The sequence below is a fragment of the Streptomyces albipurpureus genome, from assembly GCF_023701525.1.
Classification (GTDB): domain Bacteria; phylum Actinomycetota; class Actinomycetes; order Streptomycetales; family Streptomycetaceae; genus Streptomyces; species Streptomyces albipurpureus.
The window spans coordinates 138,853-196,523 of the sequence record NZ_JAMQAW010000025.1 but is presented as its reverse complement, the minus strand read 5'-3'; the positions used below and the strand labels follow the sequence as shown (position 1 = coordinate 196,523).

The 57,671-nt window shown below is 67.9% G+C and carries 42 protein-coding genes and 1 pseudogene (1 of these 43 running past the window's edge); 25 read left to right on the top strand and 18 right to left on the bottom strand.

Annotated elements, in window-relative coordinates; translation table 11 throughout:
- The 5 genes from NBG84_RS20340 to NBG84_RS20320 all read left to right on the top strand — a co-directional run.
- On the top strand, positions 1-131 hold the 3' end of the coding sequence (locus NBG84_RS20340; protein ID WP_250920954.1) for a M24 family metallopeptidase. 1,066 nt of this gene lie to the left of the window's left edge; 131 of the gene's 1,197 nt are visible here — the last part of the coding sequence; its start codon lies beyond the left edge, outside the window; the stop codon is at positions 129-131.
- 225 nt (positions 132-356) lie between these two features.
- The gene (locus tag NBG84_RS20335) at positions 357-1,454 is read left to right on the top strand and encodes an ABC transporter substrate-binding protein (protein ID WP_250920953.1); all 1,098 of its coding nucleotides are present in this window, start codon (positions 357-359) and stop codon (positions 1,452-1,454) included.
- A 17-nt stretch (positions 1,455-1,471) separates the two neighbouring features.
- Positions 1,472-3,247 (top strand): ABC transporter permease, encoded by a 1,776-nt coding sequence (locus NBG84_RS20330; protein WP_250920952.1) that lies wholly within the window; start codon positions 1,472-1,474, stop codon positions 3,245-3,247.
- A gap of 10 nt (positions 3,248-3,257) precedes the next feature.
- Positions 3,258-4,439 carry an ABC transporter ATP-binding protein gene (locus NBG84_RS20325; RefSeq protein WP_250920951.1) on the top strand — a complete coding sequence of 394 codons (1,182 nt, stop codon included), beginning with the start codon at positions 3,258-3,260 and terminating at the stop codon, positions 4,437-4,439.
- A 112-nt stretch (positions 4,440-4,551) separates the two neighbouring features.
- Complete coding sequence (locus NBG84_RS20320; RefSeq protein ID WP_250920950.1) at positions 4,552-6,084, top strand: phytoene desaturase family protein; 1,533 nt, start codon at positions 4,552-4,554, stop codon at positions 6,082-6,084.
- 338 nt (positions 6,085-6,422) lie between these two features.
- Here the strand turns inward: NBG84_RS20320 and NBG84_RS20315 are convergent, their stop codons facing one another.
- On the bottom strand, positions 6,423-8,270 hold the full coding sequence (locus NBG84_RS20315; RefSeq protein WP_250920949.1) for a serine hydrolase domain-containing protein: 1,848 nt from the start codon (positions 8,268-8,270) through the stop codon (positions 6,423-6,425).
- 545 nt (positions 8,271-8,815) lie between these two features.
- Between NBG84_RS20315 and NBG84_RS20310 the strand changes: the two genes are divergently transcribed.
- From NBG84_RS20310 to metX, 3 genes are all read left to right on the top strand, one after another.
- On the top strand, positions 8,816-9,295 hold the full coding sequence (locus NBG84_RS20310; RefSeq protein ID WP_250920948.1) for a hypothetical protein: 480 nt from the start codon (positions 8,816-8,818) through the stop codon (positions 9,293-9,295).
- 639 nt (positions 9,296-9,934) lie between these two features.
- Positions 9,935-11,293 (top strand): bifunctional o-acetylhomoserine/o-acetylserine sulfhydrylase, encoded by a 1,359-nt coding sequence (locus NBG84_RS20305; RefSeq protein WP_250920947.1) that lies wholly within the window; start codon positions 9,935-9,937, stop codon positions 11,291-11,293.
- A 17-nt stretch (positions 11,294-11,310) separates the two neighbouring features.
- The gene (gene metX / locus NBG84_RS20300) at positions 11,311-12,450 is read left to right on the top strand and encodes a homoserine O-acetyltransferase MetX (RefSeq protein WP_250920946.1); all 1,140 of its coding nucleotides are present in this window, start codon (positions 11,311-11,313) and stop codon (positions 12,448-12,450) included.
- A gap of 75 nt (positions 12,451-12,525) precedes the next feature.
- Here metX and NBG84_RS20295 read toward each other — a convergent pair whose 3' ends face one another.
- Both NBG84_RS20295 and NBG84_RS20290 read right to left on the bottom strand, forming a co-directional pair.
- Positions 12,526-13,626 carry a calcium:cation antiporter gene (locus NBG84_RS20295; RefSeq protein ID WP_250920945.1) on the bottom strand — a complete coding sequence of 367 codons (1,101 nt, stop codon included), beginning with the start codon at positions 13,624-13,626 and terminating at the stop codon, positions 12,526-12,528.
- Between the two features lie 352 nt (positions 13,627-13,978).
- Positions 13,979-14,536 (bottom strand): AAA family ATPase, encoded by a 558-nt coding sequence (locus NBG84_RS20290; RefSeq protein WP_250920944.1) that lies wholly within the window; start codon positions 14,534-14,536, stop codon positions 13,979-13,981.
- Between the two features lie 454 nt (positions 14,537-14,990).
- Between NBG84_RS20290 and NBG84_RS20285 the strand changes: the two genes are divergently transcribed.
- The 4 genes from NBG84_RS20285 to NBG84_RS20265 all read left to right on the top strand — a co-directional run bounded on the left by NBG84_RS20285 (position 14,991) and on the right by NBG84_RS20265 (position 21,403).
- The gene (locus NBG84_RS20285) at positions 14,991-15,206 is read left to right on the top strand and encodes a DUF397 domain-containing protein (RefSeq protein WP_285367241.1); all 216 of its coding nucleotides are present in this window, start codon (positions 14,991-14,993) and stop codon (positions 15,204-15,206) included.
- A 320-nt stretch (positions 15,207-15,526) separates the two neighbouring features.
- Positions 15,527-17,104: a GNAT family N-acetyltransferase gene (locus NBG84_RS41165; protein ID WP_308312089.1), complete on the top strand. Its 1,578-nt coding sequence runs from the start codon at positions 15,527-15,529 to the stop codon at positions 17,102-17,104.
- Positions 17,105-17,591: 487 nt separating this feature from the next.
- Positions 17,592-20,501 carry an ATP-binding protein gene (locus NBG84_RS20270; RefSeq protein WP_250920942.1) on the top strand — a complete coding sequence of 970 codons (2,910 nt, stop codon included), beginning with the start codon at positions 17,592-17,594 and terminating at the stop codon, positions 20,499-20,501.
- A gap of 401 nt (positions 20,502-20,902) precedes the next feature.
- Positions 20,903-21,403 carry a hypothetical protein gene (locus NBG84_RS20265; protein WP_250920941.1) on the top strand — a complete coding sequence of 167 codons (501 nt, stop codon included), beginning with the start codon at positions 20,903-20,905 and terminating at the stop codon, positions 21,401-21,403.
- 68 nt (positions 21,404-21,471) lie between these two features.
- On the opposite strand, the gene NBG84_RS20260 is transcribed toward NBG84_RS20265, so the two are convergent.
- Together NBG84_RS20260 and NBG84_RS20255 are read right to left on the bottom strand one after the other, a co-directional pair.
- The gene (locus NBG84_RS20260) at positions 21,472-23,658 is read right to left on the bottom strand and encodes a terpene synthase family protein (protein ID WP_250920940.1); all 2,187 of its coding nucleotides are present in this window, start codon (positions 23,656-23,658) and stop codon (positions 21,472-21,474) included.
- Positions 23,659-24,026: 368 nt separating this feature from the next.
- Positions 24,027-25,154 carry an aminoglycoside phosphotransferase family protein gene (locus NBG84_RS20255; protein WP_250920939.1) on the bottom strand — a complete coding sequence of 376 codons (1,128 nt, stop codon included), beginning with the start codon at positions 25,152-25,154 and terminating at the stop codon, positions 24,027-24,029.
- Positions 25,155-25,383: 229 nt separating this feature from the next.
- On the opposite strand from NBG84_RS20255, the gene NBG84_RS20250 reads away from it, so the two are divergent.
- The gene (locus tag NBG84_RS20250) at positions 25,384-26,877 is read left to right on the top strand and encodes a DNA-binding protein NsdB (RefSeq protein WP_250920938.1); all 1,494 of its coding nucleotides are present in this window, start codon (positions 25,384-25,386) and stop codon (positions 26,875-26,877) included.
- Positions 26,878-26,934: 57 nt separating this feature from the next.
- Here NBG84_RS20250 and NBG84_RS20245 read toward each other — a convergent pair whose 3' ends face one another.
- Both NBG84_RS20245 and NBG84_RS20240 read right to left on the bottom strand, forming a co-directional pair.
- Positions 26,935-28,398 (bottom strand): PP2C family protein-serine/threonine phosphatase, encoded by a 1,464-nt coding sequence (locus NBG84_RS20245; protein WP_250920937.1) that lies wholly within the window; start codon positions 28,396-28,398, stop codon positions 26,935-26,937.
- Between the two features lie 565 nt (positions 28,399-28,963).
- Complete coding sequence (locus NBG84_RS20240) at positions 28,964-29,602, bottom strand: NADPH-dependent F420 reductase (RefSeq protein ID WP_250920936.1); 639 nt, start codon at positions 29,600-29,602, stop codon at positions 28,964-28,966.
- 111 nt (positions 29,603-29,713) lie between these two features.
- On the opposite strand from NBG84_RS20240, the gene NBG84_RS20235 reads away from it, so the two are divergent.
- The 3 genes from NBG84_RS20235 (at position 29,714) to NBG84_RS20225 (ending at position 31,214) form a co-directional block, all read left to right on the top strand.
- A complete protein-coding gene (locus tag NBG84_RS20235; RefSeq protein ID WP_250920935.1) occupies positions 29,714-30,175 on the top strand; it encodes a winged helix-turn-helix transcriptional regulator in 462 nt (153 codons plus the stop codon).
- A 134-nt stretch (positions 30,176-30,309) separates the two neighbouring features.
- Positions 30,310-30,693, top strand: coding sequence for a VOC family protein (locus tag NBG84_RS20230; RefSeq protein ID WP_250920934.1), 384 nt, complete (start codon positions 30,310-30,312; stop codon positions 30,691-30,693).
- A gap of 23 nt (positions 30,694-30,716) precedes the next feature.
- Positions 30,717-31,214, top strand: coding sequence for a GNAT family N-acetyltransferase (locus NBG84_RS20225; RefSeq protein WP_250920933.1), 498 nt, complete (start codon positions 30,717-30,719; stop codon positions 31,212-31,214).
- Positions 31,215-31,307: 93 nt separating this feature from the next.
- Here NBG84_RS20225 and secD read toward each other — a convergent pair whose 3' ends face one another.
- From secD to NBG84_RS20200, 5 genes and pseudogenes are all read right to left on the bottom strand, one after another.
- A complete protein-coding gene (secD, locus tag NBG84_RS20220; RefSeq protein WP_250920932.1) occupies positions 31,308-33,599 on the bottom strand; it encodes a protein translocase subunit SecD in 2,292 nt (763 codons plus the stop codon).
- A 131-nt stretch (positions 33,600-33,730) separates the two neighbouring features.
- A complete protein-coding gene (locus NBG84_RS20215) occupies positions 33,731-34,156 on the bottom strand; it encodes a hypothetical protein (RefSeq protein WP_250920931.1) in 426 nt (141 codons plus the stop codon).
- 229 nt (positions 34,157-34,385) lie between these two features.
- A complete protein-coding gene (locus NBG84_RS20210; RefSeq protein ID WP_425608668.1) occupies positions 34,386-35,303 on the bottom strand; it encodes a S1 family peptidase in 918 nt (305 codons plus the stop codon).
- A gap of 747 nt (positions 35,304-36,050) precedes the next feature.
- The gene (locus NBG84_RS20205; protein WP_250920929.1) at positions 36,051-36,944 is read right to left on the bottom strand and encodes an NAD(+)/NADH kinase; all 894 of its coding nucleotides are present in this window, start codon (positions 36,942-36,944) and stop codon (positions 36,051-36,053) included.
- Positions 36,945-37,051: 107 nt separating this feature from the next.
- A pseudogene (locus NBG84_RS20200) lies at positions 37,052-38,056 on the bottom strand (SPFH domain-containing protein); the annotation flags it as partial.
- 362 nt (positions 38,057-38,418) lie between these two features.
- Here NBG84_RS20200 and NBG84_RS20195 point away from each other — a divergent pair.
- A complete protein-coding gene (locus NBG84_RS20195) occupies positions 38,419-38,955 on the top strand; it encodes a DUF2165 domain-containing protein (protein WP_250921097.1) in 537 nt (178 codons plus the stop codon).
- A 43-nt stretch (positions 38,956-38,998) separates the two neighbouring features.
- On the opposite strand, the gene NBG84_RS20190 is transcribed toward NBG84_RS20195, so the two are convergent.
- A complete protein-coding gene (locus NBG84_RS20190; RefSeq protein WP_250920927.1) occupies positions 38,999-39,751 on the bottom strand; it encodes a hypothetical protein in 753 nt (250 codons plus the stop codon).
- Complete coding sequence (locus NBG84_RS20185; protein ID WP_250920926.1) at positions 39,748-41,484, bottom strand: serine/threonine-protein kinase; 1,737 nt, start codon at positions 41,482-41,484, stop codon at positions 39,748-39,750. Before NBG84_RS20185 ends, NBG84_RS20190 begins: the two co-directional genes overlap by 4 nt.
- A 773-nt stretch (positions 41,485-42,257) precedes the next feature.
- On the opposite strand from NBG84_RS20185, the gene NBG84_RS20180 reads away from it, so the two are divergent.
- Complete coding sequence (locus tag NBG84_RS20180) at positions 42,258-43,088, top strand: nitroreductase/quinone reductase family protein (protein ID WP_250920925.1); 831 nt, start codon at positions 42,258-42,260, stop codon at positions 43,086-43,088.
- Positions 43,089-43,484: 396 nt separating this feature from the next.
- Here NBG84_RS20180 and NBG84_RS20175 read toward each other — a convergent pair whose 3' ends face one another.
- Together NBG84_RS20175 and NBG84_RS20170 are read right to left on the bottom strand one after the other, a co-directional pair.
- Positions 43,485-44,816 (bottom strand): MFS transporter, encoded by a 1,332-nt coding sequence (locus NBG84_RS20175; protein WP_250920924.1) that lies wholly within the window; start codon positions 44,814-44,816, stop codon positions 43,485-43,487.
- Positions 44,817-44,988: 172 nt separating this feature from the next.
- Positions 44,989-46,200, bottom strand: coding sequence for a Cmx/CmrA family chloramphenicol efflux MFS transporter (locus NBG84_RS20170; protein WP_425608671.1), 1,212 nt, complete (start codon positions 46,198-46,200; stop codon positions 44,989-44,991).
- A gap of 660 nt (positions 46,201-46,860) precedes the next feature.
- On the opposite strand from NBG84_RS20170, the gene NBG84_RS20165 reads away from it, so the two are divergent.
- The gene (locus tag NBG84_RS20165; protein WP_250920922.1) at positions 46,861-47,289 is read left to right on the top strand and encodes a PPOX class F420-dependent oxidoreductase; all 429 of its coding nucleotides are present in this window, start codon (positions 46,861-46,863) and stop codon (positions 47,287-47,289) included.
- 434 nt (positions 47,290-47,723) lie between these two features.
- Here the strand turns inward: NBG84_RS20165 and NBG84_RS20160 are convergent, their stop codons facing one another.
- Entirely contained in the window at positions 47,724-48,122 is a 399-nt protein-coding gene (locus NBG84_RS20160) for a fic family toxin-antitoxin system, toxin component (protein WP_250920921.1), read from the bottom strand.
- The gene (locus NBG84_RS20155) at positions 48,119-48,400 is read right to left on the bottom strand and encodes a type II toxin -antitoxin system TacA 1-like antitoxin (RefSeq protein ID WP_250920920.1); all 282 of its coding nucleotides are present in this window, start codon (positions 48,398-48,400) and stop codon (positions 48,119-48,121) included. The genes NBG84_RS20160 and NBG84_RS20155 overlap by 4 nt, the downstream gene beginning before the upstream one ends.
- 275 nt (positions 48,401-48,675) lie before the next feature.
- On the opposite strand from NBG84_RS20155, the gene NBG84_RS20150 reads away from it, so the two are divergent.
- The 6 genes from NBG84_RS20150 to NBG84_RS20125 all read left to right on the top strand — a co-directional run bounded on the left by NBG84_RS20150 (position 48,676) and on the right by NBG84_RS20125 (position 57,546).
- Complete coding sequence (locus NBG84_RS20150) at positions 48,676-49,743, top strand: LacI family DNA-binding transcriptional regulator (protein WP_250920919.1); 1,068 nt, start codon at positions 48,676-48,678, stop codon at positions 49,741-49,743.
- A 1,080-nt stretch (positions 49,744-50,823) separates the two neighbouring features.
- Positions 50,824-52,065, top strand: coding sequence for a sugar ABC transporter substrate-binding protein (locus tag NBG84_RS20145; protein WP_250920918.1), 1,242 nt, complete (start codon positions 50,824-50,826; stop codon positions 52,063-52,065).
- Positions 52,066-52,069: 4 nt separating this feature from the next.
- On the top strand, positions 52,070-53,035 hold the full coding sequence (locus tag NBG84_RS20140; protein ID WP_425608667.1) for a carbohydrate ABC transporter permease: 966 nt from the start codon (positions 52,070-52,072) through the stop codon (positions 53,033-53,035).
- Positions 53,032-53,862, top strand: coding sequence for a carbohydrate ABC transporter permease (locus NBG84_RS20135; protein ID WP_250920917.1), 831 nt, complete (start codon positions 53,032-53,034; stop codon positions 53,860-53,862). Before NBG84_RS20140 ends, NBG84_RS20135 begins: the two co-directional genes overlap by 4 nt.
- A 132-nt stretch (positions 53,863-53,994) precedes the next feature.
- On the top strand, positions 53,995-55,842 hold the full coding sequence (locus NBG84_RS20130; RefSeq protein ID WP_250920916.1) for a GH39 family glycosyl hydrolase: 1,848 nt from the start codon (positions 53,995-53,997) through the stop codon (positions 55,840-55,842).
- A gap of 249 nt (positions 55,843-56,091) precedes the next feature.
- Positions 56,092-57,546: a glucoamylase family protein gene (locus NBG84_RS20125; protein WP_250920915.1), complete on the top strand. Its 1,455-nt coding sequence runs from the start codon at positions 56,092-56,094 to the stop codon at positions 57,544-57,546.
- Positions 57,547-57,671 lie beyond the last annotated feature (125 nt).

Below are 57,671 nucleotides of genomic sequence, written 5' to 3'. Positions count from 1 at the left end.
CGTTCTCCCTCCAACCGGATGCCCGACTCGGTCATCGAGGGGCGATCGTCGGCGGTGTGGTGGCCGCTACCGAATCCGGTTGCCGTGAGTTCAACACCGTCTCCACCCGGCTCAACTCAGTGGAGGCATAGCCTCCGAAGGGCGCTCCGAGAGCCCTCTTCCACGGTAGCCGTTCACTCACCGGGGGCTGTCTCCAAAAGGCCCCGGCTACCCCGCAGACCCCCTGGTCTGCCCCAACCTGGCATCCACGCGGCCCTGGGTCCCCACATTCCGGTCCGGCCGTCACCCCCGCACCCCGGTTTCTCATCCCTCCGGCCGGACCGCCGTCCGACCCTCCCGGCAAGGTGATATCGAACATGACAAAGCAGCCTCTCTCGCTGAATCGACGTTCCCTTCTGTATGGCATGGCCGCTGTGGGAGCGGGTGGCCTGCTGACCGCCTGCGGTGGTGACGCGGGTTCCGGTTCCGGCCCCTCAGCTGGCGGTGGCAAGCTGCCCTCGTCCCTCAAGTCGCTCTCCGAAAAGGCCAGCAAGGAGGGGAAGCTCCGGCTGTTCGTCAGCACCGACTCGCGCACCCCGGCGCACGCCCGCAAACTCTCCCGGGCCCTGCACGCCGACACCGGAGTCAACATCGACATCACGTTCGTCAGCGGTGAACCCGACCCGTCCTTCGCCAACAAACTGGTGCAGGAGTCCAAGGCTCAGGTGGCACCCTCGATCGATGTCTTCGCCACCACCCCCCTGGTCGTGAAGCAGCTGAGCGGTGCGGGCCTGATCCAGCAGGTCGACTGGGGCTCGATGGAAGGCGTCGACGCCAACGACATCTGGACCCAGTACCAGGGCATATACATCGCCGAGATCGCCCGTACGGTGCTCTACAACACCAAGGCCGTCAAGGCGGCCGACGCCCCCAAGTCGCTGGAGGACCTCCTCACCGACAAGTGGCGCGGCAAGATCGTCACCGCGGGACTGCCCGATGTGTTCAGCCCGCTCGCCGCAGGCCTCGGCGTCGACAAGATGCTGGACTTCGTCCGCCGACTGCTGGAGGGTGACAGGGCCTCCATGGCATCCGTGCCGACCGCCATCCGCACCCAGGTGAGCAGCGGGGAGTTCCCGATCGGATACGGAATCCGCATTGGGGAGAGCCAGCGGGCCGCCAAGGCACCCGTCGACTACGCACCCATCAAGGTTCCCGTGGTCCCGCGGGCCGGACTGGTCATCAAGGGAGCCAAGAACCCCTCCGCCGCGCAACTCTTCCTGTACTGGCTCAACGCCACCGATGAGGGTCGCAAGAAGGCCTTCGAAGTCCTTGACTGGCCCCGCTACACCACCCCGGGAACCGATCTGCACGCACTGGCCCAGAAGGCCGGCGGTGTGATGACCGCGGACATCGACTGGTGGATGAACGACTACGAGAAGGCCAATCGGCAGGTCGCGCAATTGCTGAGGAAGTAGCGATGGGGTCGGACACCGTGTCTGAAGAGAGCACCGCGCGCCCGGCCCCACCGGGGCAGGGCGCGCCCCCGCCCGATCCTCCCCGACGGAGGCGGCGAACCGGCCGGCGGGGCATCGACCTTCCGCTGGTCGTGCTGGGCGCGATGATCGTCCTGCTGTGCGCGGTACTGATCATCCCGCTCGTGGGGTTGGTCTGGGCGGCCTTCGGCCCGGGGGAGGGCTTCGGCGGGGGAGAGCCGTCGCTCGACAACTTCCGCACCGTACTGAGCTCCGACGGGCTCACCGGCACACTGCTGCGAACCCTGGCCCTCGGTGTGGGCAGCGTCGTGGTGATGCTCGTCATCGCGGTACCCCTGGCCTGGCTCTACACCAGGACCGATCTACGCGGCAAGACGGTGATCCTCTTCCTGGCGGCAGCCAAGATGGCGATCCCCGGCTTCCTGGTCGCCCTCGGGTACATCTTCATGTTCAACCCGAGCAACGGGATCATCAACACCTGGTGGGGCGAACTCGGCGGCAGCGGCCCGCTGACCGATGTCTACAGCCTGAAGTGGATCATCCTGCTCCAGGGCCTGGACTTCGCCGGACCTGCGTTCTTCATGCTCGTACCCACGCTCCGAGTCATCGATGTGAACATCGAGGAGGCAGCCGCGGTCCATGGCATCCCGCGTTGGCGGGCCGCTGTGCAACTGCTGCTGCCCATAGCGGCACCGGCGATAGCCGGGGTGTCCATCTTCTTCTTCATCGTCGCCGTAGAAGTCTTCGACTACGCCGGAATGCTGGGGATGCCCGCGCGGATCACGGTCCTGTCCACCCTGATCTACCAGTACTCCCAAGGGACCACCGGTACACCGGAGTACGGCAACGCCGCCGCCATCGGACTGGGTATGGCGCTCGCCATCGGACTGATCATGTTCGGCTACTACCGGGCGATGCGCCGAGCCAACCAACTCGCCACGGTCACCGGGAAACGGGCTGCCCGTGAGCCGATCAGACTCAGTCGCCGGGGCCGCCGGGCCGGCTACGGCCTCATCGGCGTCTACGCGCTGGTAGGGGTGGCCCTTCCGGTACTGATGCTCATCTGGGCCTCCCTGCTGCCCTATCTACGGCCACCGTCCTTCGAGGCGCTGGGGGAACTGTCCTTCGCCGCCTACACCGACGCCTCCTACGACCTGGCCGAAGTCATGCCGACGACACTGCTGCTGGTGGCCGTGGTGCCCACGGCCGCCGTGGCCTTCGCCGCCTGCGCCGGTTGGCTGGTCACCCGCACCACCCTGAAGGGCCGACGCGGTCTCGACGTGCTCATCATGATGACGCTCGCGATCCCGTCCATCGTGATGGCGGTCTCCTTCCTCTACGTGGGCCTCTCCACCTACCGTTGGGTGCCGCTCTACGGCACCGCGGCGTTTCTCGCCCTGGTGGTGGCCTGCCGGTTTGTGGCGACCGCGTACCGCACCCTGCACGGAACGATGCTCCAGGTCCACAGCGAGTTGGAAGAGGCCGCCGCGGTCTCCGGCATACGGCGCGGTCGGACCTTTGTCTCCGTCGTCCTGCCCGCGGTCCGCGGCAGCCTCGTCTACGCCTGGTTCTGGATCGCCCTGCTGACCATCCGCGAACTCACCATCACCCTCATCCTGTCCAGCGATGGGACCGATGTGATGTCGACGCGCATCTTCGGATACAGCTCAGCGGGTGAGACCAGCCTGTCCGCCGCCCTCGGGGTGATACAGCTCGGGATGATCACGGTCCTCCTCATAGCGTTCTGCCGTGTCGCCCGCCGCCAGTCCTTCTAGGAGTCACACCATGATCGAGCTCGAAGGCGTGTCGAAGTCCTTCGTCCAGGACCGCAACCGCGTACCGGCGCTGCGCGGGGTCTCGCTGTCCATCGGCAAGGGCGAGTTCTATGTACTGCTCGGCGCCTCCGGCTGCGGCAAGACCACCACACTGCGCATCGTCGCCGGTCTGGAGCGCCCTGATACCGGCACGGTGTCGATCGACGGGCGGCAGGTCTTCGACCACACCGCGGGAACATGGGTGGGACCGGAGGAGCGGCCGCAGGCCATGGTCTTCCAGTCATACGCTCTCTGGCCGCATATGACGATTCGCCAGAACATCGCCTTCCCCCTGCGCCGGGGGGTTCGCCGTGCGGCCAAGGACGAGGTCGCCGCCCGGGTGGATGAGGCACTGGAGCTCTTTCGGCTGACCGAGCAGGCGGACCGAAGGGTCACCCAGCTCTCCGGCGGTCAGCAGCAGCGCGTCGCACTGGCCAGGGCCCTGGCCCTGCGCCCCAAGGTGCTGCTCATGGACGAACCGCTCTCCAACCTCGATGCGGGACTCAGAATGGATCTCCGTCTGGAGCTGAAGGAGCTCTCCCGTCGGACCGGAATCACCTGCCTCCTGGTCACCCATGACCAGGAGGAGGCGATGATGCTGGCCGATCGTGTGGGCATCATGCAGGGCGGCGGGATCGTCCAGGAGGGGGCGCCGGATGAGCTGTACAACGCTCCGGCGTCGGAGTTCGTGGCCACCTTCCTCGACCATATGAACCTCATCCGATCGGCCTCGGTAACCGCTGGGGACACCGATGGCGCAGAGATCACCGCGAGTGGCCAGCGGCTGCGACTCGGTCCCGGTGACCACCGCGTGGGGACCACGCTGACCGTGGGAATCCGGCCCGACGACGTCGTCATCGTCGTGGATCCCCTGAGCGGATCAGCCCCGGCGACCAATCTGGTGACCGGTCGCCCGATCGACCACCACTATCTGGGCGGGCACTTCCTGCACCGGGTGGAAACCCCGTTTGGCCTGCTCAATGTCCGCTCGCCCATCGGCCCGGACCGTTTTGCCTCCGGCACGGTGTGTCTTCAGTTGCCCGCCGAACGACTGATCACCATGGCGTCCGCGCGGCCGGCGCCGGAGTCCGCCGAGCACGGGGAAGACGAGCCGGACCGGGCCGTCCCGCCAGCCGGTTCGGCCCGCCAATGACCGCCGACTGAAGGGTGAGGGCCGGTGCCGGACGGACCTCGACACCGTCATCTGATGAAGGACCCGCACACCTGGGCGGTTCAGCAGCCCCGGGAGCGGTTATGTTCCGGCCATGCCCGCACACACTTCGTACGACGTCGTGATTGTCGGAGGCGGCCACAACGGCCTCGTCGCCGCCGCCTATCTAGCCCGCGCGGGGCGCTCCGTCCTCGTGCTGGAGCGTGGTCCGCACACGGGGGGAGCGGCCGTTTCCGCCCGTCCGTTCGCCGGGGTCGACGCTCAGCTCTCGCGCTACTCCTATCTGGTCTCGCTGCTGCCCCGAAAGATCGTGCGTGATCTGGGTCTGCGGTTCTCCGTCCGCCGACGCCGGGTTTCCTCGTACACCCCAAGCGGCACCAGCGGACTACTGGTGGGCGCGGGGCGCACCCGGGAATCCTTCACCGAACTCACCGGCGGGCAGCGCGAGTTCACGGCCTGGCGCGAGTTCTACGGGATGACGGCCGCGGTCGCCAACCGGGTCTTCCCCACCTTGACCGAACCGCTGCCCACACGTGACGAGCTACGGGCACACATCGACGACGAAGGAGCCTGGCGCACCCTGTTCGAGGAACCCATCGGCGCGGCGATCGAGACCCACTTCCACCATGACCTGGTGCGGGGTGTGGTGCTCACCGACGCGTTGATCGGGACCTTCGCCGACGCCCATGACCCCACACTCCTCCAGAACCGCTGTTTTCTCTACCATGTGATCGGTGGCGGAACCGGGGAGTGGGACGTGCCGATCGGCGGCATGGGCGCACTGACGGATGACCTCGCCTCGGCCGCCCGTCGCGCGGGGGCGACCATCGCGACCCTCCATGAGGCAACGCGGATCGACACCGATGGCGAACGCGCCGAGGTCACCTGTCGCTCTCCTCACGCCGAAGTCACCGTGGCCGCCCGCCAAGTGCTGGTGAACGCGTCCCCCGAGGAGTTGGCGACACTGTTGGGCGAGGTGCCACCAGCGCCGGCCGAAGGCGCACAGTTCAAGGTGAACATGGTTCTACGGCGCCTGCCCCGGCTTCGGGATCGCTCAGTCGATCCAACGGACGCCTTCGCCGGCACCTTCCATGTCTCCGAGGGCTACCAGCAGCTGGCAACCGCCTATCGGGAGGCGTCTGAAGGGACTCTGCCCAGTGCCCCGCCGTCCGAGATCTACTGCCACACCCTGACCGACCCCTCGATCCTCGGGTCCGATCTCGCGGCACTCGGTTACCACACACTCACCCTCTTCGGATTGCACACCCCAGCCCGAATCTTCGCCGGTGACAACGCCGGAACCCGCGGCGAGCTACTCGCGGCGACCCTCGCCGAACTCGACACCCATCTCGATGAGCCCATCAGCGGCTGTCTGGCCGTCGATGAGAACGGCGAGCCATGCGTCGAGGCCCGAACCCCACTCGATCTGGAACGAGAACTGCGACTGCCCGGTGGGCATATCTTCCATCGCGATCTCTCCTTTCCCTATGCCGCCGAAGGCACCGGCCGCTGGGGCGTCGAGACCACCCATGCCAATGTGCTGTTGTGCGGGGCGGGTGCGGTGCGTGGTGGGGGAGTCAGCGGGGTGCCGGGCCATAACGCGGCCATGGCCGCGCTGGGCCGCTGAGGTACGCCAGGCCGTGCGGAAACACCATGCGCCCCGGGAAATCCGCTGGCCGGTGGTGATTGCCCCGCTCTAGCCTGGCAGCCGCCAGGCCCCACCGCATGTGCCGTACGAAAGGAGCGCGGTGTCAACGACGCCCTGGGACGATGCCCTCGACCGCCTGATCGCTGTGCGACTACCCGAACGGGACGACGAGGAGTGGCCCGACGAGGCGTATGACGCCGTCGACGGACTGATCTCCCAGGGCGTCTCGGGGCGTTCTCGGGGCCTGAGATCTCATGGCCGGGTCCCGGCGCCCGCAGCCCACCGCGTATCCGCTGGACCACGGTCCACCGGCTGGGTCAATCCGCCGACGCCGTCCACCCGTCCGCCTCGATCAGGGCTGCGTCCTTCGAGCGGTTCTCGTCAAAGACCGTCTGTCCCCGGTCCTTGACCTGGATGGCATCCACATAGACCCCGCGCCCGACAAGAAGCCGATCCGTGGTGTACCGCCACCGCACTCTCAGGGGCGAACCCTGCCAACAGGAGAGATCGGCGGTCAGCCGCTGCCACACCCGCTCCGACCATCCACCAGCCGTACCATCCGGATGCTCCCGTGCTGGTTCGCGCGCTCCGATGCGTACGGTCGCGAAGGGCATCGGCCGCCAGGTCGCCCCGTCATCCGCCGAGCCCTCCAGGAACAGCCGGTCAGGTCCGGGTTCGATGTCCCACCACAGTGAGCAGCTCAGCTGGGCCTCCGGCGAGGCGATCGTGAGCGGGGGCAGGGTGAGGGTCGCCGATACCGCGTTGGCCATGCCGGAGAACCAGGAGGTCCGACCTCGGCGTGGGTACACCGCGACCGCACGGGCCAGTTGGTTGGCGGTGGCGACCCGGGGAGCGCTGCCGGACCGCCAGCTGCGGATCGGATGCACGGAGTTCCCCAAGACGATCAAGAAGGAGTCGGTGCTCGGGTCGAGCACCAGACTGGTTCCGGTGAATCCGGTGTGGCCGGCACTGCGCGGAGTGGCCATCGCCCCCATGTACCAGTGCTGGTAGAGCTCAAAGCCGAGGCCGTGTTCATCGCCGGGGAATTCGGTGTTGAAATCGGTGAACATCAACTCGACCGATTCCGGACGCAGGATACGGGAGCGGCCGTAGCTGCCGCCGTTGAGCAATGTACGGGCCAGTACCGCCAGGTCCCAGGCGCAGGAGAACACCCCCGCGTGGCCGGCCACTCCACCGAACGCAAAGGCGTTCTCATCGTGTACCTGACCCCAGACAAGGCCCCGATCGAGACCGGACCACGGCGGCCGGGAGTCCTCTGTGGCGGCGATCTTCGGCTGCCAGGACGGCGGTGGATTGAACCGGGTGCGATGCATTCCCAAGGGAGCGGTGATCTCCTTGTGGAGCAGCACATCCAGCGATGCGCCGCTGATCCGCTCCAACACCAACTGGAGGGCGATCAGATTGAGGTCGGAATAGAGGTACTTGCTGCCCGGTGGGTTTGCGGGGGCCTCGTTCCACAGCATCTGCAACTGCCGCTCCCGGGTCGGCTCCCGGTAGAAGGGGATCCAGGAGCGCAGCCCTGAGGTGTGGGTCAGCAGCTGGCGTACGGTGATTGACTGCTTACCCGCGGTGCCGAAGTCCGGCAGGTAGGAGGCGGCTGGGGCGTCAAGCTTCAGTTCCCCTCGCTCGATCCGCTGCACCGCGAGGACCGAGGTGAACAGTTTGGAGACCGACGCCAGATCGAAGACGGTGTCCTCGGCCATGGGAATCTGACGCTCCGCGGGAAGCTCCACGCCCGAGTCGGTTCTCTCGTCGTAGCCGGCATAGCGCACGGCCATCCCGATCGGGCGGTGCAACGCCACCGTGCCGCCACGGCCCGCGAGTAGCACTGCGCCCGCGTACCAGGGTGTACGAGGCGAGGGTCCCAGGAATCCCTCCGCGTCGAGCACCAACTGCTCCAGATGCGCCCCGATCAGTCCCGCTCGTCCGGGCGTACCGCGCCGGAGGGTCTGGCCGTTGGATGGCCCCTCCTCACCGCCGTCGGACCACAGCGAGTCATTGTGGATTCCCTCCATAGCGGTACTACCTCCCGTCGAGGCATCGGCGAAGGAAAGGGGAGCCAGCGCAAATGCTCCTCCGAGAGCCAGCGCGCCACCTCCCAGCTGCCGTCTACTGATCCCTGCACCCATTTCGCGCTCGGTCATCCGGAACCCTTTCCTGAACGAATCCGTCGGGATCTCGAATAGCAGTGAAGCCTTCTGGGTGAGGCATCTACTGTCAACACTCCAAGAGAACTGACATGGCATCAGGGAATTCTCGTTCCTCCGTTATCCAGCTGGGTGCGGCATCCTGTCCGATGGAGCGGTTCCGGGTGGAGAACTGGGCATCGAGCAGGCCGTCTTCGGCGCATCGGTTTCCCGTCCGCTGCCGAGGCTCTCGCCTGAGTGAGCGGATTTGGTGGCATGAGCGAAATCGGTTCCGCCGCGCGGCGATCTGAGTCGCGGCCTCGCTGGGCGATCACGCTGGTGAGATCGCTCCCACGGCCCGCATCCTTGATATCGGCGATGTGCGTGCCGCGGTGGGGAGCCGATCGGTAGCCAATCCCCATCTGCGAGAGTTCTGCGAAAGTGATGGCCTCGTTCTCGCGACCCGGCAGCCGCCGCCCGATGCGCACTGCCGATCGGCTTTCCACGCCGGGCTGGAGCGGTGCGGAGACGACTGTTACGCCGAACCGAAAGGGGTGGGGGAGATGAGCAGGACCGTGCCTGTGTCCTTCGGGGACAGACTGTTCTGGGCCTATGACGTCGGACTCGGGGTCCTCTTCGCCGAAGCGGTCCGTATCGCGGAGAAATCCCCCGGGGAGTCCCGTCCGCCATGGTGGGGTGGGCTGGTGCGGCAGTTGCGCGTTCACGCCGTGGTGGGTGCGAGCCTCGCCGTAGCACTCGACGAGCTCAGCGTCGAAGAGCGAGGAGCGGTGCTTGGCTGGGTGGCGGATGCGGGTGCGGCCCTCACCGCACGCGGTGGAGTGAGCCTCGCGGAGGTGTCGCGGTGGAATGTCCTGGACGGGGAGTCCATTCATCTGCGGGGTGCTCGGCATGTCGCACCGGGCCCACTCGTCGAGTTGGGTCAGGCCATGTCCGACCTGGTGGACAACGCCCTGCCGCCCGCGCCTGAAGGTCGCTACTGGACCTTCGGGACGCCTGATGGGCGCGTTATCCAGGGAGGGTGACGGTCTGGGCCCCGCGCTGACCGGCGGCCCGGAAGCTCACCCCGCGGCTTTCGGGTGCCGGTGCGCGGGCGCAGTCCCCGCTCGCCCGGGCCGTTCGCCGGCGTCCTGACTGGTCCCCGCCCGTTCGATCGCGGGGGCAGTCGTTCTGGCGGCCCGCCGTGGGTCAGGCCAAAACCTATCTCGAACGTACATTCGGGTATTTGTCCAATATTGCCGTGGTATTGCGGCAGTATGGCAAAGTAGGGGCCAGGCTTCCCCGCTTGCTCCCGGGTCGTTACGTTGCAGTGGGCGATCTCCTGGGCCGCTCACCACTCGTCAGGGGAGGACACGCGGATGTACGAACCATCGCACGGTCAGCGTGACGCGCTCCTGCGCCGCGACCACCCCTGCGCGGCATCGCCCTTAACCGAGCGGTAGGCCGAGGGTGATATCAAGCCTCCGGTGTGTGGGGGCGGCCCCACCGCCAGCGTTCCTTCGCCCTCGCGAACCCTCCAGCGGGGGTGATTGCGCGCCGCGCGACCTCACACCCTCCTTCTTCGGCACACACCTCGCCCGTGGCACAGCCGGCCCCGCAGGGGTAGTCCACGGTCCCAGCCAGCGCTCGCGTGAACACCGACCACCACATCCGAAGGAAGAACCATGAGCCAGCCCATTGACTCGGTAGCCGCCGGTCACACACCCGACGACACCGCCTCCGTCCCCGGCCCGGGCTGGTCCTTCGAGACCAAGCAGGTGCACGCGGGGACCGCGCCCGACCCCACCACGGGTGCGCGGGCGGTGCCGATCTACCAGACGACATCCTTCGTCTTCCGGGACACCCAGCACGCGGCCGACCTCTTCTCGCTGGCTGAGCCCGGCAACATCTACACCCGTATCCACAACCCCACCCAGGACGCCCTGGAGCAGCGGGTGGCCGCCCTGGAGGGAGGCGTCGCCGCGGTGGCACTCGCCTCCGGGCAGGCCGCCGAAACCCTGGCGATCCTCACCCTGGCGAGCGCTGGGGACCACATCGTCTCCAGCACCTCCCTCTACGGGGGCACCTACAACCTCTTCCGGCACACGCTGCCCAGGTTCGGCATCGAGGTGTCCTTCGTCGATGACCCGGACGATCTTGACGCCTGGCGCGCCGCGATCCGCCCCAACACCAAGGCCCTCTTCGCCGAAACCCTCGGCAACCCTCGCGGAAACGTCCTGGACGTCCAGGGAGTCGCGGACACCGCGCACGCCGCCGGCGTCCCGCTGATCGTCGACAACACGGTCCCCACGCCCTATCTGCTGCGTCCCATCGAGCATGGCGCGGACATCGTCGTCCACTCGGCGACCAAGTTCCTCGGCGGTCATGGGACCACGCTCGGTGGGGTCGTCGTGGACGGCGGCACCTTTGACTTCGGCGCACACGCCGAGCGGTTCCCCGACTTCAACGAGCCGGACCCCAGCTACCACGGACTGCGGTACTGGCCCGCCCTCGGGCCGAGCGCCTTCGCCATCAAGCTCCGCGTACAGCTGCTGCGTGACATCGGGCCCGCCATCGCCCCCCACTCCGCGTTCCTCCTGCTCCAGGGCATCGAGACGCTCAGTCTGCGCATCGAGCGGCACTCCGCCAACGCCCAGGCGCTCGCCGAATGGCTGGAGCAGCGCGATGAGGTGGCGGCCGTGCACTACCCGGGACTGCCCAGCAATCGCTGGCACCAGGCGGCGCAGCGGTATCTGCCGCGTGGCGCGGGTGCTGTTCTCTCGTTCGAGCTGCGCGATGGCGTCGAGGCCGGCAAGCGGTTCGTCGACGCCGTGGAGCTCTTCAGCCACCTCGCCAACATCGGCGACGTCCGCAGCCTGATCATCCACCCTGCTTCCACCACGCACAGCCAGCTCGCCCCCGAGCAGCTCGCCGCCACGGGCACCTCGCCCGGGCTGGTCCGGCTCTCCGTCGGCGTCGAGAACATCGCCGACCTCAAGGCGGATCTCGAATCCGGATTCCGCGCGGCCAAGGGCGCCTCCTGAACCCCCAAGCCGACACCGTGCACCGGACCGCCCTCCTGCCGCCCGTGACCGGGGCCTGGCAGGAGGGCGCTCCGCCGGGCCGACGGCGATGGGCGCGGTTGGAGTCCCCCCTGCGACTGGAAGCCGGCGGCGAACTCCCCGGAGTACGTCTGGCCTACGAGACCTGGGGACAGCTGGCGGCTGACGGGTCCAACGCCGTCCTTGTCCTCCACGCTCTGACCGGAGACAGCCACGCCAGCGGCCCCGCCGAGCCCGGGCACTCCGCCGCCGGTTGGTGGGACGGCCTGATCGGCCCGGGTCGGGCCCTCGACACCGACCGCTGGTTCGTCGTCGCACCCAATGTGCTGGGCGGCTGCCAGGGCAGTACCGGACCGTCCTCGCTGCGCGATGACGGAAGCCGGTGGGGCGGCTCGTTCCCGTTTCTGACCCTGCGTGACCAGATGCGGGCCGAGGTCCGGCTGGCCGAGTTGCTCGGCGTCGACCGCTGGGCCCTGGTGATGGGCGGGTCCATGGGGGGGATGCGCGCGCTGGAATGGGCCGTCTCCGAGCCGGATCGCACCGCGTCGCTCCTCCTTCTCGCCTCCACGGCGGCGGCGAGCGCCGAGCAAATCGCCTGGGCCGACATCCAGCTCGGAGCCATTCGCTCCGACGCCAACTGGCGCGGTGGCGACTACTACGACGCCGCCCCCGGGCATGGGCCCCACCGGGGTTTGGGCCTGGCCCGCAGGCTCGCCCATGTCACCTACCGCAGTGAGAGCGAGCTCGACAGCAGATTCGGGCGCTCGGCCCAGGGAGCGGAGGACCCCTGGCGGGGCGGTCGATACCAGGTGCAGTCCTATCTTGAGCACCACGCCGACAAACTGATCCACCGGTTTGACGCGGGCAGCTATGTCGTTCTCACCGAGGCGATGAACAGCCATGACATCGGTCGAGGCCGTGGGGGCGTCGCCGCCGCCCTGAGCCGGGTGAAGGCCCGTACCCTGGTGGCCGGGGTCGACTCCGACCGGCTCTACCCCCTGGGGCAGCAACAGTTGCTCGCCGACCGCATCCCCGGTGCCGATCGTCTGCGGGTCATCGGGTCGCCCCATGGCCACGACGGGTTCCTCATCGAGATCGCACAGGTGGCCGCACTGGTGCGGGAGCTCACCGATAGCTGATCCAACGGTGGTGGGCCCGGTGACCGCGTACGTCTGACGAGCCGCCATACGGTCTCCGGGCCCGCCAACCATCGGTCAGGGGCTGAACGAGAGAAAGAGGAACGCGGCGAACAGCACCAGATGCACCCCGCCCTGGAGCAGCGTCGCCCGTCCGGGCACCACGGTCAGCGCACTGACCACCGCCGTGAGCACCAACAGGACCATATGGGTGGCGTCCACACCGAGCACCAGTGGCCCTTCGAGCCAGATCGACGCGAGGGCGATGGCCGGAATGGTGAGCCCGATGCTGGCGATGGCGGAGCCGTACGCCAGGTTGAGGCTGGTCTGCATCCGGCCCAAGCGGGCGGCTCGCACCGCGGCCAGGGTCTCCGGGGAGAGGACGAGCAGCGCGATCACCACTCCGACCACGGCCGTCGGCAGTCCCGCTGACTCCACACCGTCCTCGATCGCCGGCGAGACCAGTTTCGCGTTGCCGACGACGGCGACCAGGGCCACCAGCAGCAAGGCGGCACTCGACCACGTAGCACGGTCAGTGGGCAACGGGGCATGGTCATCCGGCTGGACAGCCTGCTCCTTGGACCGCACCGGTAGGAAGTACTCACGGTGCCGCACGGTCTGCACACCGACGAACAGGGCGTAGAGACAGAGGGACGCTCCGGCTGCGAAGGCCAGCTGGTCTCCGGTGAACTCCGGCCCTGGTTGACTCGTCGTAAACGCCGGCACCACCAGTGTCATGGTGGCCAGTGTGCAGACGGTGGCGAGCGCCCCACCCGAACCCTCGGCATTGAAGATCGCGACGCGGTTGCGCAACGTACCCATCAGCAGGGAGAACCCCACAATGCCATTGCAGGTGATCATGACGGCGGCGTAGACCGTGTCCCTGGCATAGGTGGACGCCTTGTCCCCGCCCCCCGCCATCAGGGTGACGATCAGGCCCACCTCGATGATGGTCACGGCGACGGCCAGCACCAGTGACCCAAAGGGCTCACCGACCCGATGCGCGACGACCTCGGCGTGGTGCACAGCCGCGAGGACCGCACCGACCAGACAGACCCCGATGATCGCCATGGCGACAGGGGGGAGCTCACGGCCCCACCCCAGGATGAGGGCGACAACCGCGACGGGCGGCACCCACGTCGTCCACTGCGATCCAAGCCGTGGCGCGCCGGTCTTCATAAGCCCCACGCTGCCAGTCCGAGCGTCGGGACGCGCGCAGTGCTGAGCCAACGGGGGTGCGGGCCGAACCCCTTGCTGACGGCCGAACAGGCGAACATCCGAGCGAAGAGGGTGCGCCTGGGTGTCCCTCCTTCGCACCTGACCCTCCCCAAGGGACGGCTCTCCGGGGTGAGTCGCGACCGACGCCGTCAACGGTCTGCTCCCGCCCGCACGCAGTCCCCCTGGCACGGGGCAGGCGAACGCTCTCGCAGCTGCGTTCAGCGGGACCCCGACGCGCTCCCCGGGCAACGGATGGACGGGCATAGCTCGGCGCCGCCGTACAAGCCCCACCAGGAGAGCCCCGCCAACCGTGCTATGCCCTCGCCGGTCGCGGTGACCGCACTCCGATGCGCGTCAGCACCTCGCGAGCCAGTTCCTCGCGGGGCCGTTCGCCGTCCAGGAAGATGGTGTCGCGGGGCAGGGTGTCCACCGCCGCCACACATCGATCGATCTGTTCCCTGCACCACTGGCGCACACCCTCGTCCCGCGCTGGATCGTGCGGCGTGACACTGCGAGCGTCGATTCGTTGCGCCAGAACCTCCGGGGACACCTTGAGGAAGAAATGGTGGATGTCCACCCCCGCTTCCTCCAAGGCGCCGAAGATCTCACCGAGGTACTGCGGATTGACCAACGTCATCGGAGCCAAGATCGGACGCTGGTACTCCGCCACCAGTCCCACCGCCATGCTGACCACCTGTCGGCGCCAGATGGGCAGGTCCTGGAAGTCCCCGCTCGGTACATCGACGATGTCACCCAGTACATAGCCGACTTGCTCAGGGTCGTACACCAAGGCCTCGGGCCAGTGTTGGTGCACTTCGCCGACCAGGGTGGTCTTCCCACTGCCGAAGGCGCCGTTCACCCAGACGATCACAGGCTCTCTCTCCCTCGCCGGACACCGGTACCCGATACGGTCCACACTACGGCCTCGCCGGGTGAGATCTGTGGGGTGCTCGGCCGCCGACTCGCTCCTCCTGCCCCGCCCCCGATCTGACCGGACTCGACCTGCCTCGCAGCGCTCCATGGCGAGCTCGGATGGGCGCCGGCAGCGGCGGGGGAACACCAGATCGACGAGTTCCACGAGGCGTTGCGCCCATGCCCACGACCGCGGGTCGCGGCTCTTCGCGATCCGCCTGGTGGCGGCGGAACCAGCGATGACCTGATGCGGGGTCGAGCCGTATCTGCGAGCTCTCCACAATCGATGGTCTTCTGGCCGATCCGCTCACGGTCCGCTCGCGGCCTGTGCGGGAGGACCACCGATGGCTAGGCTGGCCCGGAATCCATGCGGGAGGAGCACGGACGTGGCCGAGAGCACCACCACCACGCAGATGTTTTCGAGTTGGGAGAAGCCCGAGCTCGACCTCAGCAACGCCAACTGGCAGTCCGGTAGCCAGGGAACGGGAGATGTGCAGATCGCCTTTGTGGAGGGCTTTATCGCCATGCGGCACGGCGGCCGTCCCGAGAGCCCATCGCTGATCTTCACCCCGGCGGAGTGGCGGGCGTTCGTACTGAACGCCCGCGAGGGGGAGTTCGACCTCACCTAGCCTTCTCGGCCACGGTCGTACGGCCGCGTGCCTGTGTATCTCCCCACGGAGTACGACATAGCCGCGCGGCCTGACCATCGACGAGTGGACGCCGGTCGCCGCTGGGCGACGGCCGCACAGCCAGCTCAGGGAACCGCCACCGGGGCCATTGATCCCCGCCTGCCCTCCGAGGCTTCGCGTCTTCTGCGTCTGCCGTCCTGGAGGGGGAGGTCAGCTGCCTTGACTCGGTGTTCCGTAGGCCAGCCAGGGCGCGCCTGCTGCGGGGCTCGGGCGGGAAATCCCCGTGCGATACCGCCTAGTCGCGTGGTACTCACAGTGATGTGGACGATCTACTGACCGAGCGGCTGGTGCTCCACCCGATGAGCATCGCCGAGGCCGAACAACTGTTGACCGGCGAGCCGGACGGCGTCGTTCGCTGGGCAACCGGATACCCCACCGGCGGAGATCTGGTCGCGGCTCGCCGCTTCCTCGGCGTTTGCGCACGGATGGGTGACATCCAGCCGTTCGGCACCTATGAAATCCGTTGTCGTGACGACGGTTCGGCGATCGGGGGCCTGGGTTTCCATGAGCCCCCGGACCGAAATGGCAGGGTGACGATCGGCTTCGGCCTGACCCGGGCAGCGCGAGGCAGGGGTTATGCCTCAGAGGCGCTGCGTGCACTGGTGCTGTTCGCGCGAGAACATGGCGTCACCCGCGTGGACGGCGATGCCGATCGAGGCAATCTCGCATCGCGACATGTGATGGCCGCGGCCGGCATGAGCCTGATCGCGGAAGACGAGCGACTCGCCTACTTCAGCATCGCCTGGCCCGACGTGCCAGCCCCACGGACACCAGCGGCCAGCTCCGGCCCGCACCAAGCCCCACTCAAAGGAACCGGCAAGGCCCCCCAGCTGGTGGCGATGGAGCCACCGCTCCTCAATCTGCGATCGGGTAGCGCTTCCGTGGTGGTGAACGGCAAGATCAGCTCTTCTGGTCCGCAGGGTGTGGCCGCGGAGATCCTGCGCAGGTACGACGTCGATCTGACCCGTGCCCAACGTGGCAGAGGCTGGACCAATGCCACCTGGCTGACGGATGAACTGGCCATCCGCGTCGCACCGAAGCCGCAGCAGTCGGATCTACTCCGTGAGGCACGGCTCGTACGGCTTCTCCCCCCGGAGGTCGGCTGTCCCACGATCGTGGAGGCGGGCGTCCTGCACGGCCATGAGTGGGTGCTCACCCGTCGGCTGGCCGGAGAGAACCTGGAGGAGATCTGGCCATCACTGGATCACACTGCCAGGGCAGAGGCCATCGAGCAGATGTGGGAGCGAGCCCGTCACATCCATGGTGTCGACGTGGTCGCGGCCGCACCCCACACCCGCTCCCGCTCGCCGTTCTTTCCCGGGAGCGTCCAGGAGGCGAGGGCGACCCTCGACCGACTCATCGTGGCGAATGAGCTCACCACGGCCCAGGCCAGGGGGCTCAGCGAGGCATTGGACCGTTTCTGGGCGGCCCTGCCGGGGGTCCCCAAGGCCCTGAACCACGGTGACCTCTGCACTCCGAACACGCTCTGGCACAGCGGCCGTGTCATCGCACTGCTCGACTTCGAGTTCGCCGTCATCGCACCCATCGCGATCGATCTCAACGAGGTCGTCAAGACGGCCTTCGGACCGGGCGACCCGGCGGAACGCGCACCGCTTCAGGACGTGGTCCACCGCATTGCCGCCGCCTCGCTGGACGCCGCGGGTGGGCCCGATGTGCTCATCGGCTACTCGATCATGCTGGAGATGTGGCTGCTGGAGAACGAACTGGCCGCGGAAGCCCCCAACGCCACCGAACGCGCCGCGTCCGCCGCCATGCTCACGGCCTTTGCCACGGGGGACGGCGGGTACTTCGCACCACTGCTCGACGACATCCTCTAGCGGACAACGACATCTTCGGACCCCGGACGTCTCCGGACCCCGGCCGCCGCTGCACACTCCCGGGCTCACCGGTTGACCGTCGTACCAGAGCGTGATCGTTTGGTCGAGGCGATGCCGAAAGAACTGTCGCGAGTGGGAGAATAGGTGACCAACACCCATGGAGGCCCCATGGGGGGAGCATTGGTCCCACCCCGTCCGCGCCGAGTCACCCCGATCCCGTTCCAACCGGACAGCCGGTCTCCCGCGTTGGTGCCCGTGGACGAGCTCATCCCTGGGTACGGATGATCGCCGTGGGTCACCCCGCGCACCGCGGCATGGGGCCACCACGCGGTACGGGGCGACCGAAAACCCCTCCCCAGCAGCCCTTTTCGGAAAGGACAGGTTCCCAACCCCGCCTGCTGGCGTACGCTGAGGTCCCTCAAGGACAGCTGTCCCGGCGGCCCCCGAGCGATGCCGGGTGCGCGCCTTGTCATGGGGGTTTGTTTGCATGACGCGACGTGCCGGCGCGGCGAGGCGTCGACTCTTCGAGCGCGATGCGGAACTGGCCGCTGCCGATGAGGCGCTGGACGAACTCATCGGCGTCCCCCATCACGACGAAGGCCCCGGACACCCCCGTGGCGCCCTCCTCGCCTTCGCGGGACACGCCGGCCTCGGTAAGACGACCCTTCTCACCGAAGTGCGCCGCCGCGCCGCCGCCCAGGGATGCACCGTCCTCTCCGCGCGTGGCGGAGAACAAGAACAACAGGTCGCCTTCCATGTGGCCCGCCAACTCATACAACCGCAACTCGCCGGAGTACCCGAGGCCGTACTGCGCCTACGCCTCGGCAGCTGGTACGGCATCGTTGGACCGGCACTCGGTCTGTGCAGCGCGGAGGACGGCTCCCCACCCGACCCCCAAGGTCTGCGTGACGGCCTCGATTGGGTCCTCACCCACCTGGCCGTACAGCGCGCACCCCTCGTCCTCGTTCTCGACGACGCCCACTGGGCCGACCCCGAGTCACTCAGCTGGCTCGCATCCTTCGCGCCACGCGCCGAAGAGCTTCCCATGCTCCTGGTCGTCGCCTACCGCCCCGAGGAGCTGCCCGACCACGCCTACCAGTTCCGCCACCTTCCGGGCCGGGCCGGACAGCGGCCCATCGACCTCGAACCCCTCACCGCCACCGCCGTCGCGCGACTGGTACGGGAGTGGCTGGGCGTCTACGCCGATGACACGTTCTGCCGCGAATGCTGGGCGGTCACCGCGGGAAACCCCTTCGAGGCCATCGAGCTCATCGCCAAGGTGCGTGACCGCTCCATCGAACCCACCGCGGCCGGAGCTCCCCTCCTCCGCGACCTCGCCGCCGCGGTCAAAGGCAGCGGACTCATCGCCCGCCTGGAACGCCTGGGCCCCTCCACCACGCGCTTCGCCTGGGCTGGAGCCGTACTCGGTACCGAGATCCCGCCCGCGCTCGCGGCCTCCGTCGCCGGTCTCGGCACCGAAGCCGCCGCTGACGCGGCCGACCGATTGCGCGACGCCCGCATCCTCACCGGGACGGACACCCTGGAGTTCGTTCACCCGTTGATCGCCACCGCGGTCTACCGCGCCATACCCGACGGTGTCAGGGTGGCCCTACACGGCCAGGCCGCCTGGTCCGTCGTCGACGCAGGCCTCGGGCCCACAGCGGCTGCCCGACATCTACTGGAGACCCATCCCGAGGGCGACCCCTGGGTAGTCCAACAACTACGGGAGGCAGCCCGTGAGACGCTCCGCGCCGGGGCCCCCGAAGCCGCCCGTCGCCAACTCGCCCGCGCGCTGCGTGAACCCCCGCTACCCCAGGAACGCGCCGCCGTTCTCTACGAGCTGGGTTGCTCCTCCCTCCTGACCGAACCCGCCACCACCGTCAACCACCTCCGTGCCGCCCTCGACGAACCGATCGCGGACCCCGCACTGCGCCGAGGCATCGTGTACCGGCTTTCCCAGGTGCTCGCCCACTCCGACCGCATCGGCGAAGCCTCCCAGACCCTCGCCCGAGAGGCCCGGCTCACCAACGACCCACGCACCCGGCTGCGTATGAGGGCCGAGAAGTTCATGTGGGACGCCTTCCGCGCCGACGAGCCCGAGTCCCCCGCACGCTCCCGCCGCCTGGCGAAACTCGCCGATCGCCTCACCGGACGGGACCTCACCGAGCGGTACATCATCGGGCTGCGCGCCTGGGACGCCACACTGCGCGCCGAGCCCGACGCCCTCGCCCTCCACCATGCGGAACGCGCCCTGGAAGGCGGGCTGAGCTGGGCGGTGGAGGACCGCGGCTTCGAAGTACCCGCACTGGTCGCCCTCACCTTCGTCTTCGCCGACCGACCCAGCCGCGCCGAAGAACTGTTCGCCGCCGGCACCGCCGAGTTCGAACGCCAAGGCTGGCGGGGAGCCCATCTGTCCTTCGCCTACACACTGCATGGCTACATCCGCTACCGGCGTGGTCGCCTCGCCGAAGCCGAGGACCTGGCCCTGGCCGGGCTGCGCCTCGCCGAACGTGTCGGCCCCCGCACACCCGCCGAGTGGTACGCCGTGGGCACCCTGATCGAGGTGCTGCTCGCCCGCGGCCGTGTCGAAGAGGCCGCACAGGTCGCCCATGACCACCATTTCGCTGAACCCTTCCCGGCCGCCGTCACCTTCCCCGATTCCCAGACCGTGTACGGCCAGTTGCTTCTCGCACAGGGCCGCGCCAAAGACGCGGCCGTGGAACTAGCCGCGGTGGGCCGCCGTCTCGACGCGCGCGGTATGCGCAACCCCGCGTGGTGCCCCTGGCAGCTTCACCTAGCCCGTGCGGAGGCTCCCTTCGCGCCCGAGCGGGCCAAGGCCACCGCTCTGGACGCGGTGGAACGGGCGCGGCGGTACGGGGCCCCCTCCGGGATCGGTATGGCACTGCGGGTGGCCGCCGAGGTGTCGCCCGGCGACCGACTGGGGCTGCTGACGGAGTCGGTCGCCCAGCTCGAAAGCTCGCCAGCGGCATATGAACTGGCCAGGGCGCTGATAGCGCTGGGCACCCAGCTGCGTCGCTCAGGCCGCCCCAAGGCGGCCGCAGGCCATCTCTACCGGGGCTTGGAGGGTGCCGGTCAGTGCGGTGCCGACGCGCTCGCCGATACGGCCCGCGCGGAAATAGCCGCTGCTGGGTTACGCCCCCGGCAGCTGCATGTCATCGAGCCGGAGGGCCTCACCACCAGGGAGCGCACCGCGGCCGTGCTGACCGCCCAAGGTCGGGACGGGGCATCCGTGGCCTCGGAACTGCACCTCGATGAAGAAGCGGTACGCAGATTGCTCTCCGCCGTCTACCGCAAGGTGGGGACCTCGGCAGCAGGCCTCGCAGAAGCCATGGCAGCGATCCTGACTGATCCTCCGGCGGAGCCCCCTGGCGGTTAGTCCGAGGGCAGGCCGTCGTTTCGCCGCCCACCGGGCCAGCCCTCCGAGCCGCGGCGGGGTGCTGGCGAGCGCTTCCCCGGTGGTGCGGTGACCGGTGAGGAGAGGAGCTGCTCCGTGCTGCGGCACCCCGGATCGACCATCCCCCACCGGGGCTGCCCGGGAAAACCCAGCCCCGAGGGCCGACCGTCCGTCCGGCGATCCATGGGCCCGCCCCGGACAGGGCCCACCCGCCCCCTCTACGCGGACCGCCCACCGCCCACATCCGACACGTACCGCCGATCGATCGATCAGGCCCAACGCTCCGCGGACCCGGTGAACCCAGGCAGGCCACGATCACCATCCGTGCCGCCGGCCTGTCGCCCTGGGTCCTGTGCGGGTCTTCGGACACGTACCATGGCGCTATGTCCTTCCTCCGCCGCCGCAGCGCCGCCACACCCGCGGGCCCGGACTTCGACGTCCTGGCCATGGACCCGGGGGACTGGCCCGGCAATCTCGGCGCGGGGCTCCTTCCCGCACCGGACGGCACCTGCCAGGGTGTCTTTCTGCGGTACGACCTCTTCGGCGGACGCGGCCCCGCGATGATCATCGGAAATCTTCCGGAAGGCTCACCGGCCCGCGACCTCGAAGAAGGGCAGATCCCCTTCGAGGTCGCCCAGCTGCTGCTCGCCCTGGAGAACGACGAGCCGGTCGTCGTTGTGGACACCGAGGACGTTCCGGTGATGCAGGGCGACAACCTCCTCATCGTGCGCAAGATCAAGCTGTCCGAGAGCCGGATCTCCTGCGTCCAGTTCGATCGCAGCGACCAGGTACTGGTGACCATCGCCAGCTGGGATCGACCGATCACCGATGATCTCTACGCCTTGCTCAAGCCGCTACCCGCGGAGCTCTTCCAGCAGGGCTGAAGCGGACGAGGGTCATATGAGGGCCGTGCCGGGGAGGGATCTCCCCGGCACGGCCCTCCTCTCTTGGGCTAGCGAGCCAGCAGGGTGGCCACGCGCGCCGCCGTCGTACCCAGCCCGGTCGGACCGCCGAGCAGAGCGGTTCCCGCGCCCGAGTGCACGTCCTGCGGCCGGTAACGCGCCACCTTCTGGTGCCAGTTGAGGATTCCCGCGAGCCAGTCCTCGATCTCCCGCACATAGGCGTCGAGTGCGGCCCGGCCGGTGGTATCGAGCGCGAAGTCCTCGCAGAGCAAGGGGAGTTCATGCTCCTTCATATGCTGGATCTGCCGTAGCCGCCCATTCATCAGATCGTCCACGATCGCGACGGCTGATGGATAGTCACAGCCGAAGAACGTCTGGACCACCAGCACCGCGTTGTGCACTTCGCCCTCGACTTCGATCTCCTTCTGGTAGGAGAAGAGGTCATTGATCAGACAGGCGTAGTCCTGCGCCGCGTACTCAAGGGCCTGAACGGTGCCGCTGCGCAACAGCCCGGCCGGGAGCTGCCCTTCGTGCCGCAACTTCGACAGCAGCATGGTGAGGTCCGAGCCGAAGGTGAACCTGCGCATCTCCAGGTAGTCGACCGGATCGGGCACCCGGTGCTGTGCCTGGTTGTGCAGTTCCCAGAGCCAGCTTTCCAACATCGTTTCGATGGATCTACGCAACTGCTGCCGGGCGTCGATACTCATCGGCCCCGCAGTGCGCACCCAGAGGTCTGCCAGGGACCGCTCCATCGGACTCACGGCCAGGGCGGGGGCCGCTGATGGCTCCTCCACCGGCATACAGGTCAGCAGCCGGTCGTGGCACAGCTTCGCCCCCAGCAGATTGCGCGGGCGGCCGAACACCATGGGGTAGTAGTCATCGCCATACGTACCCCAGGTCAGCCATTGGGCACTGAGCTCCAGTTCCTCGGGCGTGGCATCGGGGTCCAACCCCGCCGAGCACAGCGCGAAGTCATACCCGCGCAGCATCGGGCCGTCCCAGATATCGCCGAGCAGCCCCATCCGTTCCGCCCATGCCACGGACTTGTCGCGCGCGTCCTCATGGTGTGGGCTGAGGGTCAGTGGGAACGGCAGCTGGAAGTCCGGTAGCAGCGACGGCCCGACCTGCTGATGGGGAACATGCGTCAGGGTACGCAGCCTGGCGATCGCCGGGCGGCCGAAGAGTGCCCTGATGTCCAGGGCCGAGGTGCCGAGAACACCGGAGAACGGCGACTGCGGCCCCACCGCACCCTTGTTCATATAGCGGCTGGAGCGCATATGCCACTCCTGGCCACCCGACTGCCAGTCCTGGAGCCCCTTGACGTAGGCGGCGATCGCAGCGCACTCCGCCGGGTTGAGCCCCTTCTCCAGGCAGAGGCCGGGAACTTCGGTGAGCGCGGTGTTCTCAAACTGCTGTAGGCGTGAGGTCAGCAGGTCGTTGACGGTCTCCGCGGCCTCCTGGGTCGTACAGTCCAGAAAGGTCTCCAGTACGAGGACGCCATTGCTGAGCTCGCCTTCGTCCTCCACCTCGCGCTGGTAGGAGAAGAGGTCGTTGCGTAGGTGTACCGCGTCGGCGAACGTGTCGGTCAGGACGCGTAGTTGACGGGAGCGGGCCACCGAGTCGGGGACTTCGGCGCCGGCCGCGTACTCAACCAGCCCTGCCGACCAGGGTGCGCCCCCGACCTTGCGGCGCATCTCGATGTACTCGACCGGGTTGGAGATTCGCCCTTCATTGATGTTGGACAGTTCCCACATCGACTCGTTCAGCAGGTTCCTGGTGGACTCGGTGAACCGTGCACGCCAGGCGGGGGACATTCCCGGCACGGTTCGCCGCCAGAGGTCGGCGAGACCTGCTTCGACCGGGTTGGTGGGCTCCGGCATGGGGTCGGACGGATCCATCGGCATAAAGGCCGGCAGCCGATCGAGGTAGGCCTTGCCGCCCTCACGGTCCTGGGTCCGCTTGAAGATCTCCAGGAAGTGGTCGTCGAAGAAGAAGACCCACACATACCAGTCGGTGACCAGGGACAGGGCCTCGGCGTCGCAGTCGGGGTGGGTGTAGGCGCACAGCAGGGCGTAGTCATGCGCTTCCAGATCGCTCTCCTCCCACACTCCCGACCCCTCCAGCATCCCCATGCCCCGCGCCCACTCCCGAGTGTGTACTCGGGCGGTTTCGACGTGGGCGTTCAGGCGAGCCGGGTAAGGCATGTAGAAGTCGGGCAGGACGAAGGGTTGTGCCATGCGTGCCGGGCCTTTCGATTGTTTCGGAGGATACGGCCCAGCCCTACCCCTAGCCCGTATGGCCCACGCACAACAACCTAATAGTCACATAAACTGACAATGTGTTCGATTGTTTGGGTCCCGGCTCCTCTGCATTGCCCGGGGGCCGACTACCGGAGGAACCCCACGCATCCGCTGCCTTCGCAACGGCGCTCCCGATGCCCGCACTGGATTCTGTCGTACAACTCCCCACCGGTTACCACCCGGTGGCCCACGGCGTCGTACACCCCCGTGTGGAGATACCCGCCGAACCTCCAACGGCACAGTGCGCCGCGCGCCCGGTGTGTCGGCACCGGGCACGCGGCGCAGTTCCCCCTCTGTGGTGACGGTCAGCGAGTGCCGACCGCGGCACGCACCGCCCTCCGGGCGAGTGCGCAGTCATCGTGCAGTCGCCGCAGCAGCAGGCGCTGCTCCTCGCCGGACGATGCGCCTCCCGGGCCTGCCGGGGACCCGCCGCCCGAGGGTCCCGACTCCCGCAGGGTGCGCTGTACCGCGGTCTCGTAGGTGCGGATCTCCCGGGTGAGTACCAGCATCAGATTGACCAGGAACGCATCGCGTGCCGCGGGGCCTCCCCGCTGCGCGAGCTGGCTGATGTGCCGGCGCGCGGCGGGTGCGTCCCCCAGTACCGACCAGAGAGTGGCCAGGTCATAGCCCGGCAGGTACCAGCCCGCGTGCTCCCAGTCGACGAGGACGGGTCCGGTGGGCGAGAGCAGGATGTTGGAGAGCAGCGCGTCACCGTGGCAGAACTGGCTCATGCTCTGCCGGTCGCCCGCGTACGCCAAACCGTGCAGCAGTTTGTGGAGATCACCCTGGTCGCGGTCGGTGAACATCCCGAGCTCGTGGTAGTGCGCGATGCGCGTGGTGTAGTCGAGCGGACGGTCGAACACATCCGCGGGTGGGCGCCAGTTGTTCAGTCGGGCGAGCGAGCTGAGAACCGCGCGGATGTCGGCACGCGGCGGAGCCTCGGCAGGGTGACGCACCAGAGCCGCGGGTCGGCCCGGCATCCGTTCGATCACCAGGGTGCAGTTCTCGGGGTCGGCGGCGATCAGCCGCGGGGCCCGGACCAACGGGCGTTGACGCACGAAGGCCCGGTAGACCGCTATCTCGTGCTGGAACCGCTCGGTCCAGACCGGTGAGTGGTCCAGGAGGCACTTGGCGACCGCGGTGGTGCGACCGGTCGTCCCGACGATCAGTACGGAGCGTCCGCTGCGACGCAGCACCTGGACCGGATTGAACTCCGGGCAGATCCGATGGACCGACGCCACCGCCATGCGCAGTTGCGCACCCTGGGGGCCTGACAGGTCGATTCTTCCGCTGAGGGGCTGGCCGGCCGCCGCGGCCGGCCGTCGCAACCGGGCTTGGGCGTGCGCGGGACTGGCATACGGTCCGGTGCCGACCGCGACCGTGGAGCGCTGCGGCCGGTGTGGGGCGGACACGGAGGACGATGCTGTGTACATGGGGTGACAGATCCCTTCGCGCGCCGACAGTCTGCAAGCGCTGCCCCGCCCGGCATCGGGCACATCCTGGGGAATGTGCCCGATGCCGGGCCGGGGTGGCGCGTTCCTACCTCACACCGGCGCGCGGGTGGCACACCATCTGGCGCACCCTGGCGAAACCCTGGCGAATAGTCGCCACGTACCTGACGGAGGGTTACTGTCAACACAGCCGAGAACCTGGGGGCTTGACGTGACCGGAGTACCCAACACCCGTCTGTGCGATCTGTTCGGCCTAGCCGGCTGGTCCAAGGGCGAACTCGCGAGACTCGTAAACCGGCAGGCGGCGGCCATGGGCCATCCCCAGCTGGCGACCGACACCTCTCGGGTGAGACGCTGGATAGACATGGGGGAAACCCCGCGTGATCCTGTGCCGCGGGTGCTGGCTGCCCTGTTCACCGAGCGTCTCGGCCGTGTCGTGACCATCGAGGATCTCGGCTTTGCACGGAACGGGCGAGCGGGTAGACGGAAGGACGCGCAGGGGTCGGACAACCCTGACGGTCTTCCCTGGGCGCCCGACCGGACGGCGGCGGTCCTCACCGAATTCACGGGAATGGACCTCATGCTCAACCGCCGCGGCTTGGTGGGCGCGGGCGCCGCGCTCGCCGCAGGAACAGCACTCAGCAGCGCTATGCACGATTGGCTGCACACCGACCTCGCACTCGCCCAGGACGTCCCCTACACCGAGAGCCTCCTCCACGCAGACCCCGCAGGCTACGACCGCTACGAGGCGGCCCCCATCGGGTCGCAGGAGATCACGGCACTGGAACGCTCCGTCGAAGTCTTCCGCGCCTGGGACGCCGCTCGCGGCGGCGGGCTCCAGCGCAAGGCCGTCGTGGGCCAGCTCAATGAAGTCGGCGGAATGCTCTCCTACCGTCACCCCGAACACCTCCAGCGGCGCCTGTGGGGCGTCGCCGCCAACCTCGCCGTCCTCGCCGGCTGGATGTCGCACGACGTCGGCCTTGAGCCCACCGCGCAGAAGTACTTCGTCATCGCCGCGCACGCGGCTCGCGAAGGGGGCGATCGCCCCCGTGCCGGCGAAGCGCTCTCCCGGGCTGCTCGGCAGATGGTCCACCTGGGCCGACCCGACGACGCCCTCGATCTGATGAAGCTCGCCAAGTCCGGCTCCGGCGAGGAGACACTGCCACGGACCCAGGCGATGCTCCACACCATCGAGGCTTGGGCGCAGGCGGCCAAGGGGCAGGGCCACGCCATGCGCCGCACCCTCGGTGAGGCGGAGGAGCTCTTCGTCTCCGACAAGAGCGATGTACCGCCGCCCAGTTGGATGCAGATGTTCGACGAGGCGGATCTCCATGGGATGGAAGCCCTGGCCTACCGGACCCTCGCCGAGCACGATCCCTCAGCGGCGACGATCGCCCAGAACCACGCCAAGAAGGCGCTGGAACTACGCGAAGGTGGTCGACAGCGGTCAAAGATCTTCGACTACATCTCGCTGGCCTCGGCCTGCTTCATCTCGGACGATCCCGAACAGGCCGATCGCTATGCCAGGCTCGCACTCGTCTCGATGGGGGAGACCTCATCGCACCGAACCTGGGACAGGCTGCGCGAGATGTATCGGCTCACCGGCCAGTACGCCGGCTACGGAACGATCGAGGACCTTCGGGAGGAGATCCGACTGGCCCTCCCCAACAGCCCTTCACCGAGGTCGAGGAGTGTCGAGATCTAACATCGTCACAGGCTGGAACGGCGCGGCTCGCATCGGGGTCCCAAAACGCGTCCGCCGCTAGGAACCGACCCTCGCGACCAGTACACAGGCGTCATCCGCGCGTTCGTCCGCGTGACATGCCTCGACCACGATCCGTACGCATTCCTGGGCGTCGCGGGCCTCGGTGAGGCGGGGCGCCAGGGCCAGCAGGAGATCGGTGCCGTCCTCTTCCTCCGCCGCGCTCCTGCGGGTGAGACCGTCGGTGCGCAGCACCAGCAGATCCCCGGGCCGAAGTGCTAGCTCGGCCTGTTCGTAACCGGCGTTGGAGGTAGCACCGAGCAGCACACCATCGGGTGGCGTCAGGGCACGCCCCGTTCCGTCGCGGAAGAGCAGCGGAGCGGGGTGTCCCGCCTGCGCCCAGGAGAGGGTGCGGGTCACCGGGTCGAACCGGCAGCACACGGCGCTGCCCAGCGCCGGTTGAACCGAAGTCTCCAGCAGTTGGTTGAGATGCCCCATGACCTGGCCCGGTTGGATGCCGGCCACGCCCAGACCCCGTAGCGCACCGAGCAGCATGGCCATCGTGGAGGTCGCGGTGACGCCGTGTCCGGTCAGATCGCCGACGCTGAACATCGAGGTGCCGGAGGGAAGCTGGAGGGCGTCATACCAGTTTCCCCCGATCAGAGCCCTGTTGATGGAGGGGAGGTAGTGTGCGGCGACATCCACCCCGGCGCTGCCGTCGAGCGGGAAGTGCAGGGAGCCACGCCACGGGGGGAGAACCGCCTCCTGCAGTTCAACTGCGAGCCGGTGCTCCGTCTGCTCGAAGTGCTGCCGGCGGTGGAGCGAATCACGGCTCTCCCGTACCGCCCGTTCGCTGCGGCGTAGCTCGCTGACGTCGCGGAACACCGCCCACATGGAAGCGGTCGAACCATCGGAGTCCAGCACGGGTTCGCCGGTCATATGGACGGTACGGACCCTGCCGTCGGCCCGGACCATACGGAATTCACCGTCGATGGGACGGCCATCGACCAGACAGGCGGTCACCAGCGCGGTCAGGAGGGACTGGTCCTCGGCGAAGACGATGGAGGGCAACTCATCCAGGGTCATCGGACCGCTCTTCGGGGCGCGCCCCACGATGCGGAAGAGTTCGTCCGACCAGCTCACCTCATCGGTGAGGAGATTCCACTCCGCACTGCCGATCCGGCTGAGGAGTGCGCCGGTCCGTCGGTCGCCGTCCTTCACATAGGCGTGGGAGGGCGCGTCGGCGCCGTCGGGGTTGTCGGTGCCGACAGTGTTGTTGAGGGGCGGCGGTAGCCCTTCCTTGAGCTGGCCCAGGTGGGAGCCGAGGTCGTCGAGTTGGTGAACTGCCAGATCACAGAGCGCGCGCTGCCATCTCCCCTGTGGATCGTCGATGTCCACTACCGAGTCTCGGCGGACGGCGTCCAGATCACCCCGCAGCCGGTGCGTCCGGGTGATCAAGGCGTCGACGGTGCCACGCTCTGGAGGCTGCGCGGCAGGACGGTCCGCGAACACATGGGACGGCATGTCGTACTCCGATACAGGCGTGGCCGGGGCCAGGTCTGAGACACGGTCTGAACAATGGACCGTTACGACTCTTGCACAGGGAGCGATGGCCCGTAAGGGATTTGGCAACACTCGATGCGATGGTGCCCCGGTCATATGCTGAAGCCAGGTCTGGACTCAGGGCGGTGTACTAGGGCTGGCCACCGCCTTCACCGTTTTACCGACTTTGCGGGGGTCGGGCAAGATGGATTCCAGCTGATTCAGGCGCGTTCCCAACGGTCAGAGCCTAGTCCCCGGAACATGTACCCGCCATGAGCAGCGACGGCGAGGAACCGCCCCGCCCGCCCCGGCGCCGCCACCGGCTTCCGTCGGGGCATATGCGTGACGCTGGCCACAGGCTCTCCCCTGTATGCGGCGCCCTGCGTGCTCAGCGGGACCGAGCCTCGTCAACCGTCTCCTCGGTGCGCAGGGACCCAGGGCGCAGACCAGACGCCCGGCGGCTCCGGGCGGTGCTCTCGAACGTCTTCAGAACATAAGTGGAGAGGGGAGCGGTGGTAGCGGCAGGTGGACCGGAATCGCTTGGACCTCATCGCGCGATGGCCATACCGAACGGCACGGGTCCCAGCGCCCGGACCAGATCGCCCACCATGAGCACGAAGGACTCGGGGCCCCGAGCCGTCCGGATGTCCCCGAGATCGATGATCCACTCCCGTGCCCAGCCCAACTCGCCCAGCAGTTCGGCGACCCTCCCCTTGGCGCGGGCCTCGTTGCCCGAGAGGAAGGCGCAAGGAGGGAAGGCCAGTTGCGAGGGATCGCCCATCAGCGACGCGTGCACCGTGTTGAGGGTCTTCACCACGTGGACGGCCGGCAGCGATAGTTGGAGCTGCTCGGCAAGGCTGCTGCCGGGGTAGATGGCCGCCGACGCGAATCCATGTGCGTCGATCTCGGTGGCGTTGGCGATATCGATCAGGACCTTGTCCGCGAGCGCCTTCGCAAGACCGGCGAGAACCTCCACCGAGACGGACCCCGGCAGAGCGTTGATGACCAGTTCCGCGGAACCGGCGGCCTCCCAGAGGCCGGTGGCGCGTACGGCGGAACCGGCTTCGGCGCGGATCGCGGTCCGCGGGTCACGCGAGCCCACCAGGACCTCATGCCCCGCCCGTCGCAGGGCGCCGGTGAGTGCTCGGGCCACCGTGCCGGAGCCCAGGATGGCGATCGTCGTCAAGGTCTCTCCCCGTTTGAATGCGGACCGTGCGGTTCCCAGGGACGCTAGGCGCTGCTGCCGTTGAATGGGCAGTACGCACTTCACCGTGGCCAACGCACACGAAGGGATGCCATGACGACGCGCACCGCCGCCCAACGACGTTCCGATGCCCGGATCGCCCATCAGGACCGGTTCGCCGCCTGTTCGACCAACCGCCTGCTTGAACGCCTGGGGGAGAAATGGGTCGCCCTGATCCTCAAGGAGCTGACCGAGGGCCCGCGGCGTTACGGCGAATTGGCTCAGTCGATCGCGGGGGCCAGCCAGAAGATGCTCACCGAGACACTGCGCCGCCTCGAACGCGATGGACTGCTCTCACGCACCCTCACCCCGAGTGTGCCGGTGAGGGTCGACTACGCCCTGACCCCGCTCGGGCGGAGCCTGCTACCCGTCCTCCGTGAGGTGACCCGCTGGGCCGAGCAGAACATGGCCGCGATCGATTCGGCTCGCACCGGCTACGACGACCAGCGAAGTCGCGCCTCCCACGACGACGAACAGAGAGGAACGGGGCCCCACGGCCGACGCGGCCAAGGCTGACACCACCGACCGACCCGGTGGCGTCCGAAGAACGATCCATCAGGCGTCCCTTCCGGTGCTCCGTTCAGTTGCCCAGCAGCCCGGGCGCCGGTCCACCGACCGGCCCACGGGCCGCCCCAGGTCAGGGAGAGAGCATGACCAGCGCCCCTCGATTCACCTTGGCGAGCATCGTGATCGACTGCCATGACGCTCAGGCACTCGCCGCGTTCTACGCCCAACTACTCGGTTGGCGGACGCGCTCCAGCGAACCCGGCTGGGTCCACCTACGGTCACCGGACGGCACCCTGGGCCTCTCCCTCCAGAGCGAAGCGGACTACCAGCCTCCATACTGGCCCGAGGAACCCGGAGCCCAGCAGAAGATGCTGCACCCGGACATTCAGGTCGACGATCTGGAGGCCGCCACCCGGCACGCGGTGTCGCTGGGAGCAACCGAAGCGGCGTGGCAGCCGCCGGGCGGTGACCTCACTGTCCTGCTTGACCCCGCAGGTCACCCCTTCTGTCTGTTTCTTCACAGGTGACCGGTGAATGCAATACTCGCTGAATGAGTTCACGTATGGCCCGCCGGGGGCGGGCGGCTCGGGGAGAAGGCGTACGGATCAGACGGGCGACCGCTCGGGATGCCAAGCGCCTCACCAACCTGGTGCGCCGCTCACGTGCGTATGAGGGCGGCTATGCGTCCATGGTCGCCCAGTACCGGGTGGGGCCCGACTACATCGAGGCTCATCCGGTCCATGTGGCCGTCGACGAAGACGACACCCTGCTCGGCTTCTACTCGTTGCTGCTGAGCCCGCCCGAACTCGATCTGATGTTCGTCGCGGACCGGGCGCAAGGCCTCGGCATCGGGCGCCGGTTGGTCAGCCATATGGTCGCTGAGGCACGCGGTGCGGGCATCGAAGCGGTACGGGTGGTCTCCCACCCGCCGGCCGAGGGCTTCTACCGCAGCGTCGGAGCGCGGCGCACGGGCACGGTCTTGGCCCAGCCCCCCGTGGTGAACTGGGACCGACCCGAACTTGTCTTCCCCATCCCCACGGCCGAATAGCGCGGTCCCCGCGGGCTCGGGGCCCTCCCGCCCGGAGCGGATCGGCGGGGCCGGATATCGACCCGGCCCCGCCCTTTTGCCGTCCCGAGCCTGCTAGACCACCGCTCCCGTTCCGCTGCGGTCCCGCTTGCGAGCAGGTTTGGTGCGCGGCCGATCGGGATGCCGATGCTGGAGCTCCACCGCGATCGGCATGGCCGTGAACACGGTCGAAGCAATGCCGGCGACGACACCCACCAGCAGGGCGATCGCGAAGTCGGTCAGTGAATCCCCACCGAGCACCGCGAGCGCCATCAGCACGAACAGCGCACCCATGCCGGTGTTGACCGTACGGGGCAGGGTCTGGGCCACCGCCTTGTCAGCCAGCTCCGGCCAGGCGCCGCGCGGTGCCGCACGGCGTAGCTCCCGCAACCGGTCGAGGACGACGACGGTGTCATTGACCGAGTAGCCGACGACGGTCAGCAGAGCGGCGAGGAACACACTGTCGACTGGTTTGCCCAACCAGGCGAACAGTCCCACCACCAGAAGGACGTCCTGCACCATCGCGGCCACCGCCGCCGCGGCGAACGTCCAACGGAATCGCACGGTCAGATAGATGAGCTGTGCGGCAACCGCGACCGCGAGTGCGATCAGCGCATGCTGGCGCAGTTCGCTACCGAGGCTCGGCCCTATGGTGTCGTCCCGCTCGATCGACACCTTCCCCACGGCCTTCTCCAGCTCCCCGCGGACCTTTTCCTGCTCCTGGTTGCTGAGCTCCTCCGTGCGTACGGTGATCGACTTCTCGCCGGTCGCCTGCACCACGGCCCGGGGGAAGCCCGCGTCCGCGACGGCCTGGCGGGCGATGTCGGCGTCCACCGATCGCTCGGCCGCGTACTGGATCTGCCGTCCGCCGGTGAACTCGACGCCGAACTCCAGACCGCGCACCCCGATACCCCCGAGCGCCAGCAGAAGAAGCCCGGCGCAGGCTCCGAGCCAACGCCGCCGGTGCCGCATCAACCGTGGTGGACGGCGTTCCAGATGGGCCCTCACCCGGCCCGTCATGGTCAGTCCGGTGAGCGCCGGCCGCCGTCGCACCGGGCCGAGGCGCAAGGCCCAGTCGGCGAGCAGCCGGGTGATGAGCATCGCCGATATCAGCGAGACGAGAACACCGATGGCGAGCGTCACCCCGAAGCCCTTGACCGGGCCGATGGCGAACGCGAACAGCAGTCCTGCCGCCAGCAGGGTCGTCACATGGGAATCGGCGACCGCGCTCCACGCCTTCTGGAACCCGACCCGAAGCGGACGCCGTAGATCCACCGTCCGGTCAGCGGAGCGCAGGTACTCCTCCCGCGCGCGTTCGAAAACCAGCACATTGGCGTCCACCGCGATGCCGATCGCCAGAACGAAACCAGCGAGCCCCGGCAGGGTCAGGGTGGCGCCCAGCGCTACGACAGCGGCGTAGGAGATCAGCCCGTAGAGCGCCAGGGCGATGGTGGCGAGCAGACCGACCAGCCGGTAGACGGCGATGATGAACACCCCGGTACAGATCAGACCGATCACCGCGGCGAGCGCGCTCGCCTGGATCGCGTCCTTGCCGAGGGTCGGGCCCACCACGTTCTGCTCGATGGTGGTCACGGGCACGGGGAGGGCACCGCCCTTGACCAGTGCCGCCAGATCGCGTGCCTCCGCGGCGCTGAAGTTGCCGGTGATCTGGGCGGACCCACCGGTGATGCCCGCCCCGCAGGGCACTGACTGCTCCATCCCAGGAGCCGAGACGATTCTGTCGTCCAGGACGATCGCCACCTGGCGGGCGGGGTCGCCGGGTGCGGCACACGCCGCAGCGCCGGTGAGTTTGGCCCAGTCCTTGCCGCCACCGCGGAAGGAGAGATCCACGGTCCAGCCCCGCCCTGACTGGGTGTCCAGCACGGCCTCGGCGTTCTTGACTCCCTCGCCGGTCAGTCCTGGCGGCGCGAGCTGGAGGAAACTCCCTGCTCCATCGGGGTCCGCCAGCACCCGGGAGCCATCCGCGGCCGGTCCGCTCTTCGGCCCGGCGGTCGCCGCCTGTACGGGGTGGAAGGTGAGCTGAGCGGTACGGCCGATGACTTCGGCCGCCTGCCGTGGGTCCCGTACACCCGGCAGTTCGACCACGATACGGCGTTCCCCGGAGCGTGCTAGCGATGGTTCGGAGACTCCGAGCGCATCGACCCGCTGGCGCAGCACCTCCACCGCCCGGTCGGTCGCCGCGGCGTCGGCGCGGACCGTGGGGGAGTCCTTGGTCTCCAGGACGATACGGGTGCCACCGCGAAGATCGAGTCCAAGGCGGGGCGGGTTGGTCAGGGTGATGAACACCGATATGGCGATGATCGCCAGCGCCAGAAGGGCACGCCAGAGCGTGGCGCGACGTGACATAGGGACTCCACGGGCAGCGCGCAGAGCGCCGAGCGGCGTCTGCGGACAGCGGATAAGGGCCGAGTGCGCGCCCTGGCCGGGGTCCGGGGGCATCGGTCATCGATGCCGTGGGCGGCCAGTGCGAAGGAAGGTCAGCTGCTCGACGTGGAGGGCGGTGCGCGGGTGTGACGGGGGCTGTAAGGGTGGTGGGGCGGTGCCCGCTCCTGGCGTGGCCCCACCGCTGTGTCTCCGGTGAGAGGCCGGGCGAAGTCGAAGGCCACCGGCCCGGCCGGTGCCGGGGGTGCGAGGGGCAGTCGGGCCTCGGTGTCGGCCGCCACGGTCTCCTGGACGACGGCGACCGGTGCACGCCGCAGATCGGGCCGTGCCTCTTGGCGTGGTGACCCACCCCGCTGCGGTCCGTCGGTACGGACGGGAACGACCGGGCTCATGCTCGCCGTGGTCACGGTGGTGGCGCCGGTGGGGTGCGGGGCGCCAACGAGCACCAGGAAGGTGGCCCAGACTCCGAGCAACAGCGTCGGCACGGTCGCCGCGAGGAGGAGCCGACCGCGCTGTCGCATGGCTTCCCTCCCGCTGTGGCTCTTCGCTGTGTCCCTCACCAGACCAAGTCTCAGCGTAGGCGACCGCGAGGGTGTCTTGGACCTGGGGTGTGTGGAGACGGTCCGTCGGCCCCTCCGGGAGCGGGGGTGATCGGTGAAAGCCGACGGCGCGGGTGCGCGGTCGGGAGGACTCCAGAACAGGCCGGTGGCCCCCGTCCGCCGACGGGGGCCACCGGTGCGTGTCAGTGGATCAGAAGACGCTCAGTCCGTACAGGCCCAGGGGTTCCGTGACGGGCTGGTAGAAGGTCGTTCCGCCGACGGTGCAGTTCCCGCTGCCGCCCGAGAGCAGGCCGTACGCGGTGTTGCCGGCGAACAGGGGCCCGCCGCTGTCACCGGGCGCGGCACAGACATTGGTCTGGATGAGGCCGTAGACGAGTTGGCCGCCCCCGTAGTTGACCGTGGCGTTGAGCGCGGTTACCCGTCCGGTGTGGTAGCCGGTGGTGGAGCCGGTGCGCTCCACGAACTGACCGACGTAGGGGTTGCCGGCGTTGATGATGTCCCGGTAGGTGCCGTTGTAGAGGTAGACACGGCCATCAGCCGCCGCCGGATAGGCGTGCTGGATGACACCGAAGTCGTTGCCCGGGAAGCTGGATGCCGCGGTCCAGCCCAGGAGCGCGGTGTTGGCGGGGTTGGTGTACCAAGTGCCTCGCCCATTGGTGCAGTGGCCCGCGGTGAGGGCGTAGTAGACGCCGGCTCTGACGGTGTTGAACCCGAGGGAACACCTGGCTCCGGTCGAGTAGATGGCCTCGCCGCCTGCGATGAGCCTGTTGAACCTGCCGGCCGTCCGCTTGATCTCCAGTGAGCCGGCCTGTGCGCCTGCGGCCTTCTTGATCGCGGTGAGCTGTCCGGCCGTCACCCGCTGGTCAGCGGTGACGACGATCTTGCCCTTGGCCTGGTCCGTGTACCAGGCCGTGCCCGCCACGTCGGCTTCGAGAACCGCATCGCTCGCCTGGGTGAGCTGTGCGGCGGTGGCCCGGGTGTCAGGGGCCGACTGGGCGATGGCGCTCGGTGCGGCGAGCGCGGTGATCGATACCAGGCTGGCCGCGACGGCGATCATCCGAGCACGCCCGACGACGGACCCGAAGGGTAAGAGACGCTTCATTTTCACTGCAACCTCCGATGAAGATCGGGAGCCCGCTGGGTGCGGGCCTTGGGCAGCGCGACATTCAGACCCGGACCATGAAGCGGTCATGAGCCTGTCAATCGACGTGTTAGCGATACTCGGGCCATGGATGCCGGCGGGACAAGTTCGCCTTTCGGACGCTTGTCGCGGGACAGGTTCCGTTCATCATTCGATGGCGGGAACAGTTCTTTCGTGTAATCCGGCTGGATGGGGAAAGGGTGCCCCCTGGTGCGGCGGGTCCGCATGCGCCCTGGATTTGTTGGCGCCCGGTCAATTGGGTGCCCGGGGTGGTGATTGGCGGCCCTGGCGGAAGGGTTCTTGTTTTCGAAACATGAACACAGCTCAAGATTCTGGCTGCTCATCGGATGATCGAAAGTAAGCGGCCGGTCACAGGTGGTGATATGGCGATGTTCGACTTCTCCGGGCCCTCGTTCGTACGTCGTGGGTTGCGGCCCGCGAGATCTCGCCCCCTTGGTCGCGCCTGCCATCCGCGGGCTTCGGCGCGACTCGTGTGAGGGCGTACCGGGCCGGCCCTCACATGAGGGGGAGCGGAAGACGCCTATCGACTTTCCGCGGCTTAGGGCGTTATGTCAGTGTTCATCAGCTGTATCACCTGTGGTCTGGTGTCTTGTTCTGCGTCCGCACCCTCTGCGGAGCGCAATTCCGCCTCGCCATCGGTCGGCGGTCCCGCACTGCTCCGTCACCCGATCTGATGGCCTTCCGTACCCTCGTTCACATCATGAGTCGCAATCGTCGCTCGGCGATCCCGAGCCGCACGGTCTGGCCCCAGGTCAGCTCCAGTGCGTCGCTCTCGACACCATCCCCAAACGCCACCAAACGGTCTGACTCCACGATGAGCTGAAGCTCCTGTGCGCGCTCCAAGACCCCCTCGACCAGCTGTGTCCCGGTCGCGGGCGAGGGCCATGCCTCACGTACGAACCAGAGCAGCCGGGGATCGGCCGGCCCAGGCAGCGGCAGAGTGCTCTCCCGCTCCTGCCAGAGCGAGCGCAACCAGCCGGTCGCTCCGGTGCCGGTCCCGACCAGTACCCCTGATGACGCCTGAGTCTCCGCGGCTGCCGACGCGCAGATCAGTCGGTAGCGGGCGCTCTGATGGCCGGGGCTGCCGAGGTAGATCTCATTGAGCGCACAGAGCCGCTCGCCGTTGTCGGCCGTGGCCTCGACCATCGTGAGCTCGGCGATCACTCGGTCGCCGTCCACGGCCGCCGCGAGCAGCCGCGCGGTGTTCCGCGCGCGGTGGCGCACCAGGACCCCCAGGCCGCGGCCGGGGTCGGAGTCGATCCCCACCACCGGCTGACCGGACAGATATTTCGCGGTGTTCGCCACCAGCCCGTCCGCCCCCACCACGACGACCACGTCCTCCGGGCCGAAGAGAAACCGATCCAGGTCGGTACGTTCCACCCGGGTCTGGCGCCAGTTCAGCGGAACGGCCGCAGCCGCCTCGGCGAGTGAGCGCCGCGCCCGCTGATGGCGTGCGGCCACCTCGTCGACACTGCGACCGCGAGAGGAGAGGAAGAACCCCGCCTGGCCGTGTGTGCCGTGTCGGGCGAGCAACTCCTCGTACTCGCTGGTCCGGTAGACCAGAACCGCTCGCGGCGCGAGGCTCACTCCCGTTCCCCTCTGCGGCGGGGCCGGGCGGGAGCGCTGCCGGATGGGCCAGGGGTGCGCTCTGTGGTGGTTCCGCGCGCCCTGGCTGGCTCGCCGCCTTCGACGGCGGCCTGCCCCCCGGGGGTGCCGAGCTTGGCGAGCAGCCCGGTGAGCACATCGGGCGAGATGGTGAGGCTGTCGATGCGCGGTAGGTTCTCGGCGAGCCGGGTCCCGGTGAGGGCATGCAGGGTCGCCGGTTCCACCTCCGCGTGTACGCGTAGCCAGGCGGCCTGGGCCGCGGCGCGGGCCTCGCCCACTCCGCGGGCCGCCTCGGCCTCCGCCTTGGCGAGTCGTACGGTACGCAGGGCCTCCGCCTCGGTCCGTACGCCGTCGGCCGCCGCCTTCTCCTCGGCCTCGCGCCGTGCGTTGGCGCCGCGCTGTTCGACCAGTCGTTCCTCCTGCCTGGCAAGCTCGATCTTGCTCGCCAACTCGTTCTCCGCGATGGCGCGTTCGCGCTGTACTGCCATGGCCCGGCGTTCATAGGTGGCCCGGTCCGCGTCCTGCTGGATCTGCTCACGTGCCGGAGTGCGTAGGGCCCGTTCCACTTCCGGTTCGGGACGGATGGCGACCACCCGCACGGCGACGATGGCGATTCCGGTGGCGGACAGTCGCGGCTCCGACGCGAACCCATCGCCGATCCGTTCGCGCACGGCGGCGACACCGTCGACCAGCGCGGCGGCCAACGGGGTACGCGCCAGCACATCGAGTGCGTGCTGCTGGGCGGTTTCGGTGAGCAGAGTGGAGATCTGCTTGAGCGGGGCACCACGCCAGACGCCGGTGTCCGGGTCGATGGAGAAGTCCAGTCGAGCCGCTGCGGTGGCCGGTTCGGCGATGCGATAGGTCACCGTCGCCTGCACGGTCACATCTTGGAAGTCCGCGGTGCGGGCGTGGAAGACCATGGACTCCTCCCGGTCATCGACCGGCACCTCGCAGAGCGCGGCCGCCAACGCCCGGAACCAGAAACCCAAGCCCGGTCCGTCATGGACGAGCTGTCCGCGCCGGTGGTGGCGGATGTGCGCGGTGGGTGCTGAACGCAGGTGACGCCATCCCAGGCGCTTCATGATGTCGGCCATCCCGACCCCCTTTTCGTCTGTTCGACGATAGAGGGAGTGGATCTTATCGTCAATGGGACGAGATAGGGGACGTGGCGTGCCTGCCGGGGCCTGGGGCTCGATGGGGCGCGTCGAGTTCGGCTGGAGCGCCAGGGGGAGGGTGGTGCCCGAGATGCTCTGCTGTGCCATGCATTGTCGTCGCCATTTGGGTGGACTGGCTATTTCCCATCTCGATATAACGGCTGGAAATGGTCCGTTGATTGGCGCCATTTCGCCATGCTGCGGAATCCAGCGAAAAACATGCCACGATGTAAAGGGCACTTGAGCATCAGACGCAAGGGGTAAGGGGAGCGCGCGTGACAGGCGGTAAGCCCCGAGGGGGCATTTGGTCCGGCCGATTTCTTTCGTTGGGTACTTTGCCGGGAGCGGCGACGGCCCTGACGGCTACCGTCGCTGTCTATATGACCCTGGTGGCATTGGGGAACATTATGGATTTTGGCACCAATAGACAATTCGTCCGCCATGTCCTCGCGATGGATACCACGTTCAAGGACGAGGACGTCATGTGGCGCGCGATCGAGTCCCGGGTGGTGGGCGATATCGCCTATGTGGCGATCATCGTCTGGGAGACGATCGCTGCCGCGGTGCTCACTGCGGGTGCCTGGCTATGGGCCAAGAGCCTGCGGCGAGGCGACTTCCGGCGGGCCAGACGTATGACGACCTTCGGTTTGACGATGCTGCTACTCCTCTTCGGCCTGGGGTTCATCGCCATCGGCGGTGAGTGGTTCCAGATGTGGCAGTCATCGGAGTGGAACGGACTGGAGCCCGCCGGGCGCAATGTCATGATCGCTGCCCTGGTGCTGATCGTGATCCATCTGCCGGGGGTGCGGGGCAATCACAACCGGGCTGTCCGCCGATGACTTCCGTTGGGGACTCGGCGAGTGCCTGCCCCAGGGGCAGCCCTCAACCGTCGCACCGGTAGTCGAACCTGCCACTGGCCCGATGGGTTGATGGGGAGATCAGTTGGAGTTCCGCGCTTGCGCGGTACTCCCCTTCTCCGCTGAAGGTCCACAGCAAATGGAGCTTGGCCTGCTTCTGGCCGCGTGCCAGTTTCTCCCGCAGCCGGCCCGACGTGGTCCCATCGCTGCGTACCCAACGGTAGACCAGGGCGCCGGCCCGTCCATCGGTGTCCACCAGGCCCACCAGATCGGCGGTGCCACCGCAGCCGATACGCTCCGCCGCGGTGCGGACCGACACCTTCTCCACCGTGAGGGAAGCGCCGTAGCGCTGCCAGGCGAGAAACGACAGCACGGCAGCGAGCACCACCGCCGCCAGGGCGTATCGGCGCAGCCCTCGCACGCGACTCTTCGGTGGACCGGCCGCGTCGGACCGGTGGGAGGTATCGGGCTGAGTGCCGTGCCAGACGGCGGACGCGGTGTGGTGGGTGCTGTGGCTCCGGGGCGATCCGGTCACCCCGGGACCGAACCGCAGCACCTGCCCTTCGACTCGGTCGGGAAGCACCTCCGCACTGTCGGTACGGACGCCGGGCCAAGACGGCGGCTGCACCAGGGTGGGGCCCTCCCCCTGGGGCATCGGCCCTGGCCTGTCGAACCAGTGGCTGCCCAGCGCGGTGGCACTGTAGCCATCCCCGGGGTCTGCGCCCGGACTTCGCTCATCGCCGCTGTCGGGGGAGTACGGCAGCCGTGGATCGTTCATTGGATGGCACACCCCCGGTAGATCTGCTGCGAGGCGTTCCCGTTCGTCGCATGGGGGCGCGTGCCCACCGAAACGCCTAAGTAGCATCCCGCGCCCTGGAAGGAGTGGCTAGGGGTGAGGACGTACTCCTGTGCGCCGCTCAAGGGGAAGCTCTCCGAACCCTCGGCGATGCCGAGTTCTCCCTGGGCATCACCGGTGAACCAGGTGACGACCACGGTGATGGGCCCGGTCCCGTCCGTGAGTACCGCGATACTCGCATCGGCTGTGGGGCCGCGTAGCCGCTGCTGAAAACTGGTGACCGATACCGATCGCACGCGCAGTGGCGGAGGTATGGACACCGATGGGCTCGGCCGGCTGCTGGTTGTCGGGCTGGTCGACGGTGATGTGGATGCTGAGGGCGAGGGCGAGGCCGTTGGGGAAAGGCTCGGGGAAGAAGAAGACCTTGAGGGGACGGGCTTGCTGGGTGCGGGCCCATCGGGCGACGCGCTCACCGTCTCCGAGGGTGACGCGGGTTCTCCGGGCAAGCCGGCGGGGGCAGTTGACGGCGAGGAGCCGGAGGGGCGAGGAGTGTCAGGAGCGGGAGCCGGAAGAGCTGAGTCGGGTGATGCGCTCGTGGTGGCGAGGCTTCGGGCAGTGGCCTCTGCGGGCCCGCCGCTGCTTGCCTCCAACACCATGGCCAAGGCGAGCAAACCAGCGATGATGGCGAGTGCGGTGGCGAGCGCCACCGCACTGGACAACACGCCCCGGACTCCTCCTCCTGCTCCGCCACCCGTACCCGGGCCAGTGGGGATATCCCAGCCGCGCGAAGGCTCCGGCTGTCGGATCGCGGTGGTGGCCAACTCGGTGGTGCCCTCCACATCGCCTCCGGACGACGGAAAGAGCAGGGGCAGCAGAGCCGCGAGAGCAGCGAGCTTGCGCTGGCCCCTCTCCTCCCAGTCCGGCCCGTAGGCGGCTTGGGCTACGGACTCCAACTCCGCGACGAACACCGCGGCGTTGGCAGGGCGCTCTCGCGGGGACTTGGCGAGCCCGCGCCGGATCAGCGGGCGTACCGCCTCGGGCGCATCCTCGTCGGGCACCGGCGCATCGATGTGTTGGAGCGCCAGTTCGGCGAAGTTCGCGCCGGAGAAGGGCTTGTGCCCGGTCAGGCACTCATAGAAAGTCGCCGTCGCCGCATACACATCCGCCGCGGGGGAGGCGGGCTGGCCCTGCCACTGCTCCGGAGCCATATAGGCGGGAGTGCCGGCTACCTCCACCGTGGAGCCATGGTCCACGGCAATGCCGAAGTCAACGAGTTTGGAGGAGCCATCGGCGGCAACCAGGACGTTGTCCGGCTTGTAGTCACGGTGGACCACACCGGTCCGGTGGGCGGCCGCCAACCCCAACAAGGACCCCTTGAGCACCACCAGCGCCGCCTCGGGACCGGTTGCGCCCTCCTGGCGCAGCAAGGCGCGCAGGGCGATGCCGTCGACCAGTTCCATCACGATGGCAGCGCCGTCGGGCGCTTCCACATATTCGTACAACCTCACGACATGGGGTGAGTCCAGCCCGCCGAGAAGCCGGGCCTCGGCGCGAAAACCCTGGATGAACGAGGGATCCGACCGCACCCGCTCACTGAGGTACTTGATCGCCACCAGGACTCCGGTAGCGTCATGGACCGCTTGGACGACCCGTCCACTCGCCCCGGCGCCCAGCTCCCGGGATTCCGTGTAACCGGGCACCATCCATGTGCTCATCCCGTCCTCCTCGCCCCACGGCTGGTGCCGTCCGCCAACTCCTGATGACCGCACGGTTGCCGAGTCGTGGTGCCGCACGGCAACTCACTCGCTCTCCCCACAGCAGACACCATTTCGCGCCCCGCGGTTCCCTTCCCCTACCGGCCCGCCGGCCGGATACCGGGGCGTGTCCGGGAACATCCCCGCGTTGGGCGCAGGCGCGCCGACCATCACCAGATCACCGTCTGTCCGCCGCTGTGGTCGGCCAGTTGGGGATGATGGCGGTCAGGCTGGGGCACCGGGTTCGCCCCATGGCCTGTGAGATGGCGAAACAGCAGTGGAGAGAGGGAACGGAACACCTGCGTGGACCGGCAGGCCTCAGGGCTGAACTGAACGGGAGCGATGGGGGAGCGGCGCCGAACGGTACTGGATGCCGGAGTCAGAGGGCATGCCTTCGTCGGCTCACCCCAGGGAAAGCGCATTGCCCCGGCGTCCGTGTCGTGCATAGGATGCTCGATGTGACTGCCGGGTCGGCCATGTGCCAGAAGCGAGAAGGGTTCCCGGCCTCGGAGTGAATCCGAGGCGGGTGCGAGCCCCGCCTTTTTGTCGCCCATACCTCGGGTGCCCCTATTTCGGGCTTTTTTCGCCGTTGAAGTGTCTCTTCCTTCGCTGCGGTGTTGCGGCTGATGTATCAGTCGATCCATTTCTTCGCGTTTCAGAGCAGCTCATTCCCCATGCCCGCACATGGCCTACGGGTCAGTAGGCGCACGGCACTTGCACAGAGAAAGCAGAGAATGCCAAACGACTTCAATCAGCAGGTCATCGATGATTTTCGGGCCAACGGCGGATATGCCGGCGGTCTTTTCGAGGGGACCCGGCTGCTCCTGCTCACCACTACGGGAGCCCGGTCGGGAGCCAAGCACACCACCCCCGTCGCCTACCTCCCGGATGGAGGCGAGCGAGTCCTCATCATCGCGTCCGCCGCCGGTGCGCCCCGGCATCCGGCCTGGTACCACAACATCGTGGCCAATCCCCGGGTCACCGTGGAGGCGGGAGCCTTCACCTACGAGGCGCAAGCCACCGTCCTGGCAGACGCAGAACGTGACACCGTCTTCGCCCGGGCGGTAGAGGACGACCCCGGATGGGCCGACTACCAGGCGAAGACATCCCGTGTCATCCCTGTCGTCGCCCTCCGGGAGATCCCCGGCCCGCCGAACGTCGCAGCCTCGTCACCGGGCGAGGCGATCAAGTTGATCCATCAGGGGTTTCGACGTGAACTCGCTCTGATTCGATCCGAGTTCACCGCTTCGGGACCCGGTCTGGGTGCTCAGCTACGAATGAACTGCCTGACCCTCTGCCAGGGCCTGCACAACCATCACACCGGCGAAGACACGATGTTGTTCCCGGCGCTGGCCCGTCAGCACCCTGCTTCTGCTTCCGTCATCGATCGTCTTCAGGAAGAACATCGCAGGATCGCGACCCTGGTCGAGGACCTCCAGCGAGTCATCTCCAGGAAGGACCCGGACCCGCTCACGGCCGTGTCCGAGGTTGAGCGGCTCACACGTGAACTGGAGGCGCACCTTGTCTACGAGGAAGAGGAGCTGCTTCCGCTCCTCGACGGGTAGCACCTGGATCAGCTTCCCCAGGTGCTACCAAGATGGGGTCTCCCGCCTGGGTGGGGCCTCCCCCCTGGGCGGGGAAGAGGCCCCGCCTCGCGGTCAGGGGCTTCGCGGCCGGTGCTCGGTGTCGCGGGCGTGGGCAGCGGAAGGAAAGAAGTGCAGCATGGCGAAAGCGATCGCCCAGGCGCAAGCGTTATGCCCCCGTAAACCCGACACTGCCCTGTCCCGCAGATCCTCACGCATGGCAGGGAGCACTCCACCGTGGCACGGAACCGCGAGCATCACCGCCAAATCAACCTTTCAGGCTCCTCGTTGACCCCATGCACGACCGGCCCATGGGATGTGAGCCTCTCGGTGAAGGACCCTTCCAGCCTTGCGTACGAGGTGTCTCCGTCGGCTGCCTCAGGGAGTGTGGAGACGCCTCGCGCGTGCCAGCACATAGGCGACTCCGAGGTAGGGGAGGGCAAACAGGGCAAACAACTGACCATGGGTGAGAAGCCCAGCAGCCGCGCCGTACACGGCGTACACCAGCAGGGTGGTCACACTGGTGCCGAGCCCGGCCAGGGAAGTGACCGTGGCCCGGCTGGTGCCGGTGATCGCGCTCTGAAGCCGGGCATCGCCCACCACATCGGTGAGTTGGAAGACCAGGAACGCCAGCCCGAGCAGGACGAAGCCGACCGGTTCCCCGGAGAGTGTGCTGACCGCCATCAGGGCAGCGGCAACCGCCAGGACCGCCCCGAGCACATGGGCAGGCAGCCGCTCGGCCGGTGCTGTCAGCAGACCACCGAGCGACACTCCCACCCAGACGGTGAGCACAAGCCATGGAACGTCCCGGGTCGCCACTCCGGTCTCCCCGGCCAGGAGCGGTACGAACTCCTCCAAGGCGCCCCAGATCGAGGTCAGCAGGACCGCCAGAAACAGTGCGTACCGTACGCGCTTGCTGGCACGCACCTCGTCCAGACCCGTCCTCAGGGTTGCCAGGATCCCCGTGTCCGACTCACCGCCGTGCTCCTTCGACCGATCAACACCGCTGCTGGGGCATGCTGCCCGATCGGCCGCGGCTCGGTCGACCGGCACCGCGGGGCCGTCCACCTGGGGCTGCGGACCCCATGCCGCCTCGCTGTTCCGGGGACGGTGTTCAGGCAGTGCCAGAGCCGAGAGTGAACACAACACGCAGACCATGACACTGGCTGCTCCCAGTAGTCCGTAACCGCCCCAGGCGGTGGACGGACCCGCCGCCGCGATCGCCAGCGCCGTGGCCGTGGTACTCGCTGTAGCGGCCCTTCCCATCAGTCGGACATAGCGGTTCGCCGCTCCTAGGCGCTCCAGTTCTTCATAGGCCAGCGCCTCCATGGAACCCGAGCGCAGCGCACCTCCACCGGACCAGAGGACCATGCCCAGGGCGAAGGAGGCATATCCCGGCAGGGTGACCCAGAGGGCGAATCCCACCGCTGACAGCAGGGGACCGACGACCAACACACGGCGCCGGGAAACCGTGTCCGCCCAGACCCCGGACGGTACCTCCAACAGGATCCCGGTCAGCGAACCGACGACGAACAGGGAGGAGATCTCGGCGGTACTCAGCCCATGATCGGTGAAGAGCACCGCGTAGACGGGGTAGAGCAGGATCAGATCGTCAAGACCGGCATAGACGAGGAGCTTTCGCTCCAGTCTTCGGACCTGGACGGTAGGTGCGGCGCTGCGCGTGGGCGCGGGTGAGGGGAGGAAGGGCATGACGGGGTTTCCTTCGGCGACGGAACGGACGGTTGGGAGGACCGCTCGCTACCGATGGGGGTCCTCGGCAACCCGTCGCATGCGTTCCACCCGTGCCGAAGGCCGCGCATGGCGCATACGCGGCGCGCCTGCTGCTGGGCGCGCACCGCGTACGCGAACACTCACTTGAGGATCAATGTCGTCGGCGCATCACACCAGTGTACGAACGAACTTGCGGTGGGCGGCGTACTCTCCCCGCGGTGTCCGACAGTCGGGTGAACGCTCCGCCCGCGACCAGCAGGGCGAGTGCCACCAGCAGCGCGCTCATCCACAACGGTGATCGGTAGCCGAATCCCGCCCCGATCGTGACGCCGCCGAGCCAAGGCCCCAGGGCCGCGCCAACGTTGAAGGAGGCCGTTGCGTAGGCCCCTGCCAGGGTCGGTGCCGCCGGGGCCGCGTAGAACACCTGACTGATGATGGTTGAGCCGACGGCGAAGGAGAGCGCGCCTTGGAGGAAGACGAGGATGAGCGCCGTCACCAGGTGATGGGCCCAGAGGGCGAACACCACCCAGCCGCCCAGTAGTGCCGCTCCGCCCACTGCCAGCAGGGGCAGGGGGCGGAGATCCGCGAAGCGGCCGGCGACGGTGACACCGATGAATGAGCCCAGACCGAAGAGCGCCAGAACGGCCGGCACCCAGACAGAACCCAACGCTGTGACATCGGTGACCAGCGGGGCGAGATAGGTGAACGCACAGAACGTCGCACCGTTGACCAGCGCACCCAACAGCAGCGTCACCATCAAGCGGGGATGGCGCAGGGCACCCAACTCGCCGCGTACGCCACCGGCCCCAGCGGAGGGTTCACCGGCAGGGACCGCTGTGACAACGGCGAGGACTGCCGGCACCGACAGCAGGGCCACCGCCCAGAACGCGGAGCGCCAGCCCCACAACTGCCCCAGAACAGCGCCACCGGGCACCCCCACGACACAGGCCAGGGTGATCCCACCGAGCAGGATCGAGGTCGCACGTCCCTTGGCCCGGGGTTCGACCAGGCTGGTCGCGGTCGCCAGCGCCACCGCGAGGAAACCGGCATTGGCGAGCGCGGCGACGATCCGAGTCGCCAGCAGCACCCCGTAACTCGTGGTGAGCGCGCCCACCACATGGACCAGCAGAAACACCAGGAGGAAGGCCAACAGCGCGCGCCGACGGGACCAGCGCATGCTCGCCACCGCCATCAGCGGGGCTCCGACAACCATTCCCACGGCGAAGGCCGAGGTCAGATGTCCGGCCGCTGGGATGGAGACCCGAAGGTCACGGGCGATGTCCGGAATCAGACCGGACAGCATGAACTCGGACGTTCCTTGGGCGAAGACCGCCACTGCGAGCAGATAGAGAACGAGGGGCACGGCAAACTCCACAGCCATCACAGAACCGAAAAGGGCAGCGGTGGGTCGCGGGCGGCGGCCGTACACACGTCAAGGCGCACTCCGGCGGGCCTTGGGCGGTGCGCTCAAGGCGGGGGAGTCAGATTGACAGCGCGGGAAGCCACCGGGCGACCGGTGGCGACAGTCTTGACGCCTCAGGGCTGGACACGATCGCAGGTTAGTGACAGAGACGCTGAGCTGTCCACGAGGTTTTCGCGAACGCCTCGGGCCCAGACGGGACGTCGATATCTGCGGGCACCCGTGCTGGCCCGATGGCTCTGATCAGCCGGCCCATGAGGTGGGAGAGCGTTGGGTCCCAGCCGGTGCGCGAAGGCGATGGGCTCCTATCGCCGCGGGAGAGGGCGACCGGTGTCGATTCGGGTGAATGGTGTGCCCAGAGGGAGAGGAGAGGCCTGTTTCGGGGGAGCGCCAAAGGAGAAGAGCGCCAAGGAGGAGCGCCTGAGGGAGGCAAACAGCCCGGACCTGGTCCGCGCTGCGAAGCGGTTTCTGCTGAAGCGCACCGCTCACCGCGGCCGGGTCACCCGCCTTCAGCACGTCGTGGATCAGCCGCGGGGACATCCACAACAGACCACGACGAGCGGCGGCGAGAAAGCCACGACAGGACACGAAAGGACAGACCGCATGGCGTTCACTCCCGAGGAGATCGCCTACCTCCAATCCCAACCACTGGCGCGTCTGGCGAGTGCCTCACCGGATGGGCAACCCGACGTGGTGCCAGTCAACTTCGAGTTCGACGGAAGCTACTTCTGGGTCGGTGGTTCTGGCCCCTCCGTCAGCCACACCCGCAAGTTCCGCAATGTCAGGGCGGGCAATGAGAAGGTCGCCCTCGTCATCGACGACATGATCTCCTTCGACCCCTTCATCGCCCGGTGCATGCGGATCTACGGGCTGGCCGAGGAGCCCTTCGAACGGGTGGGAAGGATCGGCTACGGCACCTATATGCGCATCACCCCCACCATCAGCTGGAACTGGAACCTGGCGGGCGTCCCGGTGGGCGATGAGTGGTACGCGGCGCAGCGGACGGTGCACCCGGCTCCCGATGGGGGGTGAGGGGCAGCGGCTCAGCCCTCTTCTGTCCTTGCGAACGGTCCATACGAAAGGGTGGCGGTGACAGGAGAGGGTCGCACCGGCGGAAGCCGGACGGGCAGGTCGTAGGGGCCTCGGACCGCTCGATGCCTACACCGGCTCAAGCGGGTCGTCGCGCCCCGCACCTAGAGGGACGCAGCGAACTCAGCTCCTTAACAGGCGAAAACGCGCTTGGCCACGGAGTGAGCGTCTCCCACCAGCCCGCGCCGTGGCACGCGTCCATGGAAGGGGGCAACCGGATGTCGCCGGGTTGGCGCCTCGCGAGGGGCGCCAACCCCGTGCCGTCGGCTGGAGCGACGTGGGGCCATTGATACCAGCGGGCGAGGGGCAGCCGGGGCTGACGGCGGAGGCGGGAGCGGGTGTGCAGACCCTGACCGGAGTGGGAGCGAACGGTCAGGTCAGACCACGGTCCAGGCGTGTAGCTGGCGATTTATCCGAGCCACGTCCAGAGCGCCGGAGGCGGCCTCCTGGACGAGGGCGACCGCCGCTTTGGGCGTGTAGCCGAGCACATGGCCCCCCAGGGCGAGGAAGGCTTCGGTGCTGTGCCAGGCGAAGGCCTCATTGGAGTGTTCCAGACAGGGCATCTTCGCCAGGGTCTGGAGCAGTGCCGCGGCCTTCAGATGCTGCGAGCTGTAGATATCGCGGTCCATGGCCCGTGCGTACACCCGGGCGACGGCCGCGTAGAGGGGACCGTAGTCGTCGACCTGAGGGTCACCGGGCAGTAGCTCGGCCGCGTGCAGAAGGAAGGAGACGTCAATACGGTGCGACTCGGGCTCGTCGCCTTCAGGCTCGGTCACGCGGCGTGGTCCTGCTCGCCCTGCTCACGGTCGTGCCTGGTCGAGCGCAGTCCGTCGGCTTCATCGCTCCCGGCCTCGGCGGCGAACGCCTCATGGCTGCGGGAAACGGACGCCTTGAAATGGTCGAGGAAGGTGGCTTCCACGGCAGTGGCGCGCTCATAGGCGGCCGAAAGGATGTACTCCTGCATGCTGACGCCCGCGGCCTTCGCGGCGGCGGCGATCGTGGCGCGCTGTTCGGGATCGGGAAAGCGCAGGCTCATGGCCCTTGGCTCGGTCATGATATCGACGGTATCACTGGTATCACCGGCCGCGTAAATCCTTTCCGGCGAGAATCTCCGAAGGATTCCGGGGTGGGCGGGGGAGTTGACTGAAAATGGACGCTCCTCGGTCGAGTGTGACCAGAAGCGATCCCGAAGCGGTCGATCGAGCGGGCTGGAACCGGGCGTGCCTCTTGCCCAGGGAACTGCCCCGACCTAGGGTGAATGCGCTTTCAAACACATACGCAACGGTCACGGGGCTGCGGCCACCGGTCCACGAGGGGATGGTCGGTCGCTTGAGTACCCCCACTGTGTACGACGTTGCCGAGCGGTCGGGCGTATCCATCGCAACCGTCTCGCGGGTCTACCGAAACCCGGACTCCGTGCGTGCCCAAACCCGGGACAAGGTGCTCCACGCCGCCCGTGAACTCGGGTACTTCCCCAGCGGGAACGCCCGAGGGCTGGCCAGCCGCACCACTGGGGTGCTGGGCCTCTGCTTCCCCGACTACGCCGACCCGGATGCCGAGGCCGATGGGGCGGACGGTGATGACTCCGCCGTCATGCTCTACTCGGACCAGATCATCCGCGGCATGGAGCGAGCAGCCAGACGTCACGGCTACGCCCTGCTCATCGCCGCTTCGCTGGAGGGCGGCCCGCAAACCCTGGTGGAGCAGGTGGCGGGGCGGGTCGATGGGTTCGCCGTGTTGGCGCGGACCATTCCCACCGAAGACCTTGAGATCATCTCACGGAGGCTGCCGGTGGTGATGCTGGCAGGGCCCCGCGAAATCGATCACCTCGACCACATCGAGGTGGCGAACTTCGACGGTGAACGGGAGCTGACCCGCCATCTGATCGCGGACCACGGCCTACGCCGGCTCGCCTTCGTCGGGGGTGAGATCGATTCACCGGATGCCGAGGCCAGATTCGGCGGGTTCCGAGCCGCCTGCCAGGAAGCGGATCTTCCGGTGCCCGATGAGCCGACCATCCGGGCGTCGATGATGACCCAAGCCGAAGGCGCCCGGGCTGCTGAGGCCCTACTCGATCGTGGGGGCGCACATCCGCAGGGGGTACTTTTCGCCAATGACCAGATGGCGGTGGGCGCCCTGCACGCACTGGAAAGCCGGGGGGTGCGGGTGCCGCGGGACATCGCCGTGACGGGTTTCGACGGGATCCCGCTGAGTCGGATCGTCCGCCCGGCGCTGACAACCGTGCGACAGCCGATGCGCCGCCTGGGCGAAGAGGCGGTGGATCTTCTGGTACGGCGATTGGGGGACCGCAGCCGTGAGCCCGTCTCGCTGATGCTGCCGGTCTCGGTCACTCGCCGCGCGAGCTGCGGTTGTGTAGGGGAAGCTCGCCAGCTCTGAGTCCGCGCTGACTCCTGTTGCCCGGCTGTGTCGTGGGCCTTGCCCGTGCCCCTGCCGAGGGTGTGTTCTTGATCGCGGGAGCCGTTGGGAGTCGCTTCCTCGCGGGGCGTCTCGGGCCCGGCCAGGGGGAGGCCCCTGTCGCGCCCTCCAGGGGCGGGCGCTCCCGGGCCGGCCAGGAGCGGCGACCGGTATGGGGGTGAGCCGGGCGCCGCCGCGCTGGTCGCCGCGCTCGCTATCGCCCGGGCTCGGCTGGTGGCCCGTCCCCTCCCCGAAGCTCGCGTAGATGCGAGCGGGTTGAGTCGCCCTCGTTCGGTCAGGCTCCTGGAGTAGCGGGTGAGCGGGCTCAGCCAACCGCGTTCGGCCAAGGCGGCCTCAGCGGAGGGTGGTCGGGTCTCGTTCGGTGGCGCAGGGAGTCTCTGGCGCAGGAGTGTCTCTGGCGCACGAGAGCTCGACGGATGCGGCCGACGGATGCGGTCGACGGATGCGGTCGACGGATGCGATCAACGGATGCGATCAACGGATGCGGTCGACGGCGGGGCATACCGGCGGGGTGCAGGCCGCGCAGCCCTTCGGCCCTGAGGAGTCACCCCGGTGGCGCCTGCGTCAGCCGGACGCAATCTCCGAGCCGCGGGTGACCCCAAGGCCCGAGGTCTGCGCCACTGGCGACCGCGAACAAGCGCACCCCGCCCAGGGGCGACTTCCGCCAGTCCGCAGTGGGAGACCGGAAGACCGGAAGACCGGAAGACCGGCGCCGGGAGACGGCAGGCGGCGCTGGGTTTCTGAGACCCTCCCGCGTTTTGGAGCGGGGCTGCCTCAGCCCAAGTCCCGGGCGGCGGCGAAACGGCCTCCCACCCATGGGCAATCCCGGCACAGCGCAACAAGACTCATGCGCATTCCCTCGGTTGACCCCAGGCCTACCGTCGACTCAAGCGGGTAGGCGCGAGTTGGCGTTGTTATCGAAGCGTAATCCCAAGGGTTCTTGCGGATGTCCCGGAGGCTGCCGCAGGGTGATGTATGCGCTTACAGGCAGCGCATACATCACCGGTTCACGCACGCCGGAAGGCTCAAGGAGGAGCATCCATGCACCGCACTGCCAGAACCGCCTCGGTGGCTGTCGCGATCGCGGCCACGTTCGGAATCTCCGCGTGCGGCGGCTCGGGTGGTGCCGAAGTTGCGGCTGACGAGAAGCAGACGCTGACCGTCTGGGCGATGGGCACCGAGGGCGAGAAGCTCGGCGAAGTCGCCGCCGCCTACAAGAAGGTGAACCCGAACGTCACGGTCAAGGTGACACCGGTGGGTTGGGACGTCGCACACCAGAAGCTGGTCTCGGCTGCGGCTGCCGGCAATCTGCCGGATGTGACACAGATGGGCTCCACCTTCATGGGCGAGTTCGCGGAGCTCGGTGTGCTGGAGCCGGTGGACACCAAGGAGTTCGCGAAGGGCGACTTCTTCCCTGCCGCCTGGGAGAGCAATGTCGTGGATGGCGAGGTCTACGGTGTCCCGTGGTACGTCGACACCCGGGTCCTCTACTACCGGACCGATCTGGCCCAGCAGGCCGGCATCACCAAGGCCCCCACCAACTGGGCCGAGCTATCGGCGCTGGCCAGTGCCTACCAGGACAAGGCGGAGACCAAGTGGGGCATCTCGCTCCAGCCCTACAACCTGGACGCCTGGCAGAACTGGCTGCCCTTCTTCTACTCGGCGGGCGGCGAGCTGATCAAGGACGGTAAGCCCGCTCTGGACGGCGAAGCCGCCGTCAAGTCCCTCACCGAATACGCCTCGTACTTCGACAAGGGCCTTGCCAAGAAGAGCGTCCAGCCTGGCTATGACGTCATCAAGGACTTCGGCAACGGCAGTGTGCCGATGTTCATGTCGGGTCCTTGGCAGACCACCAACATCGCCGAGAACCAGCCGCAGTTGAAGGGGAAGTGGGCGGCAGCCCCGATGCCCGCGGGAACCTCCTCGACCTCGTTCGCGGGTGGCTCCAGCCTCGTCATCTCCAAGGACAGCAAGCACAAGGCCGCCGCCCGTGAGTTCATCAAGCACCTCACGGATGCCAAGGGGCAGGCCGACTGGTACCAGCGCACCACCGACCTTCCCGCCAACCAGGCGGCGTGGAACGAGGGCAAGCTGGCGAGCGACCCCAACCTCAAGGTCTTCCGGTCCCAGATGGAGAGCGCGAAGGCCATACCCGCGCTCGCGAAGTGGGCTGAGATCGGCTCCAAGATCGATGAGGCCATCGAATCCGTGACCCAGGGCAAGGCATCTCCGGAACAGGCAGCCAAGAAGATGCAGTCCGCGACCGCGGGACTAGTGGAGTAGTGCTGTGAGCGCCCCTACGGCAACGGTGCCCAAGGGCCCGGTGGAGACGGCCAAGCCGACTCCATCCGGTCCGCGGTCCCGCAGACGACGGGCCGGTGTGCAGCAGCTTGCGGGCTGGCTGTTCTCCACTCCCTTCCTGGTCCTGTTCGCGGTCTTCATGGCGCTGCCGATCATCGCCACTCTGGTCATGAGCTTCACTGACTTCGGGCTGCGCAACGTCACCGACCCGCTGTCCGCTGAGTTCATCGGGCTGGAGAACTACACCAAGCTCTTCCAGGACGACAAGTTCCTCAAGTCCCTCTTCAACACCGCCTATTTCGTGGTGGTCGGCGTACCGCTGACGATCGGCGCGGGCCTGGTCATCGCGGTTCTGCTGAACAACGGCATCGACCGGATGCGCACCTTCTTCCGCATCGGCTTCTACGCCCCGGTCGTCACCAGCATCGTGGCCATCGCGGTCGTCTGGCGTTTTGTGCTGGACCCGGCCGATGGGCTGATCGCCGGCCTTGCCACCGAACTCGGCATGACCGCACCCGACTTCCTTGGTTCCGAGACGCTTGCCATGCCCTCACTGATCGTGATGGCGATATGGCGCAACCTCGGTACGGTCATGGTCCTCCTGATCGCCGGCCTTCAGGCCATCCCCCAGGACGTCCGTGAAGCGGCGCGGCTCGATGGCGCCGGAGCGTGGCATGAGTTTCGACTGATCACCGTCCCGCTGCTGCGACCCACGCTGCTGTACGCCACCGTGATCACCACGATCGGCTATCTCAATGTCTTCGAGGAGCCGTTCGTCATGACGAACGGCGGGCCGTCCAACAGCACCCTGACCGTCTCCCTCAATATGTACCGAGAGGGCTTCAACTTCTTCCATATGGGTTACGCGAGCGCCATGGCCTATGTCCTCTTCGTTGCGATCATGGGCATTACCGTGCTCCAGCTCCGTCTGCTGAAGGACAACACCAAATGAGCGCGCTACGACTGAAGAAGCCAGCGGCCTATGTGTTGCTCAGTCTCGGCCTGGTGTTGATGGCGGCACCGTTCCTGTGGATGGCGCTGTCCTCCTTCAAGACCAAGCCGGAACTCGCCGCCAGCCCACCGGTGTGGATTCCCACCGAGTGGACCCTGGCGAACTTCCGTGAACTGCTCAAGCTGCTCGACCTGCCGCGCTACTTCCTCAACTCCACGATCGTGGCCACTCTGGTCACCGTCTGCAATCTGCTGTTCTGCTCGATGCTTGGCTATGCCCTGGCCAAGCTGAACTTCGCGGGCCGCAACAAGCTCTTCGGCCTGGTCCTCGGAGCGCTGATGGTGCCGGGCAATCTGATGCTGCTCCCGTTGTTCGTCTTGATGAGCAAGATGCAACTCATCGACTCCTACGCCGGGCTGGTGCTGCCGTTCGCCGCAGGTGCCTTCGGTGTGTTCCTGATGCGCCAGTTCATGCTGTCTGTCCCGGATGAGTTGCTGGAGGCGGCCAGGCTGGATGGAGCGGGGGAGTGGTACATCTTCTGGCGGATTGTGATGCCGCTGGTCAAACCCGCTCTGGCCACGCTCGCGATCCTCACCTTTCTCCAGTCGTGGAACAACTTCGTTTGGCCGCTGATCGCCACCAACGACCCCGACAAGTACACCCTTCCCGTGGCGCTGGCGACCTTTGCCACCGACCCCAACCGGGCCAACGGGTCAAGTGGTGTCCTGATGGCCGGCTCCTTCCTCGTGGTGTTGCCAGTCCTCTTTGTCTTCGCGGCGCTACAGAGGCACTTCACTCAGGGCATCGCCACCGCCGGTCTGAAGTAGCCCCCCACCTCTTTCAGCCCTCGCCCGGTGCCGCCCCTCGCCGTCATGCCCCTGGAGGGCTTGGCCCGCCCCTGGAGGGGCTCGGCCGCTGTTTTGCTTCCCCATATCCCCGATATAGAGGTTTGTACTGCTATGAGCGATAAGTCTGCGGCTCACATCGACTGGGAGTCCCGCATCGGCAAGCCGAGCGACACCCAGCTCACCGGAGTCGGTGAACTGCCAGCCCCCGGTCGGCTCTCCGCCCGGGGCGGCACCGGCCATGTCCTCCTCGACTGGGCCGCGGTCGATGGAGCCCTCGGCTATCTCGTGCACCGAGCCGATTCGGCCGACGGCCCCTTTGAACCGCTGGACCACCTCGGGGGCGATGTACTGGCCGTCCCGCACCCGCCCTACGCCGATACCCTGGCCGAACCCGGTCGTGCCTATCACTACAAGATCGCCACCTGGTCCGACAGCGGCGCCGGCGAACTGTCTGAATCCGTCAGCGGCCGGGCGAGGCGCGCGGGCGCGGAACCCGCGACGGTCACCCTGGCCCTCGATGCCTCGGCACCCACCACCGCACTGCCCGGTGTGTGGAACCGGATGATCGGTGCCGAGCATTTCTCCCTGCTCACCTGGGACAAGCCCGGGGCCGGCGGTTCCGATGTCGCCGCCGAGTATGCCCAGGCACTGGGGATCGTCCGGGACGAGCTCGGCGTGCGGACCGTGCGCGCGCACGGCACCTTCCTCCCGGAAACCGTTTCTGTCAGGCCGGATGGCTCCTTCGACTTCTCCGGGCTCGACGAGGTCTACGACCGATTCCTCGCCACCGGACTCAAGCCCGTCGTCGAGCTCTCCTTTATGCCCAGGGAACTGGCCACCGACCCCGAGTACACCGTCTTTGACTACCAGGCCCTGGTCTCCACCCCCAGCGACTGGCAGCGCTGGGGGGACCTCTGCCGGGAGTTGGTCGTCCATCTGCAAGGCCGTTACGGCATCGACGAAGTGGCGACCTGGGAGTTCGAGGTCTGGAACGAGGCCAACCTCGCGGTCTTCTGGAACGGCACCCAGGATGACTACCACCGGCTCTATGAGGTCGCGGTCCGCGCGGTCAAGGGCGTCGACGACCGGATCCGGGTAGGCGGGCCCTCCTCCGCCGCCGCGGGCTGGGTCGGCGCACTGCTGGAGCACTGCCGGACACACGATGTGCCCGTCGACTTCGTCTCCACCCACACCTATGGCAACGCTCCCCTCGACTTCCGACCCATGACCCGTGCCTTCGCCGAGGCGACGGGCCGTCCCGAGCCAGAGATCCTCTGGACCGAATGGGGAGTCACCCCGACCCACTTCCACCGCGTCAGCGACTCCGTCTTCGCGGCTCCGTTCGTGCTGCGGGGAATGAAGAGCGCGCTGGCCTCCACTGACTGCCTGGCGTACTGGGTCGCTTCCGATCAGTTCGAAGAGCTCGGCTGGCCACCCCGGTTGTTCCACGGCGGCTTTGGCCTGCTGACCGTGGGCAACCTGCGTAAGCCGCGGTTCTGGGCGCTCTATCTGCTCTCCCAACTGAGCGGAGGCCGTATCGCCGCCTCCCTCTCCGGAGACGGCGCCGACGCCCTGGTGGAAGCCATCGCCACCCGTGCCGAAGACGGCTCCACCCTCGATGTGCTGGTCTGGAACGGCACCCTCGACCAGTCCAAGATCGATGGAGCCACCGCTCTCAACCGCACCGTCACCGTCCACATCGATGGACTTGAGCCCGGTGCGACTCACCACCTCACCGCCCATCGGGTGGATGAGCAGCACGCCAACATCCAGGCGGTCTGGTCCGACCTCGGCGGCGGTGAATGGCCGGACGACCAGCAATGGGAGAAGCTGCGCGCCGCCGACCGACTGCCCGCCGACACCCTCACCCCCGTGGTCGCGGACGCCGATGGATCGGCTCTGGTCACCTTTGAGCTGCCCAATCCCGGAATCTGCTTCCTGCGCATCGCCCGCGGTTGACCCGACAGCCCGTGGAGGTCTCGGGGGCGCCCCACCCGGACGCCCCCGAGGCCACCACCGAATCAGACGCCCGGGCTCAGGACGCCCCAGCCGATCGGCCACGCCTGGAACCCGGCTACCGAACCTCCCCACCCGGCCCCAAGGCCGTCGCCTCACCAGATCCGACCATTCTCGCCACCCGATCACGATCCCCACGAGGACCCGCACCACCGCCCCAACCGTGAATCGACCACCGGGAGCTGGAAGCTCATGGACCGTCTCGATCGCCGAACCCTCCTCACGGCTGCGGGAGCCGGGGCCGCCGCCCTGTCCATTCCCGTACTCGCCGCGCCCGCCGCCGCAGCATCCACCACAAAGCTGCCCTCCGCCGAAGACGCCGCAAGAAGTGTTCATGCCTCTGATACACCGCTGCTGCGCACTTGGTTCCGCGATACGTACCATTCGATCGAGGCGCTGACGACCGACTTCGGCCTCACCGCGGACAAGGCCGACATCAGCGGACCCGGTCGCCCGGTTCCCTCCCAGAACACCTCGCCCACCAACATCGGCTGTGGCCTATGGTCCACCGCGGCGGCCGGCGGGCTCGGTGTCATCAGCCGAACCGTGATGCAACGCCGTCTCGCCCATATGGTCACCGCCATCGAGAAGCTCGAACGCCATCGAGGCTTCTGGCTCAACTGGTATGACTCATATGACGGTTCGGTGCTGACCACCTGGCCCGAGAACGGCACCCCCGTCCGGCCGTTCCTCTCCTCCGTGGACAATGCCTGGCTCGTCACCGGTCTGCTCATCGCAGCCGATGCCGACCCGCGGCTGCGCCGCCGTGTCGACCGCATCCTGGCCGACGCCGACTGGTCGGCCTTCTACACCCCCTACGACCCCGCCGACCCGGTCAAGGGCCCAGGCCAACTGCGCGGTGGATTCTGGACCGACACCGATGAGCCGACCGCACACCACTACGGCGCCCTCAACACCGAGCCGCGGATGGCCAGCTACCTCGGCATCGCCGATGGCTCGCTGCCTACGGACCACTACTGGCACCTGCTGCGCACCATGCTCCCCGAACACGAGCAGGAGCAGACTCCCCAGGGCTCGTACACCACCGTCGACGGCATCCGCGTCTGGAACGGCCACTACAGCTACCGCGGCCGCAAGCTCGTCCCGGCCTGGGGCGGCTCGATGTTCGAGGCGCTCATGGTGCCGCTCTTCGTGCCTGAGCCGGAGTGGGCCAGGCGCTCCTGGGGAGTGACGCACCAACGGTTCGTACGCTCGCAGATAGAGCACGGGCTGATCGAGGAGAAGTACGGCTACTGGGGCTTCTCACCTGCCAACATCCCGGAGGGCGGCTACCGGGAGTACGGAGTCGACGCGATCGGGATGCAGGTGGAGGGCTACCAGTCCTCCGCGGTGGTCACCCCGCACGCCACCTTCCTCGCTCTGCCCTACGCCCGTCGTGAGGCCATCGCCAATCTCAAGGCCATGGCCCGGGACTTCGACGCCTACCACGAGCGCTACGGGTTCCATGACTCGATCAATGTGCGCACGGGACGGGTCAGCGACTTCGTCCTGGCCCTCGACCAGGGCATGATCGCCGCCGCGCTCGCCCAGGAGCTTCGGCCGGGTCTCCTGCAACGCCCCTTCCGCTCCGGAGGTTTCGCCTCCCGCGTCAAGCCCCTGCTGGCGAAGGAACGCTTCAGCATCTGAGCTGCTCCGGTGTTCGGGACCCCCCACCCCACCTGAGTAGCGCACGAAGCGGTCCATCCCCAGCAGGCGGGGAATCCTCTGGCAACCCCCGAGCGGGAGGCTCCCCGGAACGGGGCATCGGCGCG

Excerpts from the sequence above, each read along its gene's own strand:
- NBG84_RS20335 (WP_250920953.1), top strand. The coding sequence starts at position 357 with ATGACAAAGCAGCCTCTCTCGCTGAATCGACGTTCCCTTCTGTATGGC.
- NBG84_RS20325 (WP_250920951.1), top strand. The coding sequence starts at position 3,258 with ATGATCGAGCTCGAAGGCGTGTCGAAGTCCTTCGTCCAGGACCGCAAC.
- NBG84_RS20320 (WP_250920950.1), top strand. The coding sequence starts at position 4,552 with ATGCCCGCACACACTTCGTACGACGTCGTGATTGTCGGAGGCGGCCAC.
- NBG84_RS20315 (WP_250920949.1), bottom strand. The coding sequence starts at position 8,270 with ATGACCGAGCGCGAAATGGGTGCAGGGATCAGTAGACGGCAGCTGGGA.
- NBG84_RS20310 (WP_250920948.1), top strand. The coding sequence starts at position 8,816 with ATGAGCAGGACCGTGCCTGTGTCCTTCGGGGACAGACTGTTCTGGGCC.
- NBG84_RS20305 (WP_250920947.1), top strand. The coding sequence starts at position 9,935 with ATGAGCCAGCCCATTGACTCGGTAGCCGCCGGTCACACACCCGACGAC.
- NBG84_RS20295 (WP_250920945.1), bottom strand. The coding sequence starts at position 13,626 with ATGAAGACCGGCGCGCCACGGCTTGGATCGCAGTGGACGACGTGGGTG.
- NBG84_RS20285 (WP_285367241.1), top strand. The coding sequence starts at position 14,991 with ATGTTTTCGAGTTGGGAGAAGCCCGAGCTCGACCTCAGCAACGCCAAC.
- NBG84_RS20270 (WP_250920942.1), top strand. The coding sequence starts at position 17,592 with ATGACGCGACGTGCCGGCGCGGCGAGGCGTCGACTCTTCGAGCGCGAT.
- NBG84_RS20265 (WP_250920941.1), top strand. The coding sequence starts at position 20,903 with ATGTCCTTCCTCCGCCGCCGCAGCGCCGCCACACCCGCGGGCCCGGAC.
- NBG84_RS20260 (WP_250920940.1), bottom strand. The coding sequence starts at position 23,658 with ATGGCACAACCCTTCGTCCTGCCCGACTTCTACATGCCTTACCCGGCT.
- NBG84_RS20255 (WP_250920939.1), bottom strand. The coding sequence starts at position 25,154 with ATGTACACAGCATCGTCCTCCGTGTCCGCCCCACACCGGCCGCAGCGC.
- NBG84_RS20245 (WP_250920937.1), bottom strand. The coding sequence starts at position 28,398 with ATGCCGTCCCATGTGTTCGCGGACCGTCCTGCCGCGCAGCCTCCAGAG.
- NBG84_RS20235 (WP_250920935.1), top strand. The coding sequence starts at position 29,714 with ATGACGACGCGCACCGCCGCCCAACGACGTTCCGATGCCCGGATCGCC.
- NBG84_RS20230 (WP_250920934.1), top strand. The coding sequence starts at position 30,310 with ATGACCAGCGCCCCTCGATTCACCTTGGCGAGCATCGTGATCGACTGC.
- NBG84_RS20225 (WP_250920933.1), top strand. The coding sequence starts at position 30,717 with ATGAGTTCACGTATGGCCCGCCGGGGGCGGGCGGCTCGGGGAGAAGGC.
- secD (WP_250920932.1), bottom strand. The coding sequence starts at position 33,599 with ATGTCACGTCGCGCCACGCTCTGGCGTGCCCTTCTGGCGCTGGCGATC.
- NBG84_RS20215 (WP_250920931.1), bottom strand. The coding sequence starts at position 34,156 with ATGCGACAGCGCGGTCGGCTCCTCCTCGCGGCGACCGTGCCGACGCTG.
- NBG84_RS20190 (WP_250920927.1), bottom strand. The coding sequence starts at position 39,751 with ATGAACGATCCACGGCTGCCGTACTCCCCCGACAGCGGCGATGAGCGA.
- NBG84_RS20185 (WP_250920926.1), bottom strand. The coding sequence starts at position 41,484 with ATGAGCACATGGATGGTGCCCGGTTACACGGAATCCCGGGAGCTGGGC.
- NBG84_RS20180 (WP_250920925.1), top strand. The coding sequence starts at position 42,258 with ATGCCAAACGACTTCAATCAGCAGGTCATCGATGATTTTCGGGCCAAC.
- NBG84_RS20175 (WP_250920924.1), bottom strand. The coding sequence starts at position 44,816 with ATGCCCTTCCTCCCCTCACCCGCGCCCACGCGCAGCGCCGCACCTACC.
- NBG84_RS20165 (WP_250920922.1), top strand. The coding sequence starts at position 46,861 with ATGGCGTTCACTCCCGAGGAGATCGCCTACCTCCAATCCCAACCACTG.
- NBG84_RS20155 (WP_250920920.1), bottom strand. The coding sequence starts at position 48,400 with ATGACCGAGCCAAGGGCCATGAGCCTGCGCTTTCCCGATCCCGAACAG.
- NBG84_RS20145 (WP_250920918.1), top strand. The coding sequence starts at position 50,824 with ATGCACCGCACTGCCAGAACCGCCTCGGTGGCTGTCGCGATCGCGGCC.
- NBG84_RS20135 (WP_250920917.1), top strand. The coding sequence starts at position 53,032 with ATGAGCGCGCTACGACTGAAGAAGCCAGCGGCCTATGTGTTGCTCAGT.
- NBG84_RS20130 (WP_250920916.1), top strand. The coding sequence starts at position 53,995 with ATGAGCGATAAGTCTGCGGCTCACATCGACTGGGAGTCCCGCATCGGC.
- NBG84_RS20125 (WP_250920915.1), top strand. The coding sequence starts at position 56,092 with ATGGACCGTCTCGATCGCCGAACCCTCCTCACGGCTGCGGGAGCCGGG.